The 57,671-nt window shown below is 38.9% G+C and carries 44 protein-coding genes and 1 tRNA gene (1 of these 45 running past the window's edge); 31 read left to right on the top strand and 14 right to left on the bottom strand.

The genetic code is table 11. The features are described 5' to 3' along the window. On the bottom strand, window positions 1-465 hold the 5' portion of the coding sequence (locus AC1DDK_RS23535) for a helix-turn-helix domain-containing protein (protein WP_337718195.1). 459 nt of this gene lie to the left of the window's left edge; only the first 465 of its 924 coding nucleotides appear in the window; it begins with the start codon at window positions 463-465; the stop codon falls past the left edge of the window. 82 nt (window positions 466-547) lie between these two features. Continuing rightward, complete coding sequence (locus AC1DDK_RS23530) at window positions 548-1,402, bottom strand: SDR family NAD(P)-dependent oxidoreductase (protein ID WP_172660251.1); 855 nt, start codon at window positions 1,400-1,402, stop codon at window positions 548-550. 238 nt (window positions 1,403-1,640) lie between these two features. Here AC1DDK_RS23530 and AC1DDK_RS23525 point away from each other — a divergent pair, with 238 nt between their 5' ends. Next, complete coding sequence (locus AC1DDK_RS23525; RefSeq protein WP_337718196.1) at window positions 1,641-2,090, top strand: SRPBCC family protein; 450 nt, start codon at window positions 1,641-1,643, stop codon at window positions 2,088-2,090. 144 nt (window positions 2,091-2,234) lie between these two features. Here AC1DDK_RS23525 and AC1DDK_RS23520 read toward each other — a convergent pair whose 3' ends face one another. Further along, complete coding sequence (locus AC1DDK_RS23520; RefSeq protein WP_172660253.1) at window positions 2,235-2,873, bottom strand: HAD family hydrolase; 639 nt, start codon at window positions 2,871-2,873, stop codon at window positions 2,235-2,237. 101 nt (window positions 2,874-2,974) lie between these two features. Here AC1DDK_RS23520 and AC1DDK_RS23515 point away from each other — a divergent pair, with 101 nt between their 5' ends. Beyond that, the gene (locus AC1DDK_RS23515) at window positions 2,975-3,724 is read left to right on the top strand and encodes a DeoR/GlpR family DNA-binding transcription regulator (protein WP_337718197.1); all 750 of its coding nucleotides are present in this window, start codon (window positions 2,975-2,977) and stop codon (window positions 3,722-3,724) included. A 4-nt stretch (window positions 3,725-3,728) separates the two neighbouring features. Then, entirely contained in the window at window positions 3,729-4,349 is a 621-nt protein-coding gene (locus AC1DDK_RS23510) for an NUDIX hydrolase N-terminal domain-containing protein (RefSeq protein ID WP_172660255.1), read from the top strand. A gap of 1 nt (window position 4,350) precedes the next feature. On the opposite strand, the gene AC1DDK_RS23505 is transcribed toward AC1DDK_RS23510, so the two are convergent. The 3 genes from AC1DDK_RS23505 to AC1DDK_RS23495 form a co-directional block, all read right to left on the bottom strand. After that, the gene (locus AC1DDK_RS23505) at window positions 4,351-7,125 is read right to left on the bottom strand and encodes an outer membrane beta-barrel protein (protein ID WP_337718199.1); all 2,775 of its coding nucleotides are present in this window, start codon (window positions 7,123-7,125) and stop codon (window positions 4,351-4,353) included. 113 nt (window positions 7,126-7,238) lie between these two features. Further along, a complete protein-coding gene (locus tag AC1DDK_RS23500) occupies window positions 7,239-8,723 on the bottom strand; it encodes a M56 family metallopeptidase (RefSeq protein ID WP_337718201.1) in 1,485 nt (494 codons plus the stop codon). Window positions 8,724-8,742: 19 nt separating this feature from the next. After that, window positions 8,743-9,141: a BlaI/MecI/CopY family transcriptional regulator gene (locus AC1DDK_RS23495; protein WP_288883279.1), complete on the bottom strand. Its 399-nt coding sequence runs from the start codon at window positions 9,139-9,141 to the stop codon at window positions 8,743-8,745. Window positions 9,142-9,415: 274 nt separating this feature from the next. Between AC1DDK_RS23495 and AC1DDK_RS23490 the strand changes: the two genes are divergently transcribed. Next, window positions 9,416-9,943 (top strand): DinB family protein, encoded by a 528-nt coding sequence (locus tag AC1DDK_RS23490; protein WP_477634098.1) that lies wholly within the window; start codon window positions 9,416-9,418, stop codon window positions 9,941-9,943. A gap of 246 nt (window positions 9,944-10,189) precedes the next feature. Next, complete coding sequence (locus AC1DDK_RS23485) at window positions 10,190-12,550, top strand: TonB-dependent receptor (protein WP_337718203.1); 2,361 nt, start codon at window positions 10,190-10,192, stop codon at window positions 12,548-12,550. An 80-nt stretch (window positions 12,551-12,630) separates the two neighbouring features. On the opposite strand, the gene AC1DDK_RS23480 is transcribed toward AC1DDK_RS23485, so the two are convergent. Beyond that, on the bottom strand, window positions 12,631-13,356 hold the full coding sequence (locus AC1DDK_RS23480; protein ID WP_172660261.1) for an SDR family oxidoreductase: 726 nt from the start codon (window positions 13,354-13,356) through the stop codon (window positions 12,631-12,633). A 99-nt stretch (window positions 13,357-13,455) separates the two neighbouring features. Between AC1DDK_RS23480 and AC1DDK_RS23475 the strand changes: the two genes are divergently transcribed. Further along, window positions 13,456-13,863: a winged helix-turn-helix transcriptional regulator gene (locus AC1DDK_RS23475; protein ID WP_288883284.1), complete on the top strand. Its 408-nt coding sequence runs from the start codon at window positions 13,456-13,458 to the stop codon at window positions 13,861-13,863. Between the two features lie 5 nt (window positions 13,864-13,868). Here the strand turns inward: AC1DDK_RS23475 and AC1DDK_RS23470 are convergent, their stop codons facing one another. After that, on the bottom strand, window positions 13,869-16,103 hold the full coding sequence (locus AC1DDK_RS23470) for a S41 family peptidase (protein WP_288883286.1): 2,235 nt from the start codon (window positions 16,101-16,103) through the stop codon (window positions 13,869-13,871). Window positions 16,104-16,344: 241 nt separating this feature from the next. Between AC1DDK_RS23470 and AC1DDK_RS23465 the strand changes: the two genes are divergently transcribed. The 5 genes from AC1DDK_RS23465 to AC1DDK_RS23445 all read left to right on the top strand — a co-directional run bounded on the left by AC1DDK_RS23465 (window position 16,345) and on the right by AC1DDK_RS23445 (window position 22,795). Beyond that, window positions 16,345-18,156 (top strand): alpha-1,3-galactosidase-related protein, encoded by a 1,812-nt coding sequence (locus AC1DDK_RS23465; protein ID WP_337718205.1) that lies wholly within the window; start codon window positions 16,345-16,347, stop codon window positions 18,154-18,156. An 82-nt stretch (window positions 18,157-18,238) separates the two neighbouring features. Continuing rightward, window positions 18,239-19,450 (top strand): S41 family peptidase, encoded by a 1,212-nt coding sequence (locus AC1DDK_RS23460; protein WP_337718207.1) that lies wholly within the window; start codon window positions 18,239-18,241, stop codon window positions 19,448-19,450. A 29-nt stretch (window positions 19,451-19,479) separates the two neighbouring features. Next, window positions 19,480-19,947 carry an SRPBCC family protein gene (locus AC1DDK_RS23455; protein ID WP_288883289.1) on the top strand — a complete coding sequence of 156 codons (468 nt, stop codon included), beginning with the start codon at window positions 19,480-19,482 and terminating at the stop codon, window positions 19,945-19,947. 672 nt (window positions 19,948-20,619) lie between these two features. Then, window positions 20,620-20,973 (top strand): colicin immunity domain-containing protein, encoded by a 354-nt coding sequence (locus AC1DDK_RS23450; RefSeq protein WP_477634101.1) that lies wholly within the window; start codon window positions 20,620-20,622, stop codon window positions 20,971-20,973. 652 nt (window positions 20,974-21,625) lie between these two features. After that, window positions 21,626-22,795: an aldose epimerase family protein gene (locus tag AC1DDK_RS23445; RefSeq protein WP_337718209.1), complete on the top strand. Its 1,170-nt coding sequence runs from the start codon at window positions 21,626-21,628 to the stop codon at window positions 22,793-22,795. A 60-nt stretch (window positions 22,796-22,855) separates the two neighbouring features. Here AC1DDK_RS23445 and AC1DDK_RS23440 read toward each other — a convergent pair whose 3' ends face one another. Further along, the gene (locus AC1DDK_RS23440; protein ID WP_172660267.1) at window positions 22,856-23,497 is read right to left on the bottom strand and encodes a DUF47 domain-containing protein; all 642 of its coding nucleotides are present in this window, start codon (window positions 23,495-23,497) and stop codon (window positions 22,856-22,858) included. Window positions 23,498-23,644: 147 nt separating this feature from the next. On the opposite strand from AC1DDK_RS23440, the gene AC1DDK_RS23435 reads away from it, so the two are divergent. Both AC1DDK_RS23435 and purU read left to right on the top strand, forming a co-directional pair. Further along, complete coding sequence (locus tag AC1DDK_RS23435) at window positions 23,645-24,889, top strand: hypothetical protein (protein ID WP_337718211.1); 1,245 nt, start codon at window positions 23,645-23,647, stop codon at window positions 24,887-24,889. A 51-nt stretch (window positions 24,890-24,940) separates the two neighbouring features. Next, window positions 24,941-25,768: a formyltetrahydrofolate deformylase gene (gene purU / locus AC1DDK_RS23430; protein WP_337718213.1), complete on the top strand. Its 828-nt coding sequence runs from the start codon at window positions 24,941-24,943 to the stop codon at window positions 25,766-25,768. A gap of 97 nt (window positions 25,769-25,865) precedes the next feature. On the opposite strand, the gene AC1DDK_RS23425 is transcribed toward purU, so the two are convergent. Together AC1DDK_RS23425 and AC1DDK_RS23420 are read right to left on the bottom strand one after the other, a co-directional pair. Further along, window positions 25,866-26,153, bottom strand: coding sequence for a chaperone modulator CbpM (locus AC1DDK_RS23425; RefSeq protein ID WP_337718216.1), 288 nt, complete (start codon window positions 26,151-26,153; stop codon window positions 25,866-25,868). A gap of 21 nt (window positions 26,154-26,174) precedes the next feature. After that, entirely contained in the window at window positions 26,175-27,104 is a 930-nt protein-coding gene (locus tag AC1DDK_RS23420) for a J domain-containing protein (RefSeq protein WP_337718218.1), read from the bottom strand. A gap of 178 nt (window positions 27,105-27,282) precedes the next feature. Here AC1DDK_RS23420 and AC1DDK_RS23415 point away from each other — a divergent pair, with 178 nt between their 5' ends. The 5 genes from AC1DDK_RS23415 to AC1DDK_RS23395 all read left to right on the top strand — a co-directional run bounded on the left by AC1DDK_RS23415 (window position 27,283) and on the right by AC1DDK_RS23395 (window position 36,607). Continuing rightward, the gene (locus AC1DDK_RS23415) at window positions 27,283-27,861 is read left to right on the top strand and encodes an RNA polymerase sigma factor (protein WP_337718222.1); all 579 of its coding nucleotides are present in this window, start codon (window positions 27,283-27,285) and stop codon (window positions 27,859-27,861) included. 134 nt (window positions 27,862-27,995) lie between these two features. After that, window positions 27,996-30,359 carry an ABC transporter permease gene (locus AC1DDK_RS23410; RefSeq protein ID WP_477634097.1) on the top strand — a complete coding sequence of 788 codons (2,364 nt, stop codon included), beginning with the start codon at window positions 27,996-27,998 and terminating at the stop codon, window positions 30,357-30,359. Between the two features lie 98 nt (window positions 30,360-30,457). Beyond that, entirely contained in the window at window positions 30,458-31,621 is a 1,164-nt protein-coding gene (locus tag AC1DDK_RS23405) for a FecR family protein (protein WP_288883926.1), read from the top strand. A gap of 43 nt (window positions 31,622-31,664) precedes the next feature. Further along, window positions 31,665-35,063, top strand: a complete 3,399-nt coding sequence (locus AC1DDK_RS23400) for a TonB-dependent receptor (protein ID WP_288883927.1) — start codon at window positions 31,665-31,667, stop codon at window positions 35,061-35,063. 11 nt (window positions 35,064-35,074) lie between these two features. Further along, window positions 35,075-36,607: a RagB/SusD family nutrient uptake outer membrane protein gene (locus AC1DDK_RS23395; RefSeq protein ID WP_477634096.1), complete on the top strand. Its 1,533-nt coding sequence runs from the start codon at window positions 35,075-35,077 to the stop codon at window positions 36,605-36,607. A 131-nt stretch (window positions 36,608-36,738) separates the two neighbouring features. On the opposite strand, the gene AC1DDK_RS23390 is transcribed toward AC1DDK_RS23395, so the two are convergent. After that, window positions 36,739-38,007 (bottom strand): ROK family protein, encoded by a 1,269-nt coding sequence (locus tag AC1DDK_RS23390; protein WP_172660277.1) that lies wholly within the window; start codon window positions 38,005-38,007, stop codon window positions 36,739-36,741. Between the two features lie 384 nt (window positions 38,008-38,391). Here AC1DDK_RS23390 and AC1DDK_RS23385 point away from each other — a divergent pair, with 384 nt between their 5' ends. From AC1DDK_RS23385 to AC1DDK_RS23345, 9 genes are all read left to right on the top strand, one after another. Next, entirely contained in the window at window positions 38,392-39,681 is a 1,290-nt protein-coding gene (locus tag AC1DDK_RS23385) for a Gfo/Idh/MocA family oxidoreductase (RefSeq protein ID WP_477612341.1), read from the top strand. A 49-nt stretch (window positions 39,682-39,730) separates the two neighbouring features. Further along, on the top strand, window positions 39,731-43,192 hold the full coding sequence (locus AC1DDK_RS23380) for a 3-keto-alpha-glucoside-1,2-lyase-like domain-containing protein (protein WP_337718226.1): 3,462 nt from the start codon (window positions 39,731-39,733) through the stop codon (window positions 43,190-43,192). A gap of 159 nt (window positions 43,193-43,351) precedes the next feature. Next, on the top strand, window positions 43,352-44,806 hold the full coding sequence (locus tag AC1DDK_RS23375) for a Gfo/Idh/MocA family protein (RefSeq protein WP_172660280.1): 1,455 nt from the start codon (window positions 43,352-43,354) through the stop codon (window positions 44,804-44,806). Then, complete coding sequence (locus AC1DDK_RS23370; protein ID WP_172660281.1) at window positions 44,788-45,870, top strand: Gfo/Idh/MocA family protein; 1,083 nt, start codon at window positions 44,788-44,790, stop codon at window positions 45,868-45,870. Before AC1DDK_RS23375 ends, AC1DDK_RS23370 begins: the two co-directional genes overlap by 19 nt. A 137-nt stretch (window positions 45,871-46,007) precedes the next feature. Continuing rightward, a complete protein-coding gene (locus tag AC1DDK_RS23365; protein WP_048906218.1) occupies window positions 46,008-46,184 on the top strand; it encodes a hypothetical protein in 177 nt (58 codons plus the stop codon). Window positions 46,185-46,410: 226 nt separating this feature from the next. Beyond that, entirely contained in the window at window positions 46,411-46,965 is a 555-nt protein-coding gene (locus AC1DDK_RS23360; protein WP_172660282.1) for a YceI family protein, read from the top strand. An 8-nt stretch (window positions 46,966-46,973) separates the two neighbouring features. Further along, window positions 46,974-47,912 carry a DUF5777 family beta-barrel protein gene (locus AC1DDK_RS23355; RefSeq protein WP_172660283.1) on the top strand — a complete coding sequence of 313 codons (939 nt, stop codon included), beginning with the start codon at window positions 46,974-46,976 and terminating at the stop codon, window positions 47,910-47,912. A 16-nt stretch (window positions 47,913-47,928) separates the two neighbouring features. Beyond that, on the top strand, window positions 47,929-48,381 hold the full coding sequence (locus AC1DDK_RS23350) for a QcrA and Rieske domain-containing protein (RefSeq protein ID WP_172660284.1): 453 nt from the start codon (window positions 47,929-47,931) through the stop codon (window positions 48,379-48,381). Between the two features lie 151 nt (window positions 48,382-48,532). Further along, window positions 48,533-49,246: a hypothetical protein gene (locus tag AC1DDK_RS23345; protein WP_172660285.1), complete on the top strand. Its 714-nt coding sequence runs from the start codon at window positions 48,533-48,535 to the stop codon at window positions 49,244-49,246. A 55-nt stretch (window positions 49,247-49,301) separates the two neighbouring features. Here the strand turns inward: AC1DDK_RS23345 and AC1DDK_RS23340 are convergent, their stop codons facing one another. Beyond that, window positions 49,302-50,981 (bottom strand): PNGase F N-terminal domain-containing protein, encoded by a 1,680-nt coding sequence (locus tag AC1DDK_RS23340; RefSeq protein ID WP_172660286.1) that lies wholly within the window; start codon window positions 50,979-50,981, stop codon window positions 49,302-49,304. A gap of 18 nt (window positions 50,982-50,999) precedes the next feature. Further along, a complete protein-coding gene (locus AC1DDK_RS23335) occupies window positions 51,000-52,922 on the bottom strand; it encodes a response regulator (RefSeq protein ID WP_477634095.1) in 1,923 nt (640 codons plus the stop codon). A gap of 444 nt (window positions 52,923-53,366) precedes the next feature. Between AC1DDK_RS23335 and AC1DDK_RS23330 the strand changes: the two genes are divergently transcribed. From AC1DDK_RS23330 to AC1DDK_RS23315, 4 genes are all read left to right on the top strand, one after another. Next, window positions 53,367-53,440 (top strand) — tRNA-Arg (locus AC1DDK_RS23330). Window positions 53,441-53,698: 258 nt separating this feature from the next. Beyond that, window positions 53,699-56,140, top strand: coding sequence for a TonB-dependent receptor (locus tag AC1DDK_RS23325; protein WP_288883932.1), 2,442 nt, complete (start codon window positions 53,699-53,701; stop codon window positions 56,138-56,140). Window positions 56,141-56,143: 3 nt separating this feature from the next. Further along, window positions 56,144-57,319, top strand: a complete 1,176-nt coding sequence (locus tag AC1DDK_RS23320) for a PepSY-associated TM helix domain-containing protein (RefSeq protein WP_288883933.1) — start codon at window positions 56,144-56,146, stop codon at window positions 57,317-57,319. Beyond that, window positions 57,309-57,491: a hypothetical protein gene (locus AC1DDK_RS23315; RefSeq protein WP_172660290.1), complete on the top strand. Its 183-nt coding sequence runs from the start codon at window positions 57,309-57,311 to the stop codon at window positions 57,489-57,491. Before AC1DDK_RS23320 ends, AC1DDK_RS23315 begins: the two co-directional genes overlap by 11 nt. Window positions 57,492-57,671 lie beyond the last annotated feature (180 nt).

The following is a 57,671-nucleotide window of genomic DNA, read 5'->3' as shown; positions in this document are numbered from 1 at the left end:
CTCATTTTCAATCATTTTGAAAACCTCTATGACCGTTGCTTTTTCCTCTTCTGAAAGATGTAAGGTTTCGTTCGTTGAATAAGAAAAAAAGCCATACTGCTTTACGTTTTTAGATAGTGGATAACCTAAAAAGAAATCCGGATGGATGAGCAAAGTATATGCAGAACATACAATATCGTCATCATCTTCGCTGCCAATAACCTGGCCGGGCGAAATGAACAATAAACCACCCTCATCAAAATCATAATAACCCTGTCCATATTTTAACCTCCCGCCAAGCCTGGGTTTGTATGATATTTTATAGAAACCGATTACATGATTTTGAAGAGGTCTAACCACTTCCATCTGTGAGTGAGGACCATTGAGCAGACTCACTAACGGATGTTTCGGCTTAGGTAACCCAAAAGCATGATGGGCATCTATTAAGGAAGCAATTTTCTGTGGAATGTTTTCTTTCTTTTTCATCGCCAATTGAAATGATAACCAATGGTTGGCTAAATATCGATTATCATTCCTGCTTTAACAAGTTATCTTATTTTAGATTGCATTATTTTGAGGATCCCTGTGCGGAACTAGAGACTTCTTCCCATTCTTCCCAGACAGCTAAACGCTCATTGTAAATATCACGCACCAATGGCAGGCATTGGCTACCGAGGAAGAGCCGTAGTGGCGGATTTTCTGCATCTACAACTTTGAATAGCGCATCTGGAGTCGCATTCGGATCGCCTCTTTCCATGGTGCTTAGGCTTTCAAAAAATGTTGCTTTAAATTCTGTGTAAATTTCCATTCCTTGTGCAAACTTCAATGAATCCTTACTACCAAATTCAGTAGCATAAGCGCCTGGCTCTATAATAGTTACCTTGATGCCAAAGGCTTTAATTTCTTCGGCAAGGCTTTCATGTATGGCTTCAAATGCCCATTTTGATGAACTATAGTAACCGATAACCGGTAGGGTAACATGGCCCAGATTACTAGATGTTCCCAATATGTGACCAAATCCTTGTTTCCGAAGTAATGGTAAAGCGGCTTGTATAACGGCAACAGGGCCAAGAACATTGGTTTCATAAAGTGCGCGAATATCGTATGTGCTGGCTTCTTCAATAGTTCCTACCAATGAATAGCCGGCATTGTTCAACACAATGTCGAGTCGGCCGAAATGCTTATAAGCTTGTTCCACTGTAGCCCTTACCTGCTCGGAATTTGTTACGTCAAGTTCTAAAGTCAGCACATTTTCACCATACCTTTCCTTCAGGTCTGCAATACTTTCCAAATTGCGTGCAGTAGCTGCAACCTTGTCGCCACGTTTTAGCGCTGCATCAGCCCAAACGCGCCCAAAACCTCTGGAAGTGCCCGTGATGAACCAAACTTTGTTTGCATTTGAATGATCTTTTTGATGTGTCATGATTTTATATTTTAAATAAATGATACAACAAAGGTCAACAGATAGCATTGCCTCCTCGTAGGCTAATTGAGGGTTTTTGTAGCCAAAATGAGGATGTCAGACCTAAGGCGATAATGCTTAATATGTCGCAAATTGGTCGTGAAATTGTCGTATATGCCCCTGATCAATACCTATTTTTACGTGCATCTTTGTTAAAGAAAATTAACATAAACATAAATCAATACTAAAAACTACTCTTATGTCAGACAACAAAGTTTCATTGCACAGAGTTATTAAGGCATCGCCTGATAAGGTATATCGTGCCTTCACCGAAGCCTTGGCTATCGCTTCGTGGTTACCACCTTATGGTTTCCTTTGTACTGTACACAGTATGGATGTTAAGGTAGGTGGTACATTTAGAATGTCGTTTCAAAATTTCACAACTGGTAATGGCCATTCATTTGGTGGAGAATACGTAGAGGTTAAACCAAGTGAGTTTTTGAAATACACAGATAAATTTGACGATCCAAACCTGCCAGGAGTAATGACCACTTCTGTTTGGTTTCAAAAAACATCGGTAGGTACGGAGCTAAAAGTATTGCAAGAAGGGATTCCTGCAGTAATACCAGCCGAAATGTGTTATCTGGGTTGGCAGGAATCGATTGAAAAATTGATTAAGTTGGTAGAACCTGAAATACCGGATGCTTGATTAGCTCCGGTTCAAACCACTGAATCAATTTTAGTGAAAATTGGTAATCGTCAAATATGGCTGACGGGAAAAGCAGTTGATCAGAAACGATCGGTCACAAAAGGAACGTTTTTCTAAGGCTGGACCCTCAGCATGATGATGAGTTTAATCTAAAACCCAACTTTGAAATCCCTCTACTGATTTAAATAACCATTCGGGGTTTAGTGCTTGCAAGGCAGTAATATCGGCAGTACTTGCCCAAGCTGCTGCTGCAATGGGGATGCCAATTTCCTTACAGTAAACTATATCGCTTGGTGCATCACCAACATACAGACATTCTTCGGCCTCGGCCTTAAAACGCTTTAACACAGATCTGATACCGTTCACTTTATTAGGGCCATCTGGCGAACCGGTTTCTAACACATCAAAGTATTCTGACAGGCCAAATTGTTCAAGCGAAATTTTTGTGCTGTACTTACCCTTTCCAGTAACCATGGCCAGTTGTACGCCTTTATTTTGCAAGCTTTCGAGTAACTCTTTAATCCCCTGAAAAGGGGCTGGGCAGGTATAATGTAGTTGTTCGTAATACGTCAGGTAAGATTTTACACCGGCATCCTCGTGGAGTGGAATCAGTTTTCTTATGGTGCCTTCTTCAGATGGGCCAAAGGTTGCCACAATTTCTTCGTCGCTAATCCGCTTACCTAACAATGGCTCTATGCTCTTTTTAAAAGCAGCAATACATAATGGTAAGGTATCTGCAATGGTTCCGTCCAGGTCAAAAATGATTACTTTGAAATTTGTCATTGTCTTTGAATTAGTATTAAATATGCAAATATACGCTATTTTTTGTAAATATTATGCAAATATATTGTATTTATTTGTACTTTAGATGCAAATAATTTGCAATGACAAAATCAAAACGCCAACAACATATCTTAGATCAGTTGCGTCTGAACGATCAGGTGAGCTATCAGGAACTGGCAGCAAAACTGCAAACTTCAGAAGATACTATAAGGCGTGATATTCGCGAGATGGCCGATGCCGGCTTAATAACCAGGGTAAAAGGTGGGGCACAGCCAAGAGCCATATTACCAGTTACTTACCAGGAAAGAGAACTGTATGCAAATGGGGAAAAGMGGGTTGTAGCCCAAAAAGCAGCACGTCTGTTTAAAGATGGGCAAGTTGTTGTTTTCGATGGTGGTACAACACCTTTTCTAATTGCCAGCTATTTGCCACGGAACATTGAATTAACCCTCATTACCCATAGCTATCCTATTGCCAATTTAACCTTTGATTTTCCCAATATTGAACTCATTTTTGCAGGAGGGAAAGCTTCCAAAAAGTCGAAAGTTTCTACCGGTTTCGATGTGCTTAAAAAGTACAATACCCTTCACGCAGATATCAGCGTACTCGGTGTACATAGTCTGCATATCGATCAGGGTGTAACGGACCCTGTACTGGAAGAAGCGGACGTTAAAACACGGATTAGCGAAATGAGCGACCAGTTGATCGTTGTACCTACCACAGAAAAGCTGAATGCAGTATCGACCATTGAAATATGTAAAACAGATGTTATCGACCTGATGATCACCAATCTGGATCCCGAAGATTTATTATTACAACCTTACCGGAAAGCCGGGATAAAACTCCTTTAATATTATGTCGTCAACGATTTTAAATTATGCCAAGCGCCTCAGGTCTATTGCCCATTTGGGTTTAACTTATGCCAACAATGAATATGATACAGATCGGTATCGGGAATTGGAGCAGATCAGTTTAGAAATGATGAACATGGCAACCGGATTACCATCAGATCAGTTAGCTGGCTATTTTAGCGCAGCAAAGGAATATATCACCCCCAAAGTAGATATACGGGCAGTTATTTTTGACCACAAAAATGAGATTTTGCTGGTCAAAGAGAAAGCAGATGGCAAATGGTCTCTGCCAGGCGGATGGGCAGATATCGGACAGTCTCCAACGGAAGCCGCTGTAAAAGAAGCTTTAGAAGAAACGGGCTTTAATGTTAAACCGATAAAGCTATTAGCTGTGTTGGATAAACGCTGCCATCCACATCCTCCTCAATTAGATTACGTATACAAGATCTTTATTCAGTGTGAAATTACAAGCGGAGAATACAACCAGGCATTTGATATTTTAGATATGGGCTTTTTCAAACAAGATGATTTACCGGAGCTTTCGGAAGACAGGGTGCTGGCCGGGCAAATTGACTTAATGTTTGAGTATTTAAATGATCCTGAAAAGCAAGCATTGATTGATTAAATTAGAATCTAAAAAAGGTATCTCTGCCACCAACCTTGCCGCCAAAATTCTGAATGTTGTAAGTCAAAGTTAGCAAGCCATGACGGCCTAAATTATTCGTGCTGATATCCCGGATATAGTTCTCGCTGATGTTAATAGACCTCCTTGTATTAGTATTTAGAATATCATTCACCGCAAACTTCAACTGAGCTTTGTCGTTCTTTAGGAATAAGAAAGTAAGGCCGGCATTCCAAATTTGAATGTTATTGTTAAACCCTGCTATGGTTTGGGTATTGTACTGTAGCTTATAGGTTGTTTCCCAAACCATTTTTTTTGGAAAACGAAGAACCAGTTCAGTTTCACTTGTATGTACCAGAAAATCCAGATCACTATAAAAAGGATCGTCATAAGAACTTTTATTAATACCCAGGTTATAGGTCTCGGCAAACTCAAACTTATCATTTAAATTAAGTCGAGTGTTGAGTCTTGGGGTTAAAGCTATATTATTGGCGAAACTTTTTACTGAATTAACCAGTACTACATCGTGATTATAGGTTAGCCAAAAACCACCTCCAAATGTAAACTGGTTCTTGCCATTTTTAATCTCCTTGCTTACGGACCCACCGCCATTAAACTGCCATATGCCGTCTTCATTAACAGGAGTGTTTACCTGAACACCGTTGTCGCGTACTACCCTGGACATCACAATTGCATCTTTCTGAAATGTCAGGAAGCCATTATAGAAATAATTGAGCAAATGTTTTGTGTCATATTTAGATACCCTTGTTCCAATTTGATGAGCTCTTGCAGGTCTCAGGTTAGGATTACCTTCTTGTATGAACAAAGGATTAGAGTTGTTGGCTACAGGCTGAATGTATTTTACATCTGGTTCTCTGAAAGATGGGGAGTAATCCAGACTAAAGGTCTTGTATCTCACCGTCAGCGAAGGGGCAACGAAGCGGTAATGCTGTTCAAATGAGGCTGCGCTATTGAAATTGTTTTGCAGGTCAATGGTATTAAGTACAAAACCTGGCTGGATGTTAAAGTCCTTTGTAATCTTCCATCTCAAACTTGCACGTGAATTGCTTTTATATCCATTTTGAGTAACTGTTTCTGATAGTGTAGGAACCGCAATATCATACGCCTGATTTAGTGGGTTTTTATAAAAAGTAAATAGGGCATTTTCATTGTCAAGATAATTGCCGCCAACAGCAAAACTTAGTGCAAACGCTTTGCTAATCGGTTCGGCATAGTTGGCATTTAAGCTCAGTCCAAAATTACGGATGTTGTTATCTCTTAGCTGATCTGTTACACTATTTGAAGGCGGATTATAGAAATCATTCTTCGCTATATTAAAATTATCATTGAGATTATCTCTTTCACTGATGCCTATGGCAGCATAGAAAGTTCTTCCAGGTTTCTTAAAGTCTTTCCAGAAACTGCCGTTAAAATAATACTCTGTATTTGTTCCCCGCAATCTACTATCATTTATCCCATTGTTCAGTAAAATGCTACTAGCATCCCTGGTCTCAGTTTGTTGAAAGCCATTGTTGCGAACAGTGCGAAGAACAACAGAAGGCTCCAGTATTAGCTTGGTCAGCGTATCAATTTGCCATTCAGCCTTGGCGCCAATGTTGTGGTTATAATTCTTGTTGCGCTGATTGGAATTGGTTGTGGTGTGTAGCTTTTCATTACCCAGATTTTGATTAGCATCAATGATCTGTTCAAGGGAGTTATCAATCGACCCAAAGAAATACTTACCGTTCACTATTATCCCACCTTTGGTAAGTGTATTAAAATTTGCACCAGCCCCGGTTGAACGCTGCACTCCTGCAGAAGAGCCACCAAATGAAATGTCATTTACAAAAGCAGTTCCATCACTATTGGTATACATAGAACTAATGCCGCTTCTGGAAAACCCACCAATACGTGAAATCTCTCCAACATTAAAACCTGGTTTGTTCACATTGTTACCATAAGCCAGCAGACTTAGTTGTGTCGTATCTCTGAAAAAATTTAAAATGCCACCAGTTTCATATAACTCTTTTAGACCACCACCTGCATAAAGTTTACCAAAAGCGCCCTGTTTGATGGCTTTCTTCAGCTTTAAATTGATTACCTGTGGCACATTTCCGGCCAGTAGATCCGGATCCTGTCTTTTGGCCTCCTGATCGTCAGTAACCTGAACTTTGTCTATGATATTTGCGGGGAGATTCTTGGTCGCAATCTGTTGGTCCCCTCCAAAAAACTCTTTTCCGTCAACCAATATCTTACTAACATCTTTACCATTTACCTGTATACTGCCATTTGCAGCAACCGTTACACCAGGAAGTTTTTTCAGCAAATCATCTACTACAGCAGTGGGAAGGGTTTTAAACGATCCGGCATTAAACTCAATCGTGTCTTTTCGAACAATGATAGGGGGGCGTTCTGAATAGATAACCACCTCATTTAAAGCATTTGTTTTCACAGACATTAGCAGATTCCCCAGATCTAAGTTAGTGCCTGCTGTAGTTAGCGTAACCTCTTTACGTAAAACCAAATATTGCCAGGCATTTACCACCAGGCGATACTTTGTTCCAGCTTCCAGGTTTGAAATCTTGAACACACCTTTGTCGTCAGACAGTTTGTAGGTCGTTAAAACAGAGTCCTGCCCCTTAAAAACGGAAATTGTAGCATAATTAATGGTCATTTTTTGATTGGCACTGTCAATCAGCACTCCGGTAAGGCTGCTTTTTTGGGCAAATAGAGTCACCGACAATAGCGCAAAAGCTATCGTTAATACGTTTCTTTTCATAAAGTTTCTAAATTTTAGGCAATAGGCTTCCTCTCACTTTTTAGTGATTTTTAAATTTTGCAGTAAATAATTGTTATTTGTTTAGTCTCAGGTATTTTGCTTTTCTGTAAGTTTTATCTCGGCGAATCTCCAATTGGGCCAGTTGGACCAGGACTTCCTTTAGGCCCGGAAGATTCTATTTTCACACGTAACTTAGACGATCGTTCCGCAACCTCCTCAGCTCTAATCCTGACCTCCTCGGCTCTTGTTTTAGCTGCATCTATTCTTATTTTGGATTGGTCCAATCTTATCTTCGCTTCATCAGCTCTCGCCCTTGCTTCATCAGCTCTCGCTCTTGTTTCATCGGATCTTATTTTTGCTTCATCAGATCTTCTCTTATTCACCTCAGACCTCTTCCTGTCTTCTTCAAACCTCGCTTTCGCTTCATCAGATTTTATCTTAATCATTTCAGACTGAACAACATTTGCTCCAGGCAGCTTCGAAGAATTACTTCTTTTAAGTTTAACCCTCTTCTTTGGCGGCCTGGTGGTCAGTTTTTTTCGAAGCTTTAATGTGTCGGTCTGTGGCTTAATTGTATTTTTAGCCACAAGAGTAAGCAAGTGATCAGGAGTGTTGCTTACGCTTTGTGAACCTACAGACGAAAATGCTGCAGTCAACACAACAGCAGTTATCAAACAAACAGTCAGTAAGCTTTTTTCTATGCCACTCAAAGTATGGTTATCATTTGAAACCATCCGTCTCACACGTCCAACTAAACTGTTTCTGTTTGCAGAAAGCATCATTGCAAATCGCTGATTTGCCTGGTATTGCTGGCAAGAAAGCAAAGCATTTATATAAACTGTTTTATTCTGTTTAGTGGCTATTACCATATCATCACAGCAGTTTTCCCTTTCTTCTTTAATCAGCGTTGATATCCATAAAACTGCCGGATTAAAGAAAAATATAAGCTCCAGAAAGTTTTGCAATACATTGACCAGGTAATCCCTACGGCGAATATGACTTAACTCATGAAGTAAAATTACCTCCACCTCGGCAACGGATAAATTAGTCAGCAAGCCAACCGGAAGTAAAATCAGCGGTTTTAAATGACCAAGAACCATTGGTATTTTTGCAATCCCAGACTCAGCTACAGTTATTTTATTTTTAATCTGCAACACCTCACACAAATAGCTGACCTTATCTTCCCAGTATTTCCCTATTGGTATCAGCTGTTCGCGCTTCAAACGATACAGATTATAAAATCCTACACCAAGCCTGGTAAATTTGATGCAAATCATTAAAAACCAGATAAGCACAATGATCTCCGATTTTGAATTCAAATATTGATAACCGGAAAAAAGAATGTTGTTCTCACTTGAGCCAATTGTCTGATTATATACGTCCTTAATGTCCTCGGTACCAGTCAAATGGAAAAATAGGGTCAAGCCTGTGGCCAAAGTAAACATTAAAAGATATCCAGCCAGTAATCTATACCTTAACCTGGCGCTCGACTTACGGGTAAAAATGATAGTTAAACCAGTAACCACAGAAAGTACCAAACCTAACCACAGAGATTGTAGTAAAGTATCGCAAATTGCTTGTATCAGCTGATGTTTCATATTGAAAATGATTAATTAGTTATTCCTCATTAATTTTGTTTAGCAGGTCTCTAATCTCTTTCACATCCTCTTTTGATGTGCTTCCGTTTCCTAGTAGTTGTACTACCAGCTTACTCGCAGAACCATTATACATTGCGTCTACAAATTTCTTCAAGAGGTGACGCTTTGTTTTCTCTTCGTTTTCTGTAACATGGTAAATGTGTTTTACCGCGCTTTCATCTCTTTTCAGGATTTTCTTTTCGGCCATGATTTGCATCAGCTTCAAAGTAGAAGTATAGTTKATTTCCCTGCGTTCATTTAGTTTATCATTTACAAATCTAACTGACGACGGACCATATTCCCATACTACCTGGAGTATCTCAAGTTCCGATTTAGTAGGTTCAATTTTGTTGTTTTCAGTTTCGTTATTTGCTTTCATAAATCTAATGTAGGAATTTTTTCGTACGAAACAATAGGTAGTTATATTTTTATTTTCTGCTCGTCCAAATCAGCCCGCTAAAATGTCTATTTTGACCTATGCCAGGCAGCATCATTGCATGTAAATTTGATTAATCATTAAAGATTAATTAGATAACTATGAAACCATCCGATTTCACTATCAAGGACAAGAACTTAACTTAGCTTAATTGTTTGAAAAACAGTAAATTTATAAGAAGGAAAAGTCTAAATACTCACCCTAAAATCTAAAAAACATGAAACTTAAAAGTTTAGCCGTGGTACTATTTTTAATCATAGGCAGCCAAATGGCAAAGGCGCAAGTAACAGTAACCGATCTGATAAAGGAATGGGAAAGGTCAAAAGCTTATACTAAGGAATATCTGGATGCAATGCCAGAAAGTGGCTATGCTTTAAAGCCCACTCCAGAAATGCGATCTTTTGCCGAACAGGTGTTACACCTGGGTGATGCCAATTATGGTTTTGTTTCGGCTGTTACAGGTACTAAGAGCCCGGTTGGGCAGGGGGAGCTGGAAAAAACCAGTGATAAATCCAAAACCAATGTGAGCAATTTGGTACTGGCCAGCTATGATTTTGTGATCGATAACATAAAAAAGATGACCGATGCGCAACTCGATGCACCCATCAAATTATTTGGAAAATTTGATATGACCAAAAGATTGGCTCTGGCTAAAGTTTTTGAGCATCAGGCACATCACAKAGGACAAACAACTGTATATCTTCGATTGGCAGGCGTTAAACCACCGCAAGAAAAACTTTTTTAGGTACGTTTTCTGGAACCTCTAGATTCTGTTAAAGGGACAATTTAAATTACTCCCTTAACAGAATCTTAAAAATCAGGTCATTTATTTAGTTTCCTTTACCAGAACACCTTTTGCATCCCATACCAATAAGCTGCCCTTAACAAGATCATCATCTGCATGATCAAGAGTAAGCGTAATATCATGTATTTTTATTTAGATTCATTATAATTAATGCACTTTGCTTACTTTCGGCAAAAAATAAATACGATGATTAAAAACTTACTTTTGCTGCTCTCATTTTTAATGCTTTCCTTTTCTCTGACCTATGGACAGAATATTAAAATTAATGGCGTGGTTACTGATAAAAATTCTGGGATTCCATTTGTAACCATCGAGGCAGACAAATCGATAAAAACACAAACCGATACTAAGGGACATTTTACATTATTTGTAAAAGCCGGGAAACCGATAATATTAAAAACAAAGGCTGTAGGATATAAGAACCTAAATATAGAATTAGGATCTTTACAACGTGATACAACCTTAAACTGGATATTGGAACAAGAGAACAATACGTTGGAAAATGTTGTCATCTCTGCGACACGTAAACCAGAAAATATACGGAACATAGCTGGTTCAGTAAGTGTTGTTTCAAAAAAGAAGCTAGAATCAGAAATGATTATCAACCCTGATCTAAGCACCATTTTAGCCAATCAGGTTCCGGGGTTCGCGCCAACAGCACAAACAGGAAATAATGTAGGACAAAATCTTCGAGGACGTCCAATGCTTGTTATGATTGATGGTGTAAGCCAGTCTTCACCCTTAAGAAATGCAGAGGTAGATCTACGTTCTATCGACCCTGCAGTTTTGCAGCGAATAGAAGTTGTAAAAGGTGCAACGGCAATTTATGGAAATGGAGCAGCCGGCGGATTAGTCAACTACATTACACTTGTTCCAGATACTGCGGCAAAGTTTGCAGGAAAAACGTCTGTTAACTTAAATGGATCGATGATCAACCCAAAAAACTCCGGAGGTGGACGCATCAATCAAATGTTTTACGGGAAGGTTGGAAAAATGGATTACGTAGCTAGTGGAACTTATGAACAAACCGGTGAATATAAAGATGCCAAAGGTGATGTGGTTGGTCCGAACTATAGTTTAGGCGAAACTGACAGTTACAATGCATTCTTCAAAGTTGGTTACCAGCCAACTAAAAACCAACGTTTGCAACTCGTTTACAATCTGTACAGCAGTTTGCAGAACAGCAATTTCACACTAGTAAATGGTAATCTTGCCACGGGTCAAAAGGCTACAGGAGTTTTAGGCAAACCTCTAGGCATACCAACGGGGGTCGATTACAACCATAATATCCATCTATCATATAAAATAGACAGCATATTATTGAACACTAGTCTGCATGTTGATACTTACTTTGAAAAACGCAAAGATGTATTTTACGTCTCTTTAGGTCGTTTTGATGGTGGTGATGGACAATCGCTTGCTACAAATGAGAAAAAAGGTGCCCGCTTATTTTTAGAAACACCTGTATTACAAACCTCGGCCTTAAAGGCAACACTAGCTTATGGTGCAGATTTTTTAAAGGATAAAACTGCACAACCTTTAGTTGATGGCAGGACCTGGGTACCCGAAATGGATATGGCCAACCTGGCTCCATTTGCACAGGCAAGTATAACGGCATTAAAAGATTTGATATTTACCACGGGAATTCGTCTGGAACATGTAAATATTAATGTCGACGACTACAAAACATTGCGCACTACAAATGCAACAGGGGGAACATTAACGCCTTCTTTTGAGGTTACTGGTGGCAAATTAAAGTACAACACCTATTTGTATAATGCTGCATTAAAATATAACCGTTTTGCATTGTTCAGTCCTTTTGTTAGTTTCTCTCAAGGCTTTTCAGTGATGGATATTGGTCTGGCATTGCGTGAGGCTAAAGTGAATAGCATTGATAAGATCAATACCGATGCCGTAAAGGTGAATAATTATGAGGCTGGTTTTCAAAGTACTTATCAGGAGCTGACTTTTCTTGCTTCTGTGTACAAAAGTACATCGAAACTTGGTATTGAAGTCGTATACGATGCAGCTACCGGATTGTTTAATACCGCAAGAAGTCCAGAAGAAATATATGGATTTGAACTCGCTGCCAATTACAAATTGATGCCGTCATTAGAATTGGGTGCAAGTTATAGTTACACCGAAGGTAAACGCGACATTGATAACAATGGCAACTTTGATGACAGTGCAGACATGTATATGAATGGCCGCCGAATTTCGGCACCAAAGATTACCGGAACGGTTACTTATAGCCCGTTGACCATATTAGATTTAACACTTAATTATACCGGAATAGCGTCACGTAACCGCTTCGAGAAAAATGCTTCAGGCGTTTACAATGGTAACGAAGGAGCAGTTAAAGCATATAACCTATTCAGTTTTACAGGCAGCTACAGGGCTAATAAAAACACCCGGATTACCTTAGGGGTGGAAAACCTGTTTAACCAGGATTATTTTCCAGCAAGGGCGCAATGGTTTATGCAACCTGGTTTTTATTCCAAGGGCAGGGGTACAGCAATTAACCTGGGCTTATCTGTAAACTACTAATTTTAGTCACATTTAAAATAGAATTATCATGAGAAAATCGTCTCGATTTCCTGATGATAATTCTTATTAGATTTAAAAATCTAGCCCTTTAGTTTTTCTAATGCTTCCTGAAATGCTGAAGCATAAGCCTTTGTGTTGCCCACGGGAACATCAAACTGATTTTTTTCCAGTGCTATAAAGAATTCATCTGCAACTTCTTCAGGAGGAATGCCATTTGCACCGCCTATTTCCGCCGAAAATTCTGTATTTACCAAAGGAGGGTATACTTCGTATATCTGGACGTTTTTTTGTTCTTCGTAGGTGTACCTCAATGCAACGGTATAGCTGTGCAATGCAGCTTTTGTTGCRCCATAAGTAGGTATAAATTTATTACTACCATAAACAGCTATCGAAGAAACATTTACAACCGCTGATTCTGCTTTTTGCAGCAGGTGTGGCAGTAGCAATTCCGTAAAGTGGATTACACTAAAGTAATTTGTATTCATTTCTATAACAGCCTTCTCGTGTGCATTTGAGGTTTCATTCAAAAGATAACTAAAGGCTGCTCCGGCATTATTTATGATGATGTTCACATCTGGGTGATGCTCTTTCAGGTGTGCCGCGATACGGACCCTGTCAGCTTCTACCGATAGATCGCCCTGGATAGCGACAGCATCGCCTAATTCTCTTAGTGCATTCTGAAGGCGTTCTTCATTACGTCCGTTAATGATGACTTTGTTGCCTGTTGCATTTAATTTTTTAGCAATTGCTAATCCTATTCCGGCGCTTCCGCCACTAATGAATACTGTATTTCCTGTTGTTTTCATTGTTTATATAAATTTAATTCGTAAATTTGCTTGCATTTTGCAAGTGCAAATATACATTTCAACTTGCAAAATGCAAGTGATTTTATAAATATTTTTATTATGGATACAAAGAAGAGGTCGGATTGCCCTATTAGCTGTTCACTTGATGTCTGGGGAGACAAATGGTCGCTGCTGATCGTTAGGGATCTTATGTTTGCGAAACAGTGCACATATGGCGATTTTTTAAAATCGGACGAAAAAATAGCAACCAATATTTTAGCCGCCCGATTACAAATGCTCGAAGAAAATGGGATTGTTGCCAAACTAAACCATCCCGACAGCAAGGCAAAAGTTTTATATAGGCTCACACAAAAAGGGATTGATCTATTGCCTATAATGATCGAAATTAACCTATGGGCCGAAAAATATTTTACCCTACCTGCTGAAAGGAAAGCATTGTTGAAAGAGATAAAAAAAAATAAAGAAGGCTTTTTAAAAGCTAGAATAAAGGAATTAAAAGAATCTTAATATAGCTACTTATTTATCAAAATCAGTTTTTTAGCCTCTTCCAAAACCTCGTCTTTTCCGGTTAGTATGCCATCGATGGTTGGTCTTACTACTTTGTTAATTTTTACTCCAACACGTTGAGCATTAGTGCCGTCAGGATAATACACCCCCAGGCCAGAATACCAGGTTGTAATAGCACCCGGTAAAGAAATAGGGGTAACGTTGCCATCGGCACCAGCAGACGAGCTGCCTATAACAGTAGTATTTGGAGCACTTTGCAAAGCCATCGTAACAAACTCTGAATTGCTCTGTGAATTTTCATTAACAAGCACTACCACTTTTCCCTTATAATAATCTGTTGTTTTAATCCCGGTTTTGGCAGATTCTTCATATGTAAACATACCAGGATTGCTGATGGATCGGCCAGTAAATTTTGCGAATATACTCGAGTCTGGTTTGAAATAGGCAACAAAGGTACGCTCCATTTCATCAACCGGATAGCCACGCATGTCTACAATAATCCCTTTTGTATCTTTAAATTTTGTTTTTATGCTGTCTAGCATGGTGTTTTTATAAGCGCCACAATAAACGTAACCAATACCGGTATTTATTAATTGGTATGCAGGTTTATGAGATTGCAGGTAAACATCATTGACCTTGCTTATTTCTAAGCCTTGTTGAACCACAGTCATGGGCACATTGTTTCTAATGATTTGTAGGTTAAAAGTGCTATCGATACCTCTTCTCAGGTAAACACTAGTCATATCTCTCAATGCAGTTCCATGGTTTGAAGCTGGGGTGATAGGCAAGTATTTATTAATTAACGATTGTACTTCCTCTCCGTTAATAGCAGTTATAATATCGCCTCGGGTTAGGTTCTTAGTAAGGTCAAAGGTTTCTTTGAGAGAACTTGTAACTATAAGCTGATCCCCCACAAATCCGGCATCAAAGGGCAATCTATATCTTCCCAGATCCTGTTCACGGACTTCGCTTTCAATAAATGCATGCGAATCGTGGATACTTGCAATTAGTTTAACCATTGCCTTTACATAGGTATGTTCATTATCAGCTTTAATTACCTGTGGGATAAAAGCAGGAAGGATAGTGCTCCACTTCTCAGTAGTTAGTTCTCTGTTTGGACAAAAGTATTGAATCATACTCCAGTAACGATAAAGCGCCAATAAGCGTAAACCTGCATCAGGGTACTTCTTGTCAGCGTATTTGTTTTCATGCAAAAAAGAACTGTTTCTTATATTAATCAGACCACCTACATAATAATTCGTTGTGATGTTTGTGTTCTTTAAAATGTAATCCAGTTTGGCAGAAAGCGTTTTGCTAAAAATTTTATTCTTGAATAAGCTTCCGTAATCAGGTCTAACGGCGATGGTTGCAAGGCTAGGCTGTGTTTTGCAATCTGCGCAGGGCGGAACTTTGCCTAATTTATCAACCCATTTTTCCATCACCTGCGATACCTGTATATCGGTTCTGCAGCTAAGAACCTCAGGCAATACACGGAAAAGTTCTGCATCCCAGTTATAATCACCATTGGCTACTGCCGGATGATGGTATTTTAGAAAGCCCCATACTTCCCCGAGTAAGCTTAAGTTTTTTTGAGTTGAGGGGGTTAAAGGAATGGCATCTATTCCAGAGTTTTGATTTAGTACCGTGTCTTTTAATGCCTGATATATATTAGCTTGTTGCTCCCGCGCTTCATCTATTGGCTTTTCGTCCAGATACAGGCGCAAGCTATCAACCCAGACCGTGCCTTTGCCAGCCAGTACCGCACCAACGTTTATGGCTACTATTTCACGACCATCATAAGGTAGCTGAATCATAAACTCTTTCCAGTCATTTGTGCCTGTTAAAGCCTGATTCTCTGAATTCTCGTAGCCCACACTTTTTCCATTGATGCCATCTGTGCGCATCCAGATCCCAGCAAAACCACCAGTTACGTTTTGGGTTTTTAGGTTCCCAACTAGCATTAATTGTTTTCCCTTAAATCTTTTGTTTATTTTAAAGTTTATGCCCCCGTAATCAGCACCTGCACTGTCGGTAATAGAAATGGCATATTTTCCTTGCAGTTTAATTGTACTATCCAGTTTTACGATGTACGGGCTTTGGGTTTTTATTCTAAGATTCCAACCCTCCGGATTTCCTGTGCTGTCTAGCACTTCAAAGTTGCCGTTAAACTTGCTTTGCGCCTGTGTTAATGCGCTGCATAACAGGAGTATGGGGAAAAGAGAGCGTTTAATTCTTATCATAGATCTAATTTACAGAATTAAGGATTCACTGCTATATTTTGCAATCAAGTTTAACTTTTTTTAACGTCATAGAATAATACGTGATAACTCATAGTGCCAGTATATCAAGTCAATATATTGCGTTAATTCGCGAATTTATGGTTATCCCTTTTGTTYAGTAGTTGCTAAAATTGATAATCCCTCGCCAATCCAATATTTTTAATAGTTTTGAGATTCGTAAAACTAAAATAAACTACACACCTTGAAAAAAATCATCTTATTGGTTTTATTAACCACAGCTCTAAACTTTTCATTAATGGCGCAAAGTAACGTCAAAATATACAAGTTATCGGCTTATGGCATAAAACCTAATTCTGGAAAAAATACCACACCTCTGCTAACTTCATTGCTTAAGGAGATCAAAAGTAAAACTTCGGATCTCGATAAGGTGATTATTCAGTTTGAAAAAGGTAGGTATGATTTTTATCCAGAAGGTGCTATTAAGCGAGAATATTATATCTCGAATCACGATCAGGACAACCCAAAAATAGTAGGTATAGAAATAGAAAAATTCAACAACATTACCTTGATTGGTAAAGGAACCGACCTGATGTTTCATGGGCGTATGCTTCCTTTGGCATTAATTGAAAGCAGTAATGTGAAAATAAAAGATCTGAGTATAGACTTCGAAAAGCCTCAGATTACCCAGGTAAAGATAATTTCAAATGATACCACAGCAGGCAATATTGTATTTGAAACTGCACCATGGGTGAAATATAAATTAAAAGACAGCACCTTTTACAACACAGGAGAAGGATGGGAAATGCAGCCAACATCAGGCATTGCCTTCGAAAACGGCACTAAACATATTATTTTCAATAGTGGTGATATTAGAGTAGGTACCAAGAGTGTAAGTGAGGTTTCGCCAGGTAAAATCAAAGCGTACCACTGGAAGAATAAGAAACTGATTTCCGGAACGGTAATAGCCATGAGGAGCTGGCATCGCCCTGCACCCGGTATTTTTGTTCACAAAGGCAAAAATATCAGTTTTGAAAATGTAAAGGTACATTATGCAGAGGGAATGGGGCTTTTGGCACAGCTTACAGAAAACATCTATATGGATGGTTTTGGCGTTTGCCTGAGAGGGAAAAATGACCCGCGATATTTCACTACACAGGCCGATGCAACGCATTTTTCGGGATGCAAAGGAGAAATCATCTCTAAAAATGGTTTGTACGAGGGTATGATGGACGACGCAATTAATATCCACGGAACCTATCTTAAAATAACAAAGAAACTAGATGATCATACGGTAATTGCTAATTACATGCATGAGCAATCTTATGGTTTTGATTGGGGAAACATACAGGATACAGTGCAGTTCATACAGTCTAAAACCATGGAACTATGGAATGCAAAGAATACTATTGCGGCCATTAAGCCAATATTGCGCAATAGCACTGATCCGATTAAGGAATTTAAAATTGAATTTACCAAAGCGCTGGATCCTGTAATTGATCCTTCCAAACAGGATATTGGAATTGAAAACTTATCATGGACACCGTCAGTTGTTTTTACGGGCAATACCATTCGCAACAACAGAGCAAGAGGTGCACTGTTCAGTACGCCAAAACCTACACTTGTAGCAAATAACTTATTTGACCATACTTCCGGATGTGCGATATTGCTATGTGGCGATAGTAATGGCTGGTATGAAACAGGATCGTGCAGAGACATTACTATTCGCGATAATAAGTTTGTAAATGCCTTGACCAGTATGTACCAGTTTACCTCTGCCATAATCTCCATTTATCCAGAAATCCCCGATCTTACCAATCAAAAGAAATATTTTCACTCGGGGATAAGGATACTGAATAACCAGTTTGATACCTTCGATCAGCCTATTTTATATGCAAAGTCTGTGGATGGACTTGTTTTTACAGGCAATAAAATTCAAACAAATAAAGAGTATCCGGCATTTCATAGTAATAAGAAACGCTTTCTTTTTGAACGTGTAATAGGTGTGGACTTTAGTGATAATAAAGTAGATGGAAAACCAATAGAGATGCTTTAGATCTCGGATAATTTTCATATTCATTATGCAACATTATAATATTTTAGATGTCTTGTTGGTGTATACAATGAAATAAACAATCATGATCAGATTAACAATTCTCCTTTGCGTTATACTACTTCAAAGTGGTTTAAGTTTTTGTCAGCAATTATCAAAAGCCGATTATTTTCAAGATCTGCAATATTTAAAAGATACGCTGTCTAAGCGGCACATCAATCTGTTTGCCAAGATCAGTAAAGAAGATTTTGATAAAAACATAGCTTCAATTAAATCCCGGTTAACAGATTCCGATAATGAGAAATTTACTACTGAACTTTTCAAACTCACTGTTGCTATTCGCGATGAACACACCCATATAGAACCGGTTTTTACCAAAGTTGTACCTATTAGGTTTAACAAGTTTATTGAAGGAATATATGTAACAGCAACAGACACAGCCAATGCTGACGTGCTACTTTGCCAGCTAACTGCGGTGAATGGACATGCCATTAATGAGGTGATGAGTCGTTTCAAAGAGATCATACAAAGTGAAAATCCTTCATTCTTTGACACAGGTTTTTTGCGTTTCATTAATAATCCTCTTATTTTGAAAGGTTTACAGATTACCAGCAATTCAGATGAGACTACATTTGATTTCACCGATCTAAATGGTAAAAAGATTCAACGAGTCATTAAATCTGTGGCTGGCGCAAACGTCGATAATTTGCCGTTGGTAGAAGCGAAAAACATGCTGCTTTCCAAAAAGAAAAAAGGAAATTACTGGTACAACTATGATGAAGGAACTGGTACGTTGTATTTCAATTACAACAAATGCCAGGAGCAAGAGGGATACCCATTTTCTGCCTTTAACGATGAACTCTTTGCTGCGATCATTAAAAATAAGCCTAAACGCCTTGTTATTGATCTGCGTGATAATGGTGGCGGTAATTCGGGTATTTTAACCCCTTTTATTGAACGTATTGAGCAAAGCCATTTAAACACTAAGGGGAAGTTTTATGTACTCATTGGAAAGCGAACCTTCTCATCGGCATTAATGAATGCAGTAGCGCTTAAGCGGGGCACTAAAGCAATCTTGTTGGGAGAGGCAACTAGTGGGAGCGTAAATCATTATGGAGAAGTAAGGGGTTTTAGGCTACCTCATACCAAAATTGTTATTGGCTATTCTACCAGGTACTGGGAAACCTGGAAGGGATATGATGGGCCTCTGAGGCCAGATATACCAATTACTTACTCCGTAAACAACTACGCAAAAGGAATGGACGAGGCAATGATTTATGTTGATAAAGCACGATAGAAACATTGTTGAAACACAAATAAGTTACCATGACTAATCGAATTGAAAATACAATTACAATAAACGCCTCTCCGGCAATAGTATGGGGAACTTTAACCCAACCCATGTTAATGAGGCAATGGATGGGAGAGCCGGAAATGGAAATAGAAGTTCATACCGATTGGCAAATTAATGGTCCAATTCTTATTAGTGGATTTCATCATATAAAGTTTGAAAATAAGGGGATCGTTTTACAGTATGACATAAACAGCGTTCTTGAATATAGTCATTTTAGCTCTGTATCGAGACTTGTGGACATACCTCAAAACTATTCAATCCTAAGATTTACATTAACACCTATAGAAAACCAGACGATATTAACGTTAGCAATCGAAAATTTTCCTACAGAAACTATATTTAAACATCTTGAATTTTATTGGAGAACTACCATTATGTTGATAAAGGAATTTATTGAAAAACAATTGGAGGTAATACCACCAACAACAATTAGTAGGTGAATATAAAAAATCTGTCGTCCTAATTTGTTTGTTTGAATCAAACCTATATATGTTAGTCGAAACAAGATATGTATGTAACGGACTAATATTATATTTTTGCGAAATCTTCAAAATAGTTGGAGCATTTAGCACCGAGTGCTTTGTTAGACAAAAACTGGTAATTTTAAAATAAAAACAGAGGGATAGGTGAAATGTACTCACGTGTAAAATGCGTGGGCACACTATTCGTTGTTATGGGTATACCAGTACCTAGTCTAGCGGATATGTTGGGTACCGCGCTTTTTGCATTAATAAAGCAAATCCCTAACTACCTCCTTCAAAGTTTCATATAATATCAGCCATGATTATTAAATATGGAAATACGTATCGCAATTCTTTACTCGCTTATTCTCGATCATTCTGATTGAGTTTTTCTAGTGCGGGGTCCTGAAACGAGTTCAGGATGACTACTGTTTTAAAGCAACAAGAAAGTTAACAAAACAGCATTAAAAAACGAATTAACTCTTCGTAATGGCCATGCTTTGCCTAAAAATTCATCCTTAAGAACATGAACGAGAAAAAGATTGAATCCTGATAAGCTGCAGGAAATAAGATGTTACAAATTATTTGTACCTCAACTACAGATAGCAAATTTCTACACCATTATGCAACAGAGTTTAAAACTGGAATTTCCTGATTCTGTCGGGTAAATGTGTTATAGCCACTAATATAAAGTTATCAGACAAAATACACMTGAAAAAGTATTTATATCTGCTTTCATTGTTATGTTCCGAAAAAATTGAGGTTCCTGAATTTGAAAGTGTATTTGTCCAAATTAGGGCTCAGGATGAGTATTGGTTGTCGGGAAAGTTTGATGAGAAAATTGGGAAGGTTTTAGATACGCTCTATCTTGATGTGAGAGATTACTCACTCGATTATTTGTACGACTGCAATGATTTTGTTAATGTTAATCTGATCAGTTTTAATGAAGGTGAAGTGAAAAGCAGAGCAGAGGAAGCTTTGAAGAAGTTAAAGGCCTTTAAATAAACCGGTAAATACAATGCAAGCATAGTAAAATTTTGGCCCGGACATTCAACCTTTTTGCCTTTTTTTTGATTAGTTCAAACGCTTCGAACCTGGTGCCACTCTGGTTCGCTACATGTTCGGCTCTGGTCGAACGAGGTACGAACAATGTCGGTCTCAGAGTGTAGCAAAAACTGACTATATTATAAGCCGCAAAACGCTTACTTTCTCAACCTAAAACCAAGCCAAAACTCATCCGATTTTTGGGTAATCAATTGGAAGTTTTTAACATCAATTGAGGAGTATTAGCCACTGGTCTGACACCCAAACCTCACAGGAGCTAAACCGGGGTTTCATATGTGTGTACACCAGTCACATACCTGTTAAACACCCAAAGGATTCCCGAAACCTGATCCTGGTTTCTCTGGCCGAATTTCAATACAAACAATTTTAGTGGAATTAACAAATAATGTTTGTTTTATTACAATTATTAGTGAAACTGGGTTTGTTCTGTTACAAATCATTTGCTATATCTTTTAAAAGAATTCATCTAATGATGTATAAAAGATAGAATTAATTGAAAAATACTGCACTTATGAAGGCGCTTTTAAAATAATACATTAATTTAGGCTTATTGAAATTAACACAACACATTATAACTAAAACCAAATATTAAATGAAGCAAACATTAAAACCAGGCTTAGCTGCAATATTTTTACTTGCAATTACAGCATGTAATGAACCAAAAAAAGTTGATTCGAATGTAGCGCAGGCCGATAGTACCGCTGCAACTGTTCAATTGGATAGTACAAAATTCCAAAAGGAAATAGATGGTAAAAAAACCAATCTGTATGTGCTTAAAAATAAAAACAATGTACAGGCCGCCTTTACTAATTATGGTGGCAGACTGGTTAGTTTGCTTGTGCCAGATAAAGATGGTAAACTTGTAGATGTTGTAGTAGGGTTTGATAGTGTTGATGGATTTGCGAATTCTACTGAGCCTTATTTTGGTGCTACAATTGGCCGCTATGGTAACAGGATTGCTAAAGGCAAATTTAGCTTAGATGGTAAACAATATACTTTGGCGCTTAACAACGGACAAAATACTTTACATGGTGGTAAAAAAGGATTCCAGGCGGTAGTTTGGGATGCAGTAATGCCTGATTCGCAAACTTTGGTACTTACTTACTTGTCTAAAGACATGGAAGAAGGTTACCCTGGAAACCTGAAAGTAAAAGTTACTTACAGCCTTAACGATGATAATGAATTGAAAATGGATTATGAGGCTACTACAGATAAGAAAACTGTGGTTAACCTAACCAATCATGCTTTCTTTAACCTGAACGGAGAGGGTAGTGGCGATATTTTAAACCACGATCTTCAAATCTTTGCTGACCTTTATACTCCGGTTGACACTACTTTAATCCCTCTTGGTAAAAATGTAACTGTAAAAGGTACACCATTTGATTTTACAACTGCTACAACTATTGGCAAACGTATTGAAGAAGCTAACGATCAGTTAAAGGCAGGTAAAGGTTATGATCATAACTATGTGTTAAATGGCACTAAAGGATTAGGTATGATCCATGCTGCCACTGTAAAAGGTGATAAATCTGGTGTGATCATGGATATCTATACTCAAGAGCCAGGGTTGCAGTTTTACAGCGGTAACTTTATGCAAGGCAAAAATGTATTTAAAGGCGGTGCAAAGGATGATTTCAGAACTGCACTTGCTTTGGAAACTCAGCATTTCCCTGATTCTCCGAATCAGCCAGCGTTTCCAACCACGGTTTTAAATCCGGGGCAACAGTATAAAACAACTTCTATTTACAAGTTTAGTAAGTAAAAGGTAAGTAATTAATGAGGGGTTAACACGATCGTGTTAACCCCTCATTAATTAATACGATTATGCATTCTTTATAAGAATAGTTTCCAATACGTTCGCAAGGTCATCGCATTTATCAGAAGCGATTTCCATACTTTGCAGTACCTCTTTCTGTTTAATCAATTCAATAGCATCAGCTTGGTGGTCAAATAAATTGCCTACTGCGGTATTGCAAATATGATCTGCTGTGCTTTCTCCCTTATTAATCTTAATACATATCTCAGCAATAAGCCTGGTGTTTTTAAAGTTCCTAAGTTCAGCTATGGCGATATTTAAATCCTTGCACATCTCTAAAAGCAGTTCGGCCAGTTCTATCATTGGCTTGCTTATGTTTTTTAGATTGTATAAGTCCATATTCATGGCTGCTGCATAAATATAATCGGCAATATCATCCAGAGAACTTGCCAGGGCATGTATATCTTCCCGGTCAAACGGGGTGATAAATATTTTACTTAAGCCCAAAAGGATGTGATGTGTAACATCGTCGCCTACTTGTTCCAATCTTGCAATTTCTTTAATGTGTACTTTTCTGTCTTCCTGATCAGGAGTGTTTACTGCAAGAACAAGCGTTTTGGCAATTTGCACAAGGTTGTTGCCTGCCTGCTCAAACATGGGTTGAAATGTTTTGTCTTTAGGACTAAAAAAATTAAATACAGAGTTCATAGTACTTTTGCTTTTAACAAAAATATCATTGCAATGTTAACGCATTGTKAAGTTTAAGTGCTATTTAACAATGGTTTACATTAAAAATTACCATTTATAACTCATGTTATATATTTTAGTAGAAATTGATCATCGCAATAGTTAAGTATGAGCAAACAGAAGAAGAAAAAAGGGAACGGTAGTTCAAATCCAGATGCAGCTAAACAGGCATTAATGCATCAGAAAAGATTTATTGAGCGTATGGAACTACTTTGCAATGCGCTTGTTGGACCGGGATATTTTGAGAAATTCCCCGAGCGAATTCTTGCGCATATGTATGCCACCAGGTATCCGGCATTAAAAATAAAGGCAAGTCCGGACTCTGATGTTTCTAAATCGACAGTTATAAAGGCTAATAAGCTGCTCAGTGCTTTTCTGGAAGATCAATATATTAATTTAAACAATGGTGAGCGGGTGTTGTTTAGTATGCTTCTTTCTGAAGGATTGCTGCTTATTCATTTCCTGCATGTGGTTCCTGCTAACTATTTTCCTCATGCAGCGCTCCTTAAAGAAGAGTTTAAAGATTATTTTCCGGATACCGAGGCTTATTTAAGTATTCAGGAAATGATGGGCACCCTGGTGCAGGATATTATTGTGTTTTTAAGTGATTTAAACAAGAGCATCATTAAGGCTGATTATGGTGAAACGGCCTGTTTTGAGATCACCAGCAACTACAATGATATTTATTTGTACGAGTTTAAGACAAATAAAACATCGATGCTTATTAACGGAGAGAACCATTCGATGATTCGTTTGGGCTGGGTTGATGAGGAACTGAATTGGATTTTTGCTAAAGTTAAACCATCGGCACTTGGCTTTAGGGTTGCCGGGCTAGATGTGCCGCTTGATGTTTATATACAAACGCATGCCCTGAAAAGGTTGCAGGAGAGGATAAATATTACACCCGGTATTATGCATTCTATTGTGTTTATGACCTTTATGAATCCGGAAATTAAGCATCATAAGGATTACGATAGGAGCCTGATTGAGTTTTATCTTTCTGATAAAAAGGCAGGATACCTGCAGGTTGAACTACATGGCGACAGGCTGGTTATCCATACTTTTTTATTTTTAACCAATAACGGGACTCCCGAAGGGATCAAGCTGGAAAAGCTTGCAGGGCTGCAGAAAGCGGATAAAATATACCTCGAGATAGATAAACTTTCGACCTTTAATTCTTATCATATCGAAAAGAATGAGCAATTAAAGGACTTGTTTATTAAAACTGGCTGCGGTTCTTTACTGGAGCTGGGGCATTTGCAGGAGTTTACCGTTAACGAGGTAAAGGATAAAGACCCTGATTCTATATTGAAATACCTTGCAGACTCAAAATACTTTAGATCGGCAGAGTAGGTTCACGCTTGTAAGAAATATTATTATCTTGCTTTCCTATTTTAACAATCGATGATAATAATAATACAGTGTAAAGATCAGATAGGGCTGGTTGCCGATATTTCGCAGATATTATCTGCAGCAAAACTAAATATTGTTTCTATGAGGGAACATGTTGATAAGGCCGAAAGTATGTTTTTTATGCGTTTGGAGGTTGATGGGCATTCTGATGAGGATTTACTTACAGAAGCTATGTGCAAGATTTTACCTGCCGGCGCACTTATTCATGTTAATCCTGTTGCCGAGAAAAGGATTGTGGTAATGGTCACTAAAGAATATCATTGCCTTGCCGATATTTTGGTACGCAATAACTTTGGTACTTTGGGAGCCACTGTGGTTGGGGTTATTGGCAATCATGATATACTGAAAAAGATTTGCGAGCGCTTTGATGTTCCTTTTTCTTTGATTTCTTATGCTGATGGGGTGAATGATCCGGAGGAGGAAATGATTGATCAGATAAATGCGTATAGTCCTGATTATGTGATTCTGGCTAAGTTTATGCGAATTCTATCGCCGCGTTTTGTGGCTAGTTTTGCCGATAGGATAATTAACATACACCATTCTTTTTTACCTGCTTTTGCCGGGGCAAATCCGTATAAGCAAGCTTTTGAAAGAGGAGTGAAGCTGATTGGTGCTACAGCTCATTTTGTAACAAATGATTTGGATGAAGGGCCAATAATTGCCCAGCAGATTATTCCGGTAAATCATTCGTTTACTGCTAAGGATATGGTAAGGTCAGGAAAAGAGATTGAAACCGCGGTTCTGGCAAAGGCCATGAGGCTGGTGTTGAGTGATAGGGTGTTTGTTTATAAGAATAAAACGGTGGTGTTTGAGAATTAGGGACTTCAAAATGCTCGTCATCCTGAATTTATTTCAGGATGAAGATAGCTTTAATAAGAGTATGACGGGTGTTTTACCAGGAGGATGATGAACCTCCTTACTGGTGTACATGCAACCGGTTTTTAAGCTCCTGAATTTCCTGTTGCATAGCATCTACTTTTTCTAGCAAATGTCTAATCGCATCTATTCCCTCGATATTGATTTGCAAATCGTAATGCAGATGGATGTACTTATCCAGTTCACCAAATTGTCTGATATGTATGTACTTTTCTGATTCAACCCTCATTAATGAAATGATTCCTGAGTCTTCAAGGGATATAATAAACTCCGGTTCAATATCATACTTAAAGCAATATTCTGTTATTGTTATTAATTCTGTTTCCATGATTAATTTAATTTAAATGCCTTACCCCAGGTTTTTTAGTTCATTAAAAAGCTCTTTCTGTTTCTCTGTAAGCTCGGTTGGTATCTTAACTGTATACGTTACAAAGAGGTTTCCAAACTCTCCATCTTTTTTATATACCGGAAAACCTTTCCCTTTTAGTCGCACCTTAGTTCCGCCTTGCGTTCCAGGGGCCACTTTAAGCTTTACTTTACTGTCAAATGTAGTAACCGTTACATCGCCTCCCAGAACGGCAGTATAAAGGTCTATTTCTGTGGTGGTATACAAATCGTTGTTAAGTCTTTTAAAGTGCAGATCGTCGCCAATATTAAATGTGATGTACAAATCCCCGTTAGGGCCACCATTTGCACCAGGTGCACCCTGACCAGCTAATTTAATTACTTGCCCATTCGCTATCCCCGCCGGAATGGTTATCCTTAGGTTTTTGCCGTTTACTGCCAGCGTTTGCTTGTGTGTGTTGTAGGCATCGCGAAGCGATATGCTAATCTCTGCCTGGTAATCCTGCCCTTTGAATTTACGGCTTCCGCGTTTTGACTGTGCTCCCGCATTGCCAAACAAAGATTCAAAGAAATCAGAGAAATCTCCGCCACCGCTAAATCCTTCGCCACCAAAATCAGCACCGCTAAAACCGCCGCCCTGATAACCTGCACCGGAGTATGCATTTTGGTTTTGTTGCTGCGATTGTTTTGCCTGTTCAAACTGATCGGCATTTTTCCAATGTTCCCCGTATTCATCGTATTTCTTGCGCTTTTCGGGATCGCTCAGCGCCTCATTAGCCTCATTTATTTGCTGAAACAACCTATTGGCATCTTTGTCGTTAGGGTTTAGATCGGGATGATAYTTTCTGGCCAATTTTCTATAGGCTTTTTTAATATCGTCCTGCGTAGCACTTTTTTCTAGTCCCAGGGTTTTGTAGTAATCTATAAATGCCATAATTAACTAGTTTGTCATTTATCTTAAGTTATTAATTGCCGATTTTGTTTTAGTTTTTGATAAATATTAAATGTAGTTGTGAATATATTAATTACTTTAGAATTTTATTTGTCGAATACCTCTCTGGATATACTTCTATGGTGTAACCGCTATCTAAACATTAAACTTTACTGTTAAAATGATTGTAGAGCATAACAATGATGCTAGCCTTTTACTAGAAATGAAATTCGGGAATCAGCAGGCCTTTGAAACTTTGTACAACAAGTATAAAGGATTGCTCTATGTGCATGCTTATAGGAAACTTAAGGATAGAGAGCAGGTAAAAGATATTATTCATGAGATTTTTCTGAGTTTGTGGGAGAAAAAGACCACTTTGGATATAAAAGGAGAGCTATCCTCGTACCTATTTAAGGCGGTTAGGTATAAGATTATTGATACTATTGACAGAAGCTCTACAGCCGAGCAGTACATTAGTCATTTTCAGTCTTTTATTGAGAGTTATCCATCGCAAACAGATCATCGGGTAAGAGAAAAAATCCTGACATCGATAATTGACAAAGAGATTGCGAATTTACCCACAAGGATGCGCGAAGTGTTTGAGTTGAGCAGGAAAGAAAATTTGACTCATGCAGAGATCGCCGAAAGGTTAAACATATCTGAGCAAAGTGTACGTAGCCATGTTAAAAATGCCTTGCGTATATTAAGAGTAAGGCTAAGTACATACTTGCCGTTCTTGCTGCTTTTGTTTAATAAGTAATTTCTAAGGATAGTCTCTCGTTCAGAATTGAACACCTGCTGTTCACTACCGTACATCCTGGAATCTATAATTTGCTTTATTGTTCTTTAAATGAGCTTGTTTAAATTTGGCATTGGCTTGGTATATTGCAGTGCATGGATAAGCTTAGTTTAAAAATTGCCTGGAKGAACCTTTGGAAAAATAAGGGTTTTACATTAATTAATCTCGGAGGATTGGCTATTGGTTTGGCCGCATCTCTGTTATTGTTGCTTTATGTGGCTAATGAGTGGAAGTTTAACACTCAATATAAAGATGCCGAAAACATCTATGAAGTGAAAACCAATTTTCTGGATGCAACGGGTAAGGTATTTGGTACCACTGGTGTTTCTCCAAATGCGCTCCCTTTGGCCATGAGATCAGAATTAGCAGGAGTGAAAGCAGCGGCATTTATAACCTGGCCAAGTCAAACCTTACTAGTCAACGGTACAACCAGCGTGAAAGTAGATAACCGCATAGCTGAGCCGGATATTCTTAAAATATTGAGTTATAAATTCATCAGCGGCAGCGCAGAAACTGCTTTTTCAAAACCTAATTCCGTTATCCTTACCAGCAATACGGCAAAAAGGCTTTTCCCTAATACCTCTGCCATCGGCAAATCTCTCAAATTCATGAATTTTGCGAATCTTACTGTAACGGGGATTATAGAAGACCTGCCGGAAAACATGAGCTACAGGTTTGAGAGTCTGGTATCGACCAATGAAAATGTGGGTATTTTTCCCAAGGCCATGCAATKGGATAATTATTCTTTTTACACATTACTAAAGTTAAACCCAGGGGTTAATGTCGATGATTTTAATAAGAACATTAGCAATTTCTTAAACCAACACAGCAATAAAGAAGTTACCTCAATCTTCATTTATCCATTACTTAAAAGCAATCTATACGGAGACTTTATAAACGGGAAACCAGCGGACGGAAAGATTGGGCAAGTACGCATCTTTATTGGTCTGGCCATCGGAATCCTGATCATTGCCTGCATCAATTTCATGAACCTTGCTACGGCAAAGGCTGGTAAACGTGCAAAAGAAGTGGGCATTAAAAAGGCAATGGGAGCTGGAAGGGGCTCATTGATTCATCAGTTTTTGCTGGAAGCCATTCTGATGGTATCATTTAGTTTCATTTTAGCAATTACAATTGTTGAGATCAGCTTGCCACTGTTCAATAACTTGTTACATGTGAACCTTACCCTGCAATCCTTAGGCTTTACAAACTGGCTCTATCTCTGTGTTGTTGTTTTCATTACAGCACTTTTGTCGGGCAGCTACCCGGCTTTTTATTTATCCGCTTTTCAACCCGTTGATAMTGTAAAGGGATTGATCAGGCAGAATGGATCTTCGGTGACTTTGAGAAAAGCCCTTGTTGTAGTTCAATTCAGTTTTGCGGTTCTGCTTATCACCGGTACAATTGTGGTTTATAATCAACTTCAGTACCTCAGAAACAGGCCAATGGGCTACAACAGTACCTCGCTGGTAGAAATGCCAATGGAGGGGATGTTGTTCCAAAATTATGATGCGCTTAAAAACCGTTTGGTACAATCTGGGGCAGTGCTTTCTATGTGTAAAACCACTGCGAGCATCTCTACGCAAAACTCTGTGACCAGCGGGCTCGAATGGGAGGGCATGCTACCTGCAGATAAATCCCTGAGATTTAACCAGATCATTACCACAAATGATTTCAGCAATACTACAGGCGTAAAAATGGTCATAGGGCGTGATTTTAGCAAAGATATTGCTTCAGATAGTTCTGCAATTATGCTGAATTCCAGTGCGGTTAAAGCTATGAACCTGCAACAGCCCATTGGTAAAAAGGTGCTCTATGAAGGAATACGAAGGACTGTAATTGGTGTGTTTGAAGATATCATCTGGGCTGATCCTACCAAAAAGGAAATGCCTATGGTAGTGGCATGGGGACCCTTTTTGCCAAACGTGATTACGATGCGTTTGAACAGTGCAAGAAGTACCAAAGAAGCTTTGGTAACCATCACTAAGATCACGAAAGAGATGAACCCCGTTTATCCGGTGGATCTGGAATTTGTGGACAGCCTTTATCAGGAGAAGTTTGAAAGGGAACGTGTGCTTTCTATACTTTCTAATTTGTTTGGCGGGTTGTCTATTTTTATATCTTGTTTGGGGTTGCTTGGGCTTTCGGCCTATAGTGCAGAGTTGCGGACTAAGGAGATTGGTATTAGAAAAGTACTAGGTGCAAGTCATGTAGGCATTGTTAATTTGCTGAGCTGGAACTTTGTAAAAATGGTGTTGATTGCTATTTGTATAGGCCTTCCTTTAAGCTATTACCTGATGAATATCTGGCTATCTAAATTTGATTTTCGAACTGAGATCACAGGGTTCATGATGTTCAGCTCAGCTGGATTCATTGTTTTGATTGCTTACCTGACCGTGAGTTATCAGGCGGTTAGAGCTGCATCAGCAAATCCTATAAATGCAATCAAATATGAATGATGTGAGTTAGCCATCTCATCATCCTGAATTTATTTCAATTTTTATTACCCCCCTGCGCCTTACTTGGCCGACTATAGTTTTAAGAAGCATTAAAAACTATGGCTGGCTCAGAATTCGATGCTAAAGCATTGATAAAAAAATATAAGGAAGGTATTTGCTCAGATGAAGAAAAACTGCTGGTAGAGCATTGGTATGAAAATATCAATGACAGCGGTTTTGATTTGGATGAGCAATTGGCCGAACATGATCTGGCAAGTGTGTGGACGCGCTTGCAAACGGATATCACCGATAAGCCTTTACAAAAAACAAAGCATACTATTTCCTACATTTTACGGATTGCCGCAGTGATTTTACTGTGTGCATTCCTGTGTGGTGGTGCTTACTACTTTATTTCTTATAATAAGCCTCTTAAAGAAAACAATGAAATAGCAGATAAGCCGATGGATGATGTTGCTCCGGGTGGGAACAAAGCAACATTAAAACTTGCCAACGGTAGTATTATTGTTTTAGATAAGGCAGGAAATGGAGTATTAGCAGAGGAATCTGGCCTGAAAATAACAAAAACAGAAGATGGTAAAGTTGTTTACAGCCAGTCAAATGGCAATGCAAGTGGGAATAACGAAGTAGGCAAGAATGTGATTGCCACCCCTCGCAGCGGTCAGTATCAGGTAACGCTGCCCGACGGGACCAGAGCGTTGTTGAATGCTGAATCATCCATTACCTATCCAGTGCTTTTTGCAGGTAATGAGAGGCGGGTTGACATAAGTGGCGAGGTTTACTTTGAAGTAGCAAAAGATAAAAAAAGACCTTTCAGGGTGTTTGTAGACAACATGAAAGTAGAGGTTTTGGGTACCCACTTCAATGTTTCTGCTTACAAAGAAGATAAAGACATTTCTACAACCTTATTTGAGGGTTCACTTGATGTGATCAAGGGGGCTGATAGAACACGACTTGTGCCGGGCAGATTGGCGAGATGGAATAAAAAGAAAGAAAATCTGGAGAATTTGCCTGCCGATTTGGAAGAAGCCATGGCCTGGAAAAATGGTGATTTTGTTTTCAATAAAGAGAATATACAGCTTATTATGGTGAAGCTTTCTCGCTGGTATGATGTAACTGTTGTGTATAAGGGTAATATGTCGGGACTGAACTTCAGTGCAAAAATATCTCGTAAAAGTACCATTTCTGAGGTACTTGAACTATTTCAGCTAACAGAATCAATGAAATACAACATTAAAGGAAGGGAGGTCACAATTAGCAATTAAGTACTATCTGAATCAAACCTATTAACCTTAAACCAAAACATTCATGAAAATTGATCTAACCTATAAACCGCCTTCTATATTATTTAGAAGGCTAATGAGAATATTATGTTTATTACTGATACTATTAACTGCCCAGATCACAGCTTCGGCATATGCACAAAGAATCACCCTTGCTGAAGAAAATGCCTCTCTGGAAGTAGTATTAAAAAAAATAAGTAAACAATCTAACTACGATTTTGCCTTTAATTCGGACATGCTGAAAGATGTAAATCCGGTAAATGTGAAATTAACCAATGCAACCCTTAAGGAAACACTTGATGCTGTTTTTAAAGACCAGCCGCTTACCTATGTGATTACCAAGAATACGGTTGTTGTAAAGAAAAAACTTGCTAAAAAAACTGCTGCTATTATGCAGGAAAGCGCTATGCAGGTATTAATATCTGGAATTGTAAAAGATTCAAAAGGCTTGCCCTTGCCGGGGGTAAGTGTAAAAGTAAAAGGGGGAACTGCCGGCGCTGTTACGGGAAACGACGGAAAATACAGCATCTCAGTTCCTGAAGATAATGGGGTTCTGGTATTTAGTTTTGTTGGATACACCACTCAGGAAATTCCTGTATCCACAAATAAAACCATTGATGTTACACTTTTAGAAGACACGTCTGCACTGCAGGAAGTAGTAGTGGTAGGATATGGTACCCAAAAGAAAGTGAATTTGACCGGAGCTGTATCTTCTGTTGACTTTACCAAGGAAATGGATAACCGGCCTATTACAAATGCTTCGCAGGCATTGTCGGGCAAGGTAACCGGCGTATGGGTAAGTCAGAATTCGGGATCTCCGGGCAGTGACGGCGCAACATTAAGGGTTCGTGGATTTGGAACGTTAAATAACACAAACCCTTTGATTTTAATTGATGGAGTTGAAGGAAACTTAAATGAGCTGAATCCCAGCGATATTGCCTCTATGACGGTGCTTAAAGATGCTGCATCATCTGCCATTTATGGTTCAAGGGCTGCAAACGGGGTAGTGCTGGTAACTACAAAAAAAGGCAGTTATGATTCGCCTTCCCAATTATCTTACAATGGATATTATGGGGTTCAGAAACTGGGCCGTCGTTTTGATATTATAGACAATAGCGCGGAGTTTATGGGGATATGGAACAAAGCAGTGGCCAATAATGGTGGCGACCCGCTTTTCCCTCAGGAAGTGATTAGCGCTTTTGAAAATGGGACAGATCCTTTTCTATATCCAAACACCAATTTCTTTGATGAAGTTTTTACCACCGCCCCAATCCAGGAGCATAATGTTTCTGTAAAGGGTGGCTCTGAGCGTCAGAATTATTATTTGTCGTTTAATTATATGGATCAGGATGGTATAATTAAAGAAACTGATTCGAAGAGATTTGGGTTAAACCTGAACATGAACAGTAAGGTGAATAAGTGGATGGAGATAGGAGGAACGGTACAGGCAACCAGAAAAATTACGCAAAGGCCATATGATGAAATTAGCCGGGTGATGTACCTGATGCAGAATGGGGGGTATCCATTTACTGCTCCATATACCCGTGACGGCAAATTCGGTGCAACGCAGGCGCTTTATTTAAGCGGGCCAAACAAAGGTCAGCCAATAGTGGATACGAGGAACCCATTGCCTGATATGTATAACGGGCGCACACAATATGCAAACAACTTTATAAAAGGGAGTTTAAATGCTACCATTAAGTTTACCCCTGAACTTACGTTTAAGTCGCTTTATTCTGGTCAGTTTAATAACAACAGGAGAGATAGATTTAATCAGTTAAATTATGCATATACCGATAGTGGTATTAAGACAAGTGTTTTGGATTATCCTTCGACCATCAATAACTCGAGAACGAATGATGAGCAATTTTACTGGGCCTTTTTTAATACGCTTGATTTTAATAAAACATTTAATGAAGTGCATAACGTAACTGCCGTTGTGGGTATGCAGGTAGAAGAGAATCAGTTAAAAAATATGCTGAGTCAGCGGTCGGGACCTCCTAAAGAAGGCTTGTCTGAGGTAGATGCGGGTACTTTTAATCCGCTTGCTAATGGGAATACGACAGAATGGAGGATGCAGTCTTATTTCGGCAGGATCAATTATAACTTTAATGAGAAGTATTTGTTAGAGGCCAATTTAAGAGCCGATGCATCATCGAGATTCAGTGCTGGCAACAGGTGGGGCTTTTTTCCTGCTTTTTCTGCCGGATGGAGATTAAGTGAGGAGCGCTTTTTAAAGGATTTTAAAGCGATACAGAATTTAAAAGTAAGGGCTTCGTGGGGTCGTTTGGGGAATCAGAACATTAATGCAATTGCCGGAGATTATCCATATCTGTTATCCCTTACTCAGAATTATGGTTCTAGTTATAACCTTGGCGGTGCCTTGGTGCCGGGTGCAGCCATTACTGCGCTGGTAGACCGTAGTATTTCGTGGGAAACCACTGAGAGTACCAACATTGGTGTTGATTTTACGATGTTTAGCGGAAAGCTAAATGTTGAAATGGATTATTTTACTAAAAAAACATCAGATATTTTAGTGCGGTTGCCCATCCCTCAGATTTTAGGCGGAGTGAGTGCACCGGTAGAAAATGTGGGTAGGATGACGAATAAGGGATTTGAAACATCAATCTCCTATCAATCCAGAAACGGAGATGATGCATTTAACTATAGGGTTGGCGGAAACCTGACCTATGTAACCAATGAGGTAACTAAATTTAGAGGTGGGAAATCTCCTGATCAACTATACCTTATCCGTGAGGGTTATTCATTTCAATCGCTTTATGGCTTTAAATTCCAAGGTGTGTATCAGACAAATGAAGAGGCAAAGCAACATATGTCGAACAATGCTTATACGCCTACTGCCGGAGATTTGAAATATGAGGACGTAAATGGTGATGGTCGTTTGGATTATCAGGATAAGCAATCATTAGGTAATACAATTCCTAAGTTCACCTTTGGTTTAAATCTTGGTTTTAGCTATAAAAGCTGGAATTTAGATGTGGTAACTACTGGGGCTGCAGGTGTTAATGCTTTTACAAAAAGCAGATGGGCCGAGCCTTTGGGGATATCGGGCGGTGTAATTACCGAGCGTTGGAGAGATGCGTGGACACCTGAAAACAGGAGCAATACATTGCCTCATATTAAAGTAAATGATACGTGGAACAGGTATGAGTCATCGTTCTGGGTATCAAATCTTTCCTATTTTAAAATTAAAAATATACAGCTGAGCTATCAATTGCCAAAAAAACTGATAAACAGTTTAAAAATGGGTGGAATAAGTGTATATGCTAATTTCCAAAATTTACCTGCATTTGTTTCGGGTGATTATGAAGGGTTTGACCCGGAGAGAAATACGTTTGATGATGGCGGCGGCCTTTATCCAATACCCTTTATCAGTACGTTAGGTGTCAATTTACAATTTTAATAAGAGAAATTATGAAACGTATAATTAGTTTATTGTCGGTTATTCTTGTGTTCTTCTCTTCTTGTACTAAAGACTTTTTGGAGGTTACACCGGAAGATAGAATTACAGAGGATAATTTTTGGAAAAGCGAGGGGGATACTTACCTGGCACTTTATGGAGTGTACAATACTTTGCAGAGCAGGCATGTTTATGGCTATGGTGGCGGACTGGACGCTGCATCTCCAAATGCTTATCAGTGGGCACATTGGGAAGGAATGGAAATGCAGGTGGGCAACGGTACTATACAGCCCGGTGATGCAGGAATTGTAATTGAGCGCTGGAGAGATTGCTATAAGGGCATTAACAGAGCCAATTATTTTTTAGATAATGTAGATAAAGTTCCGATGCCCGATGCTACCAAAGAGGTAATGAAAGGCGAGGCTTACTTTTTGAGGGGCGTATTTTATTCGCTGCTGGTAAACACTTATGGTGGTGTTCCGATTTTTACCAAAACGATTTCTGTTGAGGAATCAAGAAATCTTGAGCGTGCCGATCTGGAAACATCGTGGGCTCAGGTGCATGCTGATTATGACGCTGCTATTGAAAGGTTGGATGTTGAAGCGCCGATAAAAGGCAGGGCTACTAAGGGAGCTGTGTATGGAATGAAGATGCGTGCTTATTTGTATCAGAAGAAATGGGATAAAGTAGTGGAGTACGCTGATAAAATAACTGCTTTGGGTATTTATAATCTGTTTCCTAGCTATTATGGCTTGTTTCAGGTGGCAAATGAAAATAACCAGGAAGTGTTGTTTGATGTGCAGTTTATGAGTGGCCCTTTTTCGCAGGGGAGTATATTTGACAGGTACTGGCAGCCTCAAAATTTGAAGTATGGTATTATTGGATCGAATTCTGTGGCACCTGTTCAAAATCTGGTTGATGCTTATGAAACGTTGGATGGTTCGCCGGTTAATGCTGCGGAACCGTACAAGAATAGAGATCCGAGATTGGATTTTACGATTTTAAGACCCGGAGCGTATTTTCAGGGGCAGTTGTATCCGGTTGAAATAAAGAACCATACTGGGCAAAAGGTGGGCTTCGGAATAAGGAAGTATACCATAGAAAACATGGAGGTAATTGCATCTGAATCGCCTTTGAATTTTATTGTTTTAAGGTATGCTGATGTGTTATTGTCTAAAGCTGAAGCTTTGATTGAGGGTCAGAATAAGAATATTCCTGAAGCTATTGCGCTGATTAACAAGATCAGAAACGGAAGAACGGATGTTAAGTTGCCTGCTTTGTMGACAGGATTAGGTTTAGAGGAAGCGAGAGAGAAATTACATAAAGAACGCCGGATTGAGCTTGCATTGGAAGGTTTGTATTGGGATGATGTTAGGAGGTGGGAAATTGGTCCTAAGATTTATCCACAGCAGGTAAAAGGAGCAAATGGGGAGTTGATAGATACGAAATTTGCGAATGGGTATGATCTGATTAGAAATCAGCTGCTGCCGATTCCGGACGGGGAAATTTCTTTAAACCCTAAGTTGATTCAGAACAAGGGGTATTAAAGTGCGGTAGTAAAGTAGGGCGGTTGTATTGAGGCATTCGTCATCCTGAATTTATTTCAGGATCCCGGAATTGTAATTCAAAACMTGCTTAAACKAGATCCTGAAGTAAATTCAGGATGACGAGCGGTTTATTAAACAGAAAGCCGGGACTTTGATTTTCCGGCTTTCTTAATACAAGCCTCCAAAAAATGATCAATACCTGTTGTAGCATAACCCAAAAGCCTTGAGTTTTCGCCAAGTTCAGATGATACAATTGTTGTTCTCTCTCTGATTTGCGTCATGCAATATGTATTAATTGCCTGTTGCATCGGCAGGGTGATGTATTGTTTGGCCTCGGCAATTTTCCCGCTTAAAATAATCAGTTCCGGATTAAACAACTGAATAAGTACAGCAATTCCCTTTCCCATATAAGTGCCAATATTAGATAGTAGCTGGATGGCATATTGATCGCCTTTATTTGCTGCTTCTATAATTACATCAGGTTCAATCCTTTGTAATTCTTCGTTAGAGAGTTTATTGAGCATAGAGTTTTTGCCCGATAAAATACCTTCTTTTGCCATTTCTGATAAAGCATTGCCCGAAGCGATGGTTTCCAGACAACCGTGTTTGCCGCAATAGCACAATGCGCCATTCTCTACAAAAGGGATATGGCCTAACTCTCCTGAAAAACCACAGGCACCTTTTCTTAATTTCCCATCCATTATAATTCCTAATCCAACACCCCAATCCATTAACAGAATCAAAGCATTTTGTTTACCTTTTGCCATTCCATGTGCAAATTCTGCCATTGATGATCCATTTACATCGTTCTGTATAATAACGGGTAGTTTCAGCGTGGTTTCAAATGCGGCCGTTAAAGAGGTGTTTTCCTGATCGCTAAGAAAATAACTATAGCTTTTGCCTTTTTCGGAATCAATTAAGCCGGGCATGCCAACACTACAACCAATTAGTTGGTCGTTGGTAATGTTTTGAGCTTTTAGAATACCCTCTACATGTGTACTTAAAATACTAAAGAAATCGGATCTGCTGCTTTTTGAGATGGGCAAAGCGATGGTTTTGGCATCAACTATATAGTTATAATTGTTATCCATAACTGCTATTTTGGTATGAAATAATTCAATATCAATGCAGAGGATCAGGATTTTTCTATCCCTTAAGCCGTATAAATCGGGCTTTCTGCCACCCATAGATATTCCGTAGCCTTTCTTTTCTACCCATTCTTCGTCAGTTAAATTAGTAATGAGTTTTAAAATACTTGGAGTACTCATGTTCATGGTATCACATAATGCAGAAACTGAACTTGGCCCTAAATTAAAAAGATGTTTCACAAGCTGATATTTATAGATCAGCTGCTTATCGCGTGTTGGTTTTGTTATGTTATTTAATAGACGAAGATCCATAGCTTTAATTACTCTATTTCGTTAAATATAGATAACTTATGTTAAAAAATCACAAAAGTATTTTTAATACGTAAATAAATTAATAATGTTTTGTGTTTTTGACAATTTCTCGCTAATATTAACAATGCAAGTATTCGATTTAGCAGTGCCTTTGGAGGTATTAAAAATTGAATACCCATACAACCATATATATTAACCTTGAAGAACCATAAAAAAAATGAATCCAACAGTCAATATTTAACCGGTATTTGACTCTGTACCAAATATGAGCCCGACGAACTTACTGCGAGTTAATTCTAACTGTGCGGTGATATGTTATTTTAGTGAAGCTCTGATATATGAAAACAATACAATTGAATATATAATTCACACATAAATGAAAATATGAAGCCTAAACAACCTAAAGAACCAGAAAACCAAAATTCGAGAAGAGATTTTATTAAGAAATCGGCTGTAGGACTTGCCGCATTTACTATTGTGCCAAGATATGTACTTGGAGGAACAGGATTTATTGCACCAAGTGATAAGCTTACCAAGGCTGTAATAGGCGTTGGCTCAATGGGACGTGGTCATTTTACATATGATGGAACTCAGGTAGTTGCTGTTTGTGATGTTGATAAAAGGCACCTTGATTTGGCAACATCTATGCTGGATAAAGGCGTTAAAACATTTAGCGATTATCGCGAACTGATTAAACTTCCTGAAGTTGATATTGTACACATTGCTACTCCGCCTCACTGGCATGGAATTATGGCAGTTGATGCTGCAAATGCAGGTAAAGATGTTTGGTGTGAAAAACCAATGACCCATACTATTGGAGAAGGTAAACGTGTAATGGAAGCTGTTCAAAAACATGGCAGAATGTTCCGTTTAAATACCTGGTTCCGCTTTAAAGATACTTTTTATGGAATGGGTACAACTGTAAAACCAATTAAGAAGTTGGTTGACAGCGGATTGTTGGGCTGGCCTTTAAAGGTTACTGTAGGTAAACATACAGGTTATGATTGGAAGTTTTACTGGGTAGGTAAGGATCACCTTGAGCCTCAGCCGGTACCTCCTGAATTGGATTACGACAGATGGCTTGGCCCTGCGCCTTATAAACCATATAATGCACACAGGGTTCATCAAACCTTCCGTGGTTACTGGGATTATGATGGTGGTGGCTTAAGTGATATGGGACAACATTATATTGACCCTATCCAGTACTTTTTAGGTAAAGATGATACCAGTCCGGTTTCTGTTGAAATTGATGCTCCGCAACAACATACTGATGCTGTTGGAATATGGAGGAGGATAACTTATACTTACGCTGATGGTTGTCAAATCATTTTAGATGGCGAAGGAAAGGATACTAACGTGCCTTACATTGAAGGACCTAAAGGTAAATTATACCCGGGCTTTAAATCGGATATTCCGGATTTAGAGCGTAAACTGGCCGCTTTCCCTGATCCGACACCACAAATGACCGACTTTGTTGAATCTGTTAAAACCAGACAGAAATTCGCTTTAAATGAAGAAAATGGACATCGTTCATGCAATATCGTTAACATCGGTTTAATTGCCTTGAGGTTGGGCCGTTCGTTAAAATTTGATCCGGTAAAACAAGAGTTTATTGATGATGAAGGCGCTAACAGATTAATTAACCCAGTAATGCGTGTACCTTTTACTATTTAATTAAGCAGTTCATTTAAACAATTCAGATTAACATTTTACACATATCATAATGATAAAAAAGATATTCTTTATCCTGTTGGCGGTTGTAATGCTGCAAGATGTGGCAAACGGACAGGCAAAAAAAGACGAACGAACCGTAACTACCCGCATTGCTGATTTACTTGCCCAGATGCCTGCGGCTGATGCTGAGCTATTTAAAAATAATGTAAACGACATAGCCAATCTTGGAGAAGAGGGTTATGTAACTTTAATAAGTGGCCTTAGCGCCCCAGGTAAAGGCAATAATTCATTAATTGAGTATACTGTTGGCGGATTTTCTGCTTACATCACTCAGAATGGAAAAGAAGACTGGAGAAAAATGGCGGTTGCTGCTTATTGCAAAGCCTTAGATAAATTAACTGATAAACAAAATAAATCGTTTATCATCAGTCAGTTTGATTTGGTTGGTAAAGATGACGCGGTTTCTTGTATACAAGGGTATTTAACTGACGACCAACTGGCAGATCCTGCGGCACGAGCTTTGGTTAAAATCAATACTCCGGCTTCGAAAGCAGCTTTATTGGCTGGCCTGGCAAAAGCGAACGGTGCTGCCAAACTTTCGATTATAGAATCGTTAGGCGACAGCCGCTTTAAAGAAGCCGCTCAGCCTATCAATGCTTTGGCATCCGATGGCGATGCAAATGTTGCTAAAGTAGCATTGTATGCACTTGCTTATATTGCAGATCCTTCGTCTGAAGCTGTATTTGCCGCTGCTGCTGATAAAAGTGGATTTAAATATGAAAACACTAATACTGCCGCAGTTTACCTGATCTACGCAGAACAATTGCTTAAAAATGGCAATAAAGAACTTGCTGAAAAAATTGCTAAAGATATAGCTGGCAAAGTAAACACTGATGAATTGGTAGGTGTGCGTACCGGTGCTTTAAAAGTATTGGTTGAAGCAAATAAAGACAATAACCAGGAGCTCCTTTTAGATGCTGCAGGCGATAAAAATGCTGAATATCGTGCTGCTGCTTTGAAATTTGCTGTACCATATGTAACCTCAGCTTCGACACCTCTTTGGGTTAAGAAATTAGGTAAAGTTGATGATGATGGAAAAGCCGGTATTTTAAGTATGCTTGGCCAAAGTGGTGCTAAAGAAGCTTTACCAGCGGTAATTAAGTTGCTTAAAAGTAAGAATGAGACTGTAAAGCTAGCTGCAATAAATGCTGCTGTTAATATTGGTCAGGACCAGGTGCTTGATGATTTGCTTAAGTTGGCAAGCAAAGGTGATACTGCTAATGTGACTGCGGTTTCTAACGCCATTCACAGAATGAAAGGAACAGGAATTACCGAAAAGATTGCTGCTGCTATTCCATCTGCGAAACCAAATGTACAGGTTGCATTAATCAATTTGCTTGCTTCGCGTGCTGCAAACGGTCAGTTAAATACAGTTTATGATCAGTTAAAAAGTAAAAATCCTGAAGTACAACAAGCTGCATACGCTGCTTTAAGTCACGTTGTTGTGAAAGAGAATTTACCTCAATTGTTTACTTTATTGAATGAAAGCTCTGGAGCTCAGGAAACTGCTGTACAGGAAGCTATTATTGCTGCAGTAAGTGGTGGTGGTGACAATTCACAACAGGTTGATGCAGTACTACAACAAATGGCTTCGGCACCTGAAAACAAGAGATTACTTTTCTACAAAGTTCTGGCAAGTTTAGGTGGCGAGAAATCGTTAAAGGCGGTTACTGATGCTTTTGCATCAGGTAACGAGCAAACTCAAAAAGCTGCGTTAGACGCATTGTCTGCATGGGTTGATGCCAGTGCAGCTCCTGAATTAATTAAGATTGCACGTGAGACTAAAAATACTGCTTTCCTGAATACTGCTATCAACGGATACCTGCGTTCGGTTAGAGAAGGTGTTTATCCTGCGGAGCAGAAGTTGTTATTACTTCGCAACGCGATGGCTGTGGCTCAAACCAATGAGCAAAAACAACAAATTTTAAAAGATGTTGAGCAAGCTAAATGTTTCAATGCAATTGTTTTTGCCGGTAAATATTTAGATGATGCTGCTTTACAGCAAGCTGCTGCAAATGCAGTAATGAACATTACACTTGCCGGAACATATAATGGTGACCTGGTTAAAGGTTTGTTAAACAAAACCATCGAGGTAATAACCGGTGGTGATAGTGGCTATCAGAAAGAAGGAATGCGTAAATACATTTCGGAAATGAAAGCAGGTGAGGGTTTTGTGTCTATGTACAACGGAACTGACCTTACCGGTTGGAAAGGTTTAGTGGCAGATCCGATTAAGCGTTCTAAAATGGATACTAAAACGCTTGCTGCTGAGCAGGAAAAAGCTGATGCCGAGGCACGCGATAGCTGGAAACCTGTTAATGGTGAGCTTCAGTTCATGAGTCATGGAAATAACCTTGCTACTGTTAAAAAGTATGGTGATTTTGAAATGCTTGTTGACTGGAAAATTATTGATGATAAAAAAGGAGAGGGTGATGCCGGTATTTATTTGCGTGGTACTCCACAAGTTCAAATCTGGGATAATGCCCGTACAAATGTAGGTGCTCAGGTTGGTTCTGGTGGCTTATACAACAATCAGGCTAATGAAAGCAAGCCACTTAAAGTTGCTGACAATAAACTTGACGAATGGAATACCTTCCGTATTTTGATGAAAGGTGATCGTGTTACCGTTTACTTAAACGGTGTATTGGTAACTGATAACGTAATCCTTGAAAACTACTGGGACAGAAGCCTTCCGATTTTTGCTGAAGAGCAAATCGAATTACAAGCACATGGTTCGCCAGTTGCTTATCGCGATCTTTACATCAGAGAAATCCCTCGTGCAAAACCATTTGAGTTAAGTGCACAAGAGAAAAAAGAAGGTTATAAAGTGCTGTTTGATGGTACAAACATGCACAGTTGGACAGGTAACACAGTTGATTATACTATTGAGGATGGAAATATTGCGATTCGTCCTAAACCAGGAAAAGGTTCAGGTGGTAACTTATTTACTAAAGAGGAATTTAGCGACTTTATTTACCGTTTTGAATTTAAATTAACTCCAGGTGCCAATAACGGATTGGGCATTAGAGCACCTTTAGAAGGTGATGCTGCTTATACAGGTATGGAACTTCAGATTTTAGATAATGAGGCTCCAATATATAAAGACCTTCATGTGTATCAGTACCATGGTTCTGTATATGGCACTTTACCAGCAAAAAGAGGTTTCCTTAAACCAGTTGGCGAATGGAATTATGAAGAAGTTGTCGTAAAAGGCCCTAAAATTAAAGTGATCCTTAATGGTACCGTAATTCTTGATGGCGACATTACTGAGGCTAGAAAGAATGGTGCTGCAGATGGTAAGGAACATCCGGGTTTATTACGCGACAGCGGCCACATTGGTTTCCTTGGACATGGCTCTCCTGTAGAATTCAGAAACATAAGAATCAAAGATTTAAGTAAAAAAGAGTCGGCTAAAGCCCCTGCAAGCAAAAAAGCTGCAGCTAAGAAATAGTAGGATTTCTATTTTTAGCTTTAATCGATCGTCATCCTAAATTTATTTCAGGATCTTGCAAGAGAAAGTCGGACTAGCAAGTGAGAGATCCTGAAATAAATTCAGGATGACGAGCAAACTGAGGATGACGAGTAGAAAAAAAATATAATAATAAAAAACATGACTGAAGATAAGTTAAACTCATCAGCAGATAATTCTAGAAGAAACTTTATTAAAACCAGCGCGCTTGCAGCCGCTGGTTTTATGATCGTGCCCCGACATGTATTGGGAGGAAAAGGATTTTTAGCGCCGAGCGATCGTTTACAGGTTGCCGGCGTTGGTGTTGGTGGAAAAGGTGAAAGTGATATAGCGAATATTTATAAAGGTGGTAAATCTGATATTGCATTTTTATGTGATGTTGATGATAGAAGGGCCGCTGGTTCTGTTAAGAGATTTCCGAAGGCGAAGTATTATAAAGACTATCGCCAGATGCTTGACAAGGAATCGAAAAACATTGATGGTGTTGTAGTTTCTACACCAGATCATAATCATGCTATGATAGCCCTGGCTGCAATGCAGCTTGGTAAACATGTTTATGTTCAGAAGCCTTTAACACATGATATTTATGAAGCACGTGTATTAACTGAAGCGGCAAAACGCTATCAGGTAGTTACACAAATGGGTAATCAGGGTGCTTCTGGTGACGGAGTAAGGCAATTGAAGGATTGGTGCGAGGCTGGTTTAATAGGTAAGGTACATACCGTATACTGCTGGACTGACCGCCCTGTTTGGCCTCAGGGAATTTCGTGGCCTGCTACTAATGGTGTTGTTCCTAAAGAATTGGATTGGGATTTGTGGTTGGGCAGTGCCCCATATAAGCCTTATATAGACAAAATGGTTCCGTTTAACTGGAGAGGCTGGTGGGATTATGGTACAGGTGCAATTGGCGATATGGGTTGTCACCTTGTAGAACCTCCATTTAGCATTTTAGGTCTTGATACGCCTCTTGATGTTCAATGCAGTGTGGGTAGTGTGTATGTGGATGAATTTAAGAGGGGGTATTTCCCTGAAAGTTGTCCGCCATCAAGTCACGTGATCATGACCTTTAAGGGAACGAAAAGAACGAAAGGTGATTTACAGCTTCACTGGATGGACGGTGGTATTAAGCCCGTGCGTCCGGTAGAGTTAGGACCTAATGAGGCATTTGGCGATAATGGTGTATTGTTTGAAGGAACCAAAGGAAAAATGATCTGTGATGTTTATGGATCTAACCCGAGATTGCTGCCTTTATCAAGGAATGAGCATGATCATACTAAACAGAAAACCCCTAGGGTACCAGGTGGTGAAGATGGCCATTATACACAATGGGCCGAAGCTGCGATTGCAGGTTATGGAAAGATAGAATTAAGTTCTCCTTTTGAAATTGCAGGACCGCTTACAGAAACGCTATTAATAGCAAACCTGGCCATTAGAGGAACCGATGTTCAGCGGAGAAATGCTGATGGTGGAATCAGTTATCCAGGCAGAGACATTAAACTGATCTGGGATAAAGCGAATCTTAAGGTTACTAACTTTGATGAGGTGAACCAATTTGTTAAACGTAATTATCGTGCAGGATGGAGTTTGGGAGTGTAAATTTGCGTGTTCTGGTTGTTGGATGCGGTAACATGGGTAAATCTCATGCTATGGCCTATCACACCTTAGACGGCTTTGAAATATGTGGAATTGTATCGACCGGTAACAGTAAGGTTGTTGTAAATGAAAAGCTGGGTGGAGGTTATCGGCTGTTCAGTGATTTTTATGAGGCGCTTGAGGCTACAAAGCCTGATGCAGTTTGCATTTCTACTTATCCGGATACTCATGAGGCTTTTGCCGTTAAAGCACTGGAGAGCGGCTGCCACGTATTTATAGAGAAGCCTCTGGCGGATTCTGTAGAAGGTGCGGAGCGTGTTGCTGAAGCTGCGAGAAAGGCCGGTAAGAAACTGGTTGTTGGTTATATATTGCGTTATCACCCTTCATGGGAGAAGTTTATTGAACTTTCGCAGCAAATGGGTAAACCACTGGTAATGCGGATGAACCTGAATCAGCAAAGCCATGGTTCGAAATGGACCGTACACCGTAACCTGATGAAAAGTTTAAGCCCCATAGTAGACTGTGCGGTGCATTATATTGATGTGATGTGCCAGATGACCAGATCAAGGCCTGTTCAGGTAAGTGCTATTGGTGCCCGGCTTACCGATGAAATACCTGAATGGAATTACAATTACGGGCAACTTCAAATTCGTTTTGAGGATGGTTCAGTTGGCTGGTACGAAGCAGGCTGGGGCCCAATGGTTAGTGAAACAGCCTTTTTTATTAAAGATGTTTTTGGCCCGAAGGGCGCGGTATCTATAGTTGCCAAAGAAGCATCGAAATCAGGAAAATCAGATTCAATTGATTCACATACTAAAACAGAATCAATAAAAGTACATTATGCTGATCTGGATAAAGATGATGAGTTTGCCAGGACCGATGAGTGGGTTGATCTTAAAGATGAACCGGATCATCAGGAACTATGTAATCGTGAGCAACGCTTTTTTCTGAGAGCTATTCAGGAAGATCTGGACCTTACTGATGCAACTGAAGATGCGGTTAATAGTTTAAGGATTGCATTTGCCTGTGATGAATCGGTGAGGACAGGGCAAATGGTGGTGTTGTAGTCATTTTTATTAACAATGGGAATAGGATGTGGAAAAAATGATTAGAGATTATGAAACATTGATTTGGTGCAAATCCAATAATTATTACCTTTAGAGCGTTATATCAAATATTTTTAAAATCTTAACTTAAGAAAAACATGGAAAAATTTTCAAAACTTAAACAACTTATTGCTGGAATCGAAGCAGATGCAGACAAATTTTATAATTCAGGTAATGGCGCAGCCGGTACTAGAGTTCGTAAAGCAATGCAGGATCTAAAAGGACTTGCTCAAGAGATCCGTACTGAGGTTACTGAGAAGAAAAATGCTAAATAGTATTATTTGAATTATACGAAAGGCCTGCAAGAGATTGCGGGCCTTTTTTTGTTTTATGCCATCGTCATTCTGACCTCGAAGAAGCTGCGAGGTCAGGATGACGTGGTGGTGATAGCGACGTGCAAATGTGAAAATATTTACTGCCCAGGCAACCTTGTTGTTTCTTACTCCGTACTAGGAGATATAAGTTCATTAAAACTTAAATAAGGCAGTAGCTCAATTAAATATGAATAGGATAAGAAAAATAACCCGATTGTTGGTGGTACTCATGCTGCTGCATTTTAGTGCCGGGGCGCAGAACTTTGTGAGCAAAAATATTAGAATAGGCTTATTCTCATCTACACCGCTAGAGGATATAAGGGCTGTAAGCGATAACGGTAATGCTGTTCTTGTTGCCAAAACCAGAGAAATAGTTGTGCAGCTAGCCGTTAAGACGCTTGAGTTTGACAGAAAGCTTATGCAGGAGCATTTCAACGAAAATTATATAGAGAGTGACAAATATCCTTATGCAAAATTTAAAGGGGTGATAGACCAGCCAGTGGATTTTACCAAAGATGGTAATTATGCTGTAACGGTTACAGGTATTCTTTCTGTACATGGAGTAGATAAGAAACGAACAATTCCAGGAAAAGTAACCGTAACCAATGGGGTTGTACAAATCAGTACAGAATTTAAAGTTGCCTGTGTGGATCATGATATTAAAATACCAAAGCTGGTGTTTACCAAGATTGCTGAGTTTATTACGATAAAAGCTGAAGGTAAGTTCAATTCATTAAAATAACCAAACCCATGAATAAGATTAAATATTTACTGATTTCCTTTTCGCTTTTTACACTGCATGCTCGAGCTCAGGAAGCGGACTCATTGTTAAAAGCCCTGGACAGCGGGGGTGTAGCTACTACTGTAGATGCCGCCTTTAAGTCAACACATGTAGTTTTATCTCACTCAAGTGAAACTCAAAAGAAACATGATCTGGATCTCAGGATCCGTCACCATTTTGGTGATATAGGCGGACGTTTTGGAAGTGCACACACTTTATACGGCCTGGATGTTGCAACAGATTTGTTTATTGGATTGGATTATGGGGTTACCGATGATTTTACTGTTGCAATAGGAAGAAGTAAGCAAGACGAACTTTTCAACTTTTCGGGTAAGTACAAGCTGCTAAAACAGAAGAGTAATAGTTCGATGCCGATTAATATGACCCTCTTTGCCCAGCTTGGCTGGATTGCCAGGGAGCCATTTAATGATGGCGAGTTTGGACAATATAGTGACAGATTCTCTTATTTCTTTCAATCTATTATATCACGTAAGTTTTCATCGCGCCTCTCTCTTGAGGTAATGCCAGGGTTTTTAGTGCGAAATAATATTGAGGATAGCGGTGATTCCAAAAACCTGTTTTCCCTTGGTTTTGCGGGAAGAATGAAAATTACTAAACGACTTTCTTTTATTGCCGATTACACTGTTGTAAATGGATTATCGAGACCCAAAGATTTAACGGAAACTTATTACAATCCATTTGGTGTTGGTTTGGAAATAGAAACCGGAGGGCATATTTTCTCTTTAAACTTCATGAATTCGGAGTATATAGTGGAAAATAATTTCATTCCAAATACTAAAAAATCGTGGAGCAAAGGCGGGGTTCGTTTTGGCTTCACTATATCAAGAAACTTTACCCTGTTTAAGTCAAAAAATCAGGATCCGGACAAGAAATCAAAAATTTACTAAACTAAAATCAAAAACTATGGAACGTGACGAATTTATCAAATCATTAGGGCTTGGCCTTGCATTGGTTTGCACAGGAACATGCCTTTCGAGCTGTGGAAAAAGTGGAAATGATGGTCCTGACGACAAACCTGATCCAGGACCAGGAAATAATACTGCCACAGTAGATCTTTCAACTCAACTAAAGGCTGTGGGTGACCAGGCGAAAGTAAATGGCGTATTGTTTTTTAGGATAGCTGATGGAAATACTGCTGCAGCATTTGTAGCAACAGAATCTATTTGTCCGCATCAGGGAGGTAGCTTGGTATGGAAACAGGCAGATAATAAAATACAATGTCAGTTGCACTTTTCTGAATACGCTACCAATGGATCCGTACTTCAGGGACCACAAGGTACGACCGGAAATACAAGAACGCTGAAAATTTATAGCACAGCTATTAGCGGAAGCAAACTTACAGCTACCATTGCATAGTAATTATCCCTTTTAGTAGCTTCATTTCTTTTAATGAAAATATTTATTTAGATTTCTTGATAATGTTGGTACGATATATGTAAATTGTACATAGTTATTAGGCTAATCTGACAGCAGAGTAACAGATATTCAATCAGCTATTTAAAAAGTTATGAAAAAACTACTTTCACTAATTGCTATGCTCAGTTTCTGTGTGAGCTTAAGTATGGCACAAACTGCTTCAACTGCTACTGCTAAAAAAGCAGCGACAACAAAAGCAAAAAAAGAAACTTCGAAAGCTAAAGAGACTGCTGCTGAGGCGAAGAAGGAAGCTGCAAAGGCTAAGGCTGATGCTAAAAAAGAAGCAACAGCAACCGCAAAGAAAGAAGCAGCAAAGGCTAAAGCTGACGCTAAAAAAGAAGCAACTGCTAAGACCAAAGCAACAGCCGATGCAAAAAAAGATGCAACCGAAAAGGTTAAAAAAGAAACTACAACTGCAAAAACTAAAGCTAAAGCAGAAGCAACCACTGCAGGAGCAAGATTAAAAAAAGATGGTACGCCCGATAAACGTTTTGCGAAAACAGCTGCAGCTCCAGCTAGTGATATAAAACTTAAAAAAGATGGCACACCGGATAAGCGTTTTTCTGCTACAGCTGCCAAAGAAAAAGCAGAGGCTCCTGTGAAGGAAGTTAAAAAGGAAGTAACAACAGTGAAAAAACAAACAACTACCGCTGTTGCCAATGCTGCTAATAAAGATTATAAGCCAACTGTAGATAGAACGCTGAAAGGCCCTAATTCTGAAGTAATTTATACCGGCCCGCGTGGAGGTAAATATTACATCAACAAAAATGGCAACAAAACTTATATTAAAAGAGAAGCAGAATAGTATAAAGGCTTAGTTTTAATAAAAAAGGCATCCAATTCCGGATGCCTTTTTTATTTTATTCTTTATCGCCAATTAACGTTCCTGATACATTCCAGGCGCTAAAACTTCCTCCCTCTGGTTTCCCTAACGGTATTGCTACCTGAAAGGTGTGTTTGCCAGGTTTAAGATCCGGTAAAGGGATTTCAACAGGTAAGGTAATTGTTCCAGGACACCAGTTAGAGCGGCTAAGATCCGAAGAGGACAAACCATTCCCAAAATTGCCTGAAGCAGGGTTTAAATATCTGTATGTTGCACAATCCTCTCGCCATGGAATAAAGTGATATACTCTTTTGCCATCCATAAAGATTTCGTTTTGTTTTGGTACAAATTCATCTCCGCCACCCCAGCCACCGTGACCAGTTGTAAGATATCTCATTTTTAGGTTTTTTACACCTTGCGGGATCTCCACAGTTACGGTAAGAGAATCCTGATCGAACATTGTGCCGTATTCCTGTCCCGACATTTCCATTAAATTGGTTGTGTTAAAAGCAGGCATTAACCATTTCTTTTCCTCTTTTTGACTTTCGCCCTCATAGCCTGGATAGTATTTGAAGTACAGACTGGCTTTATGTCCGCCTTTATCATAGTTTCCTATAAAAACGCCTATCCACACTTCTCCTTGCAAACGCGGTAATAAGGATGTGATATCCTGTTTGTAGACAACCGAATCGGCCCAGTTATACCCTTTTATTTTTGCCTGTGGATTAAAATGGTTTACCCCAAAAGAAGTGAAAAAACGCATTAACTCAAGCGGAGGTAAATAGTTGTCGGTAGCCGTAACTCCTTGGTATTTCTTTCCATTTCTGGCTGAATAAACAGGAAGTACCTGAATACCGCTCTGCAAAGCATTAAGATAAGAGATGGATTTGTCGGTAGGGATCATAAACACAGAACCTGTACGGTCATATGCGTCCCCGTTAGAATGTTGTGCTAATTCGATAAATAATTGTTGACCAACTTTTGTTGGCGGTAGCTTTACTTTCTTAAGAATAACAGTTCCACCAGAGAAATGGTAAGTGACATTAGATTGTTCTCCGACAGGATTTTCTGTTTTGTTGCCAAAACTAATCTGCTCATTATTGAAAATGGTAAGCGTAGTGTAGCGGCTTTCGATTACTTGTCGCTGGTATGCTGGTTCATCTAACATGGTACCCCAGCTTTTTGGCCAGGCAAGTTCTTCGGGGGTTACTGTACGGTACTCGATGTTCTTTGCAAAGGTTTCGGAATTACCATTACGAATGGTTTTAAGAACTAAGCCTAATTCGGGGGCAATTGAAATGCTTGGTGTTCCTTTAATTTTAAGGTCGTTTGTATACCACACCTCGATGGTGTTGGAACGAACAAAGACTTTAGCCTTTTTACAGGGAATGCCCAATATTGTGTCTATTCCTGGAAGCAATTCTGGTTTTACGTATTCAGAGAAGGGCTTTTTAAGTGTGTATGCTATAGCATTGCTGTTTTGTATCTGATAACTTGCCTTTTGAGCAATTTGCAGATACTGCTGTTCGGTCTGACGACCCTGAGGTACCAGATGTACCTGGTTACCTTTAACGAACATTTTTTGCTCTGCCTTTGTTTCTTTTCCGTTATTTCGGAATCCATAGGTAACAACAGCTTCCTTGGCTTTTGTGTTTATTTGTGAAAACGATGGAGCACTGATTAAAAATAGTGCAAACCCTAATAGAACTACTCTCATGGGGCATAAAGTTATGAATTATTTTACCTCAAGTACTTCTAAAAAGAGTTCGAACATTTCCTCTGGTTTAAATGGTTTAGAGAGAATATAGAGAATGCCCATTTCTTTAAGCCTAAGTCTCACTTCTTCAAGTACATCGGCAGTAAAAATGATTACTTTGGTTTCCGGATAGGTTTCTTGTATGTATTTAGATAGCTGATAACCATCCATACCCGGCATGTGCAGATCTACAAGAACAACATCAAACTTTTCCTTTTTTAGAAATTCTATGGCAGTATAGCCATTGTCCGCTTTATTAGCATTGATCCCAAAACGACTTAATTGGCGGGTGGCGACGAGTAAATTTGTAGGATTATCGTCAACAATCAACAACTTAAAATCAGGTAGGGCAGGGAAATCAAATTCGAATGCGTTTGATTTCTTTTCCTTTAGTATTGGTAAGGCCTTTTTGAAGTCAATTTGKAACTCGAATATTGATCCTATGGACGGTTTACTGATTAAGCGAATTTCGCTTTTGAAAAGCCTTACTAAACCTTTGGTAATGTTAAGTCCCAATCCGCTTCCTTCTTGTTGCCTGTGGGAATCCTGGTGAACCTGATGAAACTTGTCGAATACCAGATTATGTAGATGTTCAGGAATTCCAATTCCAGTATCGGAGATTTTAAAAAGGATAGATGCATGATCGTCTTGATCGACAAGCGTTTTTAGGGTGATGCTAACCTCTCCTTTTTCGGTAAATTTGATGGCATTAGCCAATAGGTTATTTAATATCCTTGTTAGCCTGAGATCATCAATCATTAAGGACTCAGGTGTTTTGTAATCATGATGGAAATTTAGGGCAAGGCTTTTATTTTTAGCGAATGGTAGAAACTGCTTGTAGACATTATTTATAAGTGATATCAGATTTGTAGGGGCTTCATTTAATTGCATCTTTTTACTTTCAATCTTTTCCAGATCTAATATGTCGTTTATAAGCCCCAATAAATGATTAGAAGAGTATCTTAGATGATCCACATACTCTTTTATATCCTTGTTTGAAGATGTTGCCTGATCCAAGAGATTGCTGATGCCAATAATTGCATTTAAAGGAGTCCGAATCTCATGACTCATAATGGAAAGCGTCTCTGTCCTTTTTCTGGCAATTTGTTCAGCAAGATTTTTGGCCTCAATAAGCTCCAGCTGGTTGTTTTTAATGTCTGTAATATCTTTCAATATTCCTCTGAACAATCGAACATTGTTGTTTTCCATTATTGGAACGCCTGAGATCCTTACCCATTTTTTATTCCTTTTAGCTGTTATGAGCTCTAATTCAATGTCGAAGGCAATATTTTTGTCAAGCGAATTTTTCAGCGCTTTTAATAATTTTGTTTTATTCTCTTTGTCAAATGATTGTGGGACATTGATACTATTGATTACAATATGCGGATCTGATTCGTTGATTTCGTAGATCTGATTCGTTAAAAATACTTCTTTACTTATCGTATCATATTCCCAACCACCCATTTTTGAAATTTGATGACCTATTTCTAGCAAGTTGTTGATCCTTTTGAGCTCTAAGCTATTCTTTTCAAGCTGATCGGTCATCTCTTTTTTAGCTGTAATATCCTCAATGATACAGATTATCCTGGCATCAGTATTAATGGAATCGATTTTTTGAAACTTAGCACAATACCATAGCGACTTAGTTGGGTCAAAATCTGGATAGATGCATTGTTGTCTTTCTCCAGTACTAAGTAATCTGACTATGCAGTCAATAAAGATATCTCCAAACTTGCCAAAAACTTCCGGGATACTCTTATTGATAAAGAATTCGGGTGGCATGAACAATTTAGATTTATCTTTTGTCCAAACCCGCTTAATTACAGATTGTTCGGTTAATTCCAGAATTACATCATCAAGTGCTTCAACCAGYGATTGCAAATTATGAGCGTCATTATCCATAGGTAGGTAGTGGTAGATTTAAAGTTTGTAATTATTTGGTTAGTTGTGTCGACTTGTTATGTAATCCTCTAATCGTAGCAAAACTTCCCCGTTTTCTGCCTGCAAATAAATAGCATTGTTGTAGGAATTGTTCGGGATGAAGGTTTTTGCCTTGGTTGTCGGATAAAACACACGTTTTTCTTATTTTTATATACCTTAGATATACAACATCCATGCCTCATTTTAAAGCCAGTAAAATTGGAAGTTTATGGGTTGCTAACTTATTTTGAATAGTGACAGTAATGGTATAGTTATTGGAAAGTAAAATACCTGAATTTAGGCTATTTGTTAAGTGGCTGGTAATCTTGCGTATATTTTTTTAATGCGATTTTTTTAGAAAATTATCAAAATAGATTTGCGCTTATTCGCATGTTTTTATATCTTTGGCGCTCCTTAAGGGGAAAGGCCTTGGTAGCTCAGTTGGATAGAGCAACGGTTTTCTAAACCGTGGGTCAGGGGTTCGAATCCCTTCCAGGGTACAAGAAATTTATTTCTTAATTAAAGGCGACATTGCTCCAGATGTCGTCTTTTTTTTTGCCTCTATTTTTTAAATATTGATTTAGTCAGGAGCTAATAGGGCTTCGATCCAGAATATTTAAAGATCATTACAAGTTATCGATTTAAATCTTAAATACTTGAAAAGGAGCGTGTAAGGCTGTTGTTTGGAATAATTTTAAATAATATTGTTTAGAATTATTTTAAATAGTAGGTTTGTGCCGATCAAACAAATTTCAACTATGATAAGAATTTTTACCAATTGTATTATTTTGCTCTTATTTTCTGCAAGTCTGTCATTTGCGCAGACTGGAAATATTGGTGGCTCAGTAAAAACCTCCGATGGAAAACCCGCAGAACTTGTAACTGTAAATATTAAAGGAACAGGTAAAACAGCCTTAACAGATAAAAGAGGATCGTATGAGCTAAAGAATATTAGAACAGGCAAATATATTCTGACTGCAACATTTATTGGTCTGGCAAAACAAGAACAGGCTATTGAAGTAAAATCGGGAGAAACTGTATCTGCTGATTTTGTACTGAATGAGAATTCCGATCAATTACAAGAAGTAATCATTTCTTCCAGAAATACTAACAAAGTAACTGCTGCAGTTGCTAAGATGCCTTTAAAAAATCTGGAGAATCCACAGGTTTATAGTTCTGTTTCTTCTGAAATATTAAAACAGCAAGCGATTAGTAACTATGATGATGCGATGCGGAATATTCCCGGAATCGCAAGAACATGGGAATCTACAGGAAGGGGAGGTGATGGAGCCTCTTATTTTGCGCTCCGTGGTTTTGAAGCGCAGCCAAGTCTGATCAATGGATTACCTGGCCTGACCAGTGGAAACCTTGATCCGGCAAGTGTGGAAGAGATACAAGTGATGAAAGGACCTTCTGGGACATTGTTTGGAGCAAGCTTTTATGGCTATGGAGGGATTATCAATACCATTACTAAAAAACCGTATTATGAGTTTGGCGGTGAAGTAGCCTACAACCTGGGTAGTTTTGGTTTGAACAGGGTAACTGCAGATATAAATATGCCTTTGAGCAAAACTGAAAAAATTGCAATGCGTATTAATACTGCCTACCATACAGAAAACAGTTTTCAGGATGCCGGATTTAAAAAGTCTTTCTACATAGCACCTAGTTTGGCTTATGAAGTAAATGATAGGCTTTCCTTTCAGGTATTGACAGAAATTTTACAGGAAGAAAGGGCTGCTCCTCCAGTCTTTTTTAATACTAATAGAGATACAACGCTCATCTTTAAAAACCTAAAAGAGCTAAACCTAGACAGGAACTTGTCTTTCACCAGCAACGATCTGACTATAAAAAATCCAAGATATAATTTGCAAGGTCAGATGCTTTATAAACTATCAGATCAATGGACTTCACAAACTGTGGTTTCCAGAGGGAACGTAAAATCAGATGGCTATTATACCTATATCTGGGATGATGCATACCTGAATATGGGGGGCGCGAACAGGGACAATTATTTTGACCAGTATTTCCATAAAGAACAACAAACCACTAATACAACTGATATACAGCAGAATTTTAATGGCGATTTTAAAATCGGAAGTCTGAGGAATCGAGTTTTGATAGGGTTGGATTATTATACCCGCAATGTAATTGACAATGGCTCGGCTTGGGCTTTAGTAAGACAGGTTACACCTCAGAACAGTGAAGTTGAATTTGATAAAGATGGAAAAGAAATTCCTCCGGTATATTTAACGCAAGCTTTGGTTGATAATGCGCTGGCGGATGCAGGAGCAGGAAGTCGTACCAATATCAAGAACAGTACCTCCAGCGCTTATGTATCAAACGTTCTTAATTTTACTCCTTCATTAAGTGTTATGGCTAGCTTAAGGATGGATTATTTTGATTCCAAGGGTGATCTTAAAGATACTGAAGATGATTATAATCAATTAACCTTCTCGCCTAAATTTGGGGTTGTTTATCAGCCTATACTGGATAAGGTGTCGATTTTTGCGAATTACATGAATGCGTTCTTTAATGTAGCGCCACGTGAAGTATTTGACGAGAATAAAGTAAGCCTGGGCGTAAAATCATTTAAACCTGAGCAAGCTAATCAATGGGAAGTAGGAGTGAAAGCTAATTTCTTTTCTGATAAGTTGTTTGCCACTTTCTCTGTTTATGATATCAGAGTTGCAAACAGGGTTTATGATACACCAACTTCTTCCGTGCAAGGTGGAAAAACAGGAAGCAAGGGTTTTGATTTGGATTTAAGTGCAAATCCTTTTCCTGGTTTTAATATCGTTGCAGGAGTTAGTCACAGCAGAATTAAAGTGCTTAAAGGAAACACAGGTGAGCCCACTGATTTTTACAACGAAGTAGGAAGTGCACCAGGTGGTCAGGGACCTCAGGATCTGGCAAATTTATGGGCTACTTATAAATTTGGATACGGTAAATTAAAAGATTTCGGGATCGGGTTAGGTGGAAACTATGCTGGTGTATATAAGGTAATAGATAATAGTGTAACAGGAGTTTTTGAATTGCCAAGCTATACCTTGTTAAATGCAAGTTTATTTTACAACTCAGACAAATATAGGTTTACCTTTAATATGAATAACCTGACCAATGAAGATTATTACATTGGTTACTGGTCTGTTAATCCACAAAAACCAAGGAACTTTGCGGCAAGTTTTGCTTATAAATTTTAACTTATGAAGGCTAAAACAATAAAAAAATGGTTTGAAGTTCATAAATGGACCAGTCTTATTTGTACGGTTTTTTTGCTCATGCTATGCCTGACTGGTTTACCTCTGATATTTTATGAGGAAATTGATCATTTACTGGGCAAGGAAGTAGAAATGCCTGCTGTTCCTCCTGGAACTCCAGAATTGTCAAAAGATGTTGTACTGCATGAGGCCTTAAAACACGTACCCGTAAAGGCAATAAAGTATGTGTCATGGGATGTAAAAGAGCATCCTGGTGAAATGTTTGTTGTTGTGGCCGATTCAAGTGAGGCGCCCATTGAAGGAGATCATTACCTTAGGATGAATGAGTATACTGGTAAGGTAATGGACACGCCGCCCAATGAAATGGATTTTATGCTGGTGATGTATTACCTGCATGTAGAAATGCTGGCGGGCATACCCGGTAAACTTTTCCTGGGGCTGATGGGGCTGCTTTTTATTGTTGCTATTGTTTCCGGTATAGTATTATATGGTCCGATTATGAAGCGTTTTGATTTCGGAATGATCAGGACAGAGAAATCATCGAGATTAAGGTGGTTGGATTTGCATAACCTGTTTGGAATTGTAACACTGGCCTGGGCATCGGTTGTTGGACTTACAGGTGTGATAAACACCCTGGTTGACCCAGCGCTGGACAAGTGGAAGGCTAGTCAGCTTGCCGAAATGGTTGCGGGATATAAGAATAAACCTAAGGTAACAGGAACTTTAAGTTCTTTGGATGCTGCTGTTAAGACAGCTAAGGCAGCCGCTCCCGGAATGGATGTCTCTTTTGTTGCCTATCCGGGAACACTTTACTCCAGTAAGTATCATTACGCAGTGTACATGATTGGAACTACTCCGCTAACTTCAAGGATTATCAAACCGGCGTTAATAGATGCCAAAACTGGGGAATTGACAGACATGAGAGATCTGCCATGGTATTTGAAAACAATCTTTATCTCCCAGCCATTTCACTTTGGTGACTATGGGGGTATGCCGATGAAGATACTCTGGGCGATTTTCGATATCGCTACTATTATTGTATTGATTTCCGGAATTTACCTTTGGCTTGCCAGGCGCAAGGCGAAGTCGGCCCAACTTAAAAGGCTTATGGGAGAAGCCGAATCGCTCACCTTATCAACTGTTCAAGAGAATGAAGAATAATAATAACGTGTTTTTCAAAGTATGGGGTATCCCTATTTTACTGGGAGTGATAACAATTTTAGGCTTGTTATCAGCAATAATGGGAGTAGGAGTATGGCATATCGTGTCATGGATTGCCTTAAGTATTCCGGTTTATGTTATGTTTAGGTACGGATTAAAGTATTTTAAATAGGTCTTTCTAATTTTTCTGGTTGTGGTTTAGTGAGTTAGGGATATTTTGTAAGAAATAGTGTATAAATGTTTGCGTGGTGGCTGAATTTTCCTACTTTTGCATCCCGCTTCGGAGGAAGGGAAACAGTGAAAAAGGAAGGTGAAAAAGAGTTTCAAAAAAGATTTGCAAAACAGAAAAAGA

Source organism: Pedobacter sp. 05T44 (assembly GCF_056395985.1).
This window is presented reverse-complemented; position numbering and strand designations above follow the sequence as displayed.

Bases quoted from the DNA above. Each gene is read 5' to 3' on its own strand.
- AC1DDK_RS23530 (WP_172660251.1), bottom strand. From the start codon at position 1,402: ATGACACATCAAAAAGATCATTCAAATGCAAACAAAGTTTGGTTCATC.
- AC1DDK_RS23525 (WP_337718196.1), top strand. From the start codon at position 1,641: ATGTCAGACAACAAAGTTTCATTGCACAGAGTTATTAAGGCATCGCCT.
- AC1DDK_RS23520 (WP_172660253.1), bottom strand. From the start codon at position 2,873: ATGACAAATTTCAAAGTAATCATTTTTGACCTGGACGGAACCATTGCA.
- AC1DDK_RS23510 (WP_172660255.1), top strand. From the start codon at position 3,729: ATGTCGTCAACGATTTTAAATTATGCCAAGCGCCTCAGGTCTATTGCC.
- AC1DDK_RS23505 (WP_337718199.1), bottom strand. From the start codon at position 7,125: ATGAAAAGAAACGTATTAACGATAGCTTTTGCGCTATTGTCGGTGACT.
- AC1DDK_RS23500 (WP_337718201.1), bottom strand. From the start codon at position 8,723: ATGAAACATCAGCTGATACAAGCAATTTGCGATACTTTACTACAATCT.
- AC1DDK_RS23485 (WP_337718203.1), top strand. From the start codon at position 10,190: ATGATTAAAAACTTACTTTTGCTGCTCTCATTTTTAATGCTTTCCTTT.
- AC1DDK_RS23475 (WP_288883284.1), top strand. From the start codon at position 13,456: ATGGATACAAAGAAGAGGTCGGATTGCCCTATTAGCTGTTCACTTGAT.
- AC1DDK_RS23470 (WP_288883286.1), bottom strand. From the start codon at position 16,103: ATGATAAGAATTAAACGCTCTCTTTTCCCCATACTCCTGTTATGCAGC.
- AC1DDK_RS23460 (WP_337718207.1), top strand. From the start codon at position 18,239: ATGATCAGATTAACAATTCTCCTTTGCGTTATACTACTTCAAAGTGGT.
- AC1DDK_RS23455 (WP_288883289.1), top strand. From the start codon at position 19,480: ATGACTAATCGAATTGAAAATACAATTACAATAAACGCCTCTCCGGCA.
- AC1DDK_RS23445 (WP_337718209.1), top strand. From the start codon at position 21,626: ATGAAGCAAACATTAAAACCAGGCTTAGCTGCAATATTTTTACTTGCA.
- AC1DDK_RS23440 (WP_172660267.1), bottom strand. From the start codon at position 23,497: ATGAACTCTGTATTTAATTTTTTTAGTCCTAAAGACAAAACATTTCAA.
- AC1DDK_RS23435 (WP_337718211.1), top strand. From the start codon at position 23,645: ATGAGCAAACAGAAGAAGAAAAAAGGGAACGGTAGTTCAAATCCAGAT.
- purU (WP_337718213.1), top strand. From the start codon at position 24,941: ATGATAATAATAATACAGTGTAAAGATCAGATAGGGCTGGTTGCCGAT.
- AC1DDK_RS23425 (WP_337718216.1), bottom strand. From the start codon at position 26,153: ATGGAAACAGAATTAATAACAATAACAGAATATTGCTTTAAGTATGAT.
- AC1DDK_RS23415 (WP_337718222.1), top strand. From the start codon at position 27,283: ATGATTGTAGAGCATAACAATGATGCTAGCCTTTTACTAGAAATGAAA.
- AC1DDK_RS23405 (WP_288883926.1), top strand. From the start codon at position 30,458: ATGGCTGGCTCAGAATTCGATGCTAAAGCATTGATAAAAAAATATAAG.
- AC1DDK_RS23400 (WP_288883927.1), top strand. From the start codon at position 31,665: ATGAAAATTGATCTAACCTATAAACCGCCTTCTATATTATTTAGAAGG.
- AC1DDK_RS23390 (WP_172660277.1), bottom strand. From the start codon at position 38,007: ATGGATCTTCGTCTATTAAATAACATAACAAAACCAACACGCGATAAG.
- AC1DDK_RS23385 (WP_477612341.1), top strand. From the start codon at position 38,392: ATGAAGCCTAAACAACCTAAAGAACCAGAAAACCAAAATTCGAGAAGA.
- AC1DDK_RS23380 (WP_337718226.1), top strand. From the start codon at position 39,731: ATGATAAAAAAGATATTCTTTATCCTGTTGGCGGTTGTAATGCTGCAA.
- AC1DDK_RS23375 (WP_172660280.1), top strand. From the start codon at position 43,352: ATGACTGAAGATAAGTTAAACTCATCAGCAGATAATTCTAGAAGAAAC.
- AC1DDK_RS23370 (WP_172660281.1), top strand. From the start codon at position 44,788: ATGGAGTTTGGGAGTGTAAATTTGCGTGTTCTGGTTGTTGGATGCGGT.
- AC1DDK_RS23365 (WP_048906218.1), top strand. From the start codon at position 46,008: ATGGAAAAATTTTCAAAACTTAAACAACTTATTGCTGGAATCGAAGCA.
- AC1DDK_RS23360 (WP_172660282.1), top strand. From the start codon at position 46,411: ATGAATAGGATAAGAAAAATAACCCGATTGTTGGTGGTACTCATGCTG.
- AC1DDK_RS23355 (WP_172660283.1), top strand. From the start codon at position 46,974: ATGAATAAGATTAAATATTTACTGATTTCCTTTTCGCTTTTTACACTG.
- AC1DDK_RS23350 (WP_172660284.1), top strand. From the start codon at position 47,929: ATGGAACGTGACGAATTTATCAAATCATTAGGGCTTGGCCTTGCATTG.
- AC1DDK_RS23345 (WP_172660285.1), top strand. From the start codon at position 48,533: ATGAAAAAACTACTTTCACTAATTGCTATGCTCAGTTTCTGTGTGAGC.
- AC1DDK_RS23340 (WP_172660286.1), bottom strand. From the start codon at position 50,981: ATGAGAGTAGTTCTATTAGGGTTTGCACTATTTTTAATCAGTGCTCCA.
- AC1DDK_RS23325 (WP_288883932.1), top strand. From the start codon at position 53,699: ATGATAAGAATTTTTACCAATTGTATTATTTTGCTCTTATTTTCTGCA.
- AC1DDK_RS23320 (WP_288883933.1), top strand. From the start codon at position 56,144: ATGAAGGCTAAAACAATAAAAAAATGGTTTGAAGTTCATAAATGGACC.
- AC1DDK_RS23315 (WP_172660290.1), top strand. From the start codon at position 57,309: ATGAAGAATAATAATAACGTGTTTTTCAAAGTATGGGGTATCCCTATT.